Raw genomic sequence first — 53876 nt, 5'->3', positions numbered from 1 at the left:
TTCTTGATCAACGGCGGCAGGTCGGGTGGGTGGAGGTTCGTTTGGGGTTTTGGGGATAGTTCGGGCTTATCAGGATTAGGGTGCGCTGGTGGGGTTTCTGGGGGTTCTGAGGTCGTGGGGGCGGCGTCGAGTCGCTCTCGGAGTGGGCGTGGCGGTGCTGATGGGTGGCGCCGCGTACACCGGTTGGGCACTGACCCCAACACCGAATGCGACGCCGGTCGCCGGGTCCGCCGATGGCGCGGAGTTGCCGACCGCCGAGATTCCGCCCTCCGGCGACGCCGAGCAGGCGCTGCCCGCGGCACCGGCGCCGGACGGGCTGCCCGAGATCGACTACGACCCGGCCCCCGCCGGTTTTCCCGACGATCCGGACACCCTCGACACCACACCGCTGACCCACGGCGTGCACCCGACCCGCAAGCTCGCCGCGTACGACGCGCCCGGCGGGCGGCCGCTGGCGTTCCTGATGCCGACGATCAGCGAGGTGGAACTGACGGTGCCGATCGCTCACCGCGAGTCCGGCTGGACGGCGGTGCTGCTCCCCTCGGCCAACCGCAAGCTGGCCTGGCTGCCACCCGGCGGCTTCCGCACCGTCGCGCTGCGCGACCAGATCGTGGTGGAGCGGACCCCGTTCCGGCTGACCTGGTATCGCGACGGCGCCGCGCAACGATCCTGGCAGGTCAGCCTCGGTCAACGCGGCCAGGAAACCCCGCTCGGCCGGACCTTCGTGCTGGGCCGCACCCCACCGCCGGAGTCGGTCTACGGCGGGGTGGACATCTACGCTCTCGGCTCGATCCCCGACGACCTGGACTCGGTACCGCCCGGGCTGCGCGGCGCACACATCGGCGTCCACACCTGGTACCACGACGGTGAGCTGGGCCAGCAGACCACGAACGGCTGCATCCGACTGACCGCCAGCGGGCAGCGCCTGCTGCTGGAGAAGGTACGCCCCGGCACCCCGGTGGTGGTCGTCGACGAGCTGCCCATCCCGCCCGCCACCGCCTGAGGCCGTGGTCGGAGAACAGCCGGGCGATCATCAGCCGACTCACAACCGCAGGGCGGCGACCGCGTCGTCAAGCGTGGCCGCTCGGGCCAGCGGCTGGACGGACGTGCCCTCGGCCAGCCAGGCCAGGCCCGACGGCGCGAAGCCGGCCCCGGAGCAGTGCGGACACTGCGGGTCCAGCGTCGGACGGTGCGGCTGAGTCGCTTGAGAGCGTCCTTGCTGATCGCCGGGAGGAACGCGGTGAACACGCCCCGCGTGGCGGCGTTGACGGTAGGGCGGGACGACAGCAGGATGGCGCGGGTGGAATCGAAGGAGTTGAAGGAACGGACGCAGGCACTGCGTGCCGCCGGTAAGACGCCCAAGCAGATCGCCCGCGATCTCGGGGTCACCCGTGCGGTGGTCACCCGGCTGGTGCGGGGCGTCGATGTCGTACGGCCGGGGCGGGTACACCCGGCGGAGCTGCCGCTGCTGGGCTGCTGGGTCAGCCGGCAGTGGAGCAACGGCCTCCGCGTGGCCGACCGGCCGGCGGACTGGGTCGACGACGCCGAGTTGCCGCCGATGGCGATGGGTGCCGGCCTGGTCAGCGTGGCGGTCGCCCGGGCGGACGGCGACGCGGTGAGCACCTGCGGCTTCCTGGTCGACACCTACTGTCTCGGCGTGAAGAATGCCCTGCCACCGGTCACCTCCGATCCCGACGAGGTGCCGCATTTTGTGGCCGAGTTCTTCTCTGCCTACGACACGCCGCCGCTCCAGGCTCCCATCGACCTCGCCCGGCACCTGATCTTCGGCGCTGTCGACTACGCCCGCGACCTCGGCTTCGACCCGCATCGGGACTTCTACAGCGCCGCACCGCATCTTGGCACCTGGGAGCCGCCGAGCCGGATCACCTTCGGCCTGGATGGCAAGCCCTTCTTCCACCAAGGCCCGCACGACAACCCAGAACGGATCATGCGCACCCTCGACCGGACGGTCGGTCGCGACAACTACCACTTCACCGTCGTCTCGACGCTGCTCTGACGACAAATTGGGGAGCAACGTTGGTGGTCGAGCAGGTGGCCGTTTTCGTCCGCCGGACCGAGCGGTACGCGGCCGACGACGTGCACGCTGTGCTGCGGTTGTGTGATTCCGGACGGCTGCGGTGCAGCGAGAAGACGCGACGACCGGCGGCGGCCACAGTGGCCGAGGTGGCCAGGACGCTGTCCTCGGGTGACTTCTATCCGGACGAGCCGATCGCCGCGTTCGCCTGGCCGCTGCTGGTGCAGGCGGGCGGTCTCGCTGAGATCACCAGCGGCAAGCTGCAACTGAACGCGAAGGGTCGGGCCGCCCTCGGCAAGCCGGCCGCCGTAGTCGTGCAGATGTTGTGGCGGTCGTGGCTGACCAAGGGTCTGATCGACGAGTTCAGCCGGATCGAGAACATCAAGGGACAACGCGCCGCCAACGTGCTGACCGCGCCGAAGGCACGGCGGCAGAAGGTGTCCGAAGCGCTCGCCGCCCAGCCTGTCGGCGAATGGGTCGCCGTGGACGATCTCTTCGCGCAGATGAAGCAGACCGCCTGGTCACCGCGGGTCGCTCGCAGCGAGCGGGCACTGTGGAAGCTGTACCTGGAGGATCCGCAGTACGGCAGCCTCGGCTACGCCGGGTTCGGCGAATGGGAGCTGCTGGAGGGCCGGTACACCCTGGCGGTGCTCTTCGAGTACGCGGCGCCGCTGGGCCTGATCGACCTCGCCTACGACAAGCCGGGTGGCGCCCGCGACGACTACCACGAGAACTGGGGCGCCGACTATCTCGACGCACTCAGCCGGTACGACGGGCTGCGGGCGATCCGCCTCAACGACCTCGGCGCCTACGTGCTCGGCGTGCACAAGCAGTACACGCCACCGGAGCCGGAGGCACCCGAACGTACCGTGAAGGTGTTGCCCAACCTCGACGTGGTGGCGGTGGGCCGGCTTTCGCCGGCCGAGTTGCTGGTGCTGGAGAGCTACGCCCGCCGTACCGGTGACCACGTCTGGACCGTGAGCCGGGAGAGTCTGCTCGTCGCCGTCGACGCCGGGCGGCAGCCGGCCGACTTCGCCGGATTTCTGCGGGCGCGGGCCGCGCAACCTGACCTGCCCGGGCCGCTGCTGACGCTGTTGGATGAGATCGCCGAGCGGGCCGGGCGGCTCACCGACCTGGGGCCGGTGCGCCTCATCGCCTGTGCGGACCCGGCCCTGGCCATGCTGATCAGCCACGACCGGAAGCTACGGCCGCTGTGCCGGCTGATCGGTGACCGGCACCTGGCCGTACCCATGAACCGGGAGCAGGACTTCCGGCGAGCGCTTACCACCCTCGGCTATGCCGTCCCAGCTGACGCCTCACACCGACCCGGATGACCGCCAGACCGACACAGTTCTCGCACCTGACCGGTCATCCACGGCGCGGACGCGGCACGTGACAGTTGAGGCCGTCGCGCTCCCGACGAATGCCGTCGGCGTGCGCGCGGAAGGCCGGACCGTGGTGTGCGATCGCGGCGGAGACCACCTCTGCCGGAACCGTCCGGGTCGCCCGGTGGACCATCTGATCGAGGTCGTCGGCGATTTCCGCACGGCGCCCCCGTTCCAGCAGTGACCGGCACACCCCCCACCAGCGCAGCGCGTACTCCTGTGCGGTGATCGGGCTGCCGGAGTGCGCCGCCGTCAGCCGCCACAGGGCCCGAGCCAGCCGGAGGCGTCCACCGGGCACGCCGTCGGCGGCGAGCGCCTGCGCCGCCGTGACGGCGTCGTGCGCCGCCTTCAGCGCCCGCGCGGAGGAGGGTTCCGACCGCGGGCGGGACGGAGGATCGACCCGGGCGATGGAGTGACGGTCGGCCCTGGCATGGGCACGGGCTACGGGGGTATGACCGAGACATGAGGGCGAGTTTCCGGCTCGGCCGGATCGTGGGCGTACCGGTCGGGGTCAACTGGAGTGTCCTGGTCATCTTCGCGCTGATCTGGTGGGGGCTGTCGGCCAACCTGTTCCCCGAGTCGTACCCGGACCGGTCCGTGGTCGCGTACCTGCTGGCCGGGCTGACCGCCGCGGTGGTCTTCTTTCTCGGCCTGCTCGCCCACGAGGTGTCACACGCGGTGGTGGCCAAGCGCAACGGCCTCGGCGTGCAGGGGATCACTCTGTGGCTCTTCGGCGGTGTCGCCGAGCTGCGCGGCGAGGCCCGCTCCCCCGGTGCCGAGTTGCGCATCTCCGGGATCGGCCCGCTGGTCAGTCTGATCATCGGCGTCTTCTTCGGGGGCATCGCGACGCTGCTCGCGCTGGCCGGAGTTGAGGGGTTGCTGCTGGGTGTGATGGCCTGGCTCGGCGGCATCAACCTGCTGCTGGCCGTGTTCAACGTCTTGCCGGCGGCGCCGCTGGACGGCGGGCGGCTGCTGCGGGCGGCGGTGTGGAAGGCCACCGGCGACCGGACCCGCGCCACGGTGGTGGCGGCCCGGGCCGGGTGGATCCTCGGCCTGGCGTTGATCGGGTTCGGGCTGTGGCGGTTCCTCACCGGCACCGGCGTCGGTGGGCTGTGGCTGGCGTTGATCGGCTGGTTCCTGATCGGCGCGGCCACCATGGAGGAGCGGCAGGCCCGGGTGGGCGACGCGCTGCGCGGCATCCGGGTCGCCGACGTGATGACCCCGCAGCCGCAGACCGCCTCGGGTGAGCTGACGGTGGCCGACTTCGTGGACAACTACCTCTTCGCGTACCGGCACACGGCGCTGCCGCTGACCGAGGACGGCCGGCCGGTCGGGCTGGTGACCCTCGACCGGGTACGCGGCGTGCCGTCCGGCGAGCGGGGCAGCACCACCCTGGCGGCGGTGGCCTGCCGCGCCGACGACCTGGTGCTCGCCTCCCCCGACGAGCCGCTGACCGAACTGCTGCCCCGACTCAGCGACTGTGCCGACGGCCGGGCGCTGGTGGTCACCGACGGCCGTCTGGTCGGCATCGTCTCCCCCAGCGACATCAGCCGCGCCGTGCAGCGCAGCAGCATGCGCGACCAGCTCGCCACCGACCGCTAGGCTTCCGCGCGGCGAGGCGATGCCGTCGCCCGAGGGGAGTTCGTGAGTCGTCATGTCACAGGGACATGATTATGTCCAAGTGACATGACGCAGTCGGAGCTATCACCTGGCCACGCTGCGGAACCGGCGCTGAACCGGGGCCAGGATGCGGTCAGCGGGGAAACAGATGGTCGAGTTCCTCGGTGCGGAACGTCCCCTCGGGGTCGAGGCGGTTCACCAGCGCGGCGAAGTCGGTCCAGCGGGGGTAGGTCGCGGCGATCGTCCCGGTCGGCATCGTGAAGACCTTGCCCCAGTGGGGCCGGGGCGCTAACGGGGCCAGTGCCCGCTCGACCTCGGCGAGGACCGGCAGTACCGCCGCCGTGTCGGCGATCCAGGTGAAGTGCACCGCGAGGCTGTCGCGGTCGTACTGCGGGCTGAGCCACAGCTCGTCGGCGGCGATGGTGCGCAGCTCGCTGGTCTGCGCGACCGGGGCGATCAGGTGCGCCACCTGATCCAGGGCGGCGAGCGCGTCGGCGGTCACCGAGCGGGGCAGGTGATACTCGGACTGCAACTCGTCGCCGTTGCTCGGCGTGAAGCCGAGCCGGAAGTGCGGCAGCCGCTCGTGCCAGGGACCGGGCACGCCGAGCTGCTCGGTGCAGTTGAGCACCGGCATGCCGGGCACCGGATGCCAGGGCCGGTCGGCCGCCGTGGTGCCGAGCCAGCCCGCCGGGGGTGCGGGCCGGTCCGCGAGCTGCTTGCGCCAGACCTGGGTGCCGCGCGTCGAGCGCCAGTCGGTGAAGACACTGACGCTGTACGCCGAGGCGAGCGCCGCGGCCAGCGCCTCGCGGGGCAGGTCGAGGCGGACGTACTGGCGTATCTCGAAGGTGGGCACCACGTCGAGGGTGAGCCGGGTGACGATGCCCAGTGCGCCGAGGGAGACCACCATGCCGGCGAAGTCGGGGTCGCTGCGGTCCACGGTGAGCAGGTCACCGTCGGCGGTGACCAGTTCCAGGCCGGCGACGGCGCTGGCCAGGTTGCCGACGGTCTCGCCGGAGCCGTGGGTGCCGGTGGTGACCGCGCCGGCCACCGAGATGTGCGGCAGCGAGGCGAGGTTGGCCAGCGCGTACCCGCGCTCGTGCAGCCAGGTGGCCAGGTCGCCGTAGCGCAACGCGGCCGGCACGTGCACCACCTGACGCTGCTCGTCCAGTTGCGGGGTGGCCGGCAGTCCGGCCAGCGTGACCAGGTCGCCGGTGGTGTCGCCGAGCCGGTTGAAGGAGTGTCCGCTGCCCACCGCCCGAATCCGGTCGCTGCCGGCGACCAACTCCCGCAGCTCGTCGACTGACGACGGCCGATGGTACGCGCGGGCTGCGTACTCGACGTTGCCGGCCCAGTTGCGGTGCGTCGACACTTCCGACCCCCTCTGTCCGCCAGCGATTACCGCCGGCTCCGTCGGGGAACCCTACGCCGATGAGCAGCTACCGTGATCCCGCCCCTCGCGGCGACGTGTATCCCTCCGAGGAGGAGATCGACCCGGCCGGCAACGGTGTGGCGTCCGCCACCGGTCCCGCCGGCACCGTCGGCGGCTCCCCGGTCACCTGGTCCGACGCCGGGCCGTCGGCGAGCCAGCCGGATCCGCAGCCCGGCCCCACCCCGGAACCGGTGCCGGAACCGCCGCCCGCCCCCGGCCCGCCGCCCCGGGTCGACGCCAGCGCCCGGTCGATCGTCACCCGGCACATGGACGGTTCGGTCCAGGTGGTCACCGATTTCGACGGCGACGGCGTGGCGGACCAGGTGCAGTTCGACCTCGACGGCGACGGGCTGCCGGACGTCACCTACCTCGACCGCGACCGGGACGGCCAGCTGGACACGGTGCTGCGCGAGGAGCACCGGATCTGACACGCCGGCGGCCCGCCGCTCGGCTCGCCCGGTCAGGCCGGCCCGGCTCGCCCGGTCAGGCTGGCGGCATCTGGGCGAGATCGACTCCGCTTGCGGCATACCGGTGTCTCCGGGGCCGCTGATACCCCGGCTTGCCGCAATCGGAGCCGCCCGCACGCACAGAGCCGCCCCGCACGCACAGAGCCGCCCCGCACGCACAGAGCCGCCCCGCACGCACAGAGCCGCCCCGCACGCACAGAGCCGCCCGCGTCGGCCCGGTCAGAGCTGCCGCATCACCTCGGTGGCGACCAGGTCCAGGTGGTCCAGGTCGGTCAGGTCGAGCACCTGGAGGTAGAGGCGCTGGCTGCCGACCTCCGCGTACCGGCCGATGGTGTCGATGACCTCGGCGGGCGTGCCGGCGAGGCCGTTGACGCGCAACTCGTCCGGTTCCCGGCCGATCGCGGCGGCCCGCCGCGCCACCTCCGCGTCGTCCTTGCCGCAGCAGAGCACCAACGCATTCGACCAGGTCAGCTGGGCCGGGTCACGGCCGATGTCGGCGCAGGCGGCGCGGACCCGCGCGAACTGGGCCACCGTCTCGTCGATCGAGACGAACGGCAGGTTGAATTCGTCGGCGTAGCGGGCGGCGAGCTGCGGCGTACGCTTCGCGCCCTTGCCGCCGAGCAGGATCGGCGGGTGCGGGCGCTGGACCGGTTTGGGCAGCGCGGGCGAGTCGCTGACCTGGTAGTGCCGGCCGGTGAAGTCGAACGTCTCGCCCGGCGGGGTACGCCACAGACCGGTGATCACCGCGAGTTGCTCGTCCAGCCGGTCGAACCGCTCCCTCAGCGGCGGGAACGGGATCCCGTACGCCTGGTGCTCGGCGTCGTACCAGCCGGTGCCGATGCCCAGCTCGACCCGGCCGCCGCTCATCTGGTCGACCTGGGCGACGGTGATCGCGAGCGGGCCGGGCAGCCGGAACGTCGCAGCGCTCATCAGCGTGCCGAGCCGGATGGACCGGGTGTCCCGGGCGAGTCCGGCCAGGGTGGTCCAGGCGTCGGTGGGGCCGGGCTCGCCGCTGACCGACCCCATCTTGAGGTAGTGGTCCGAGCGGAAGAAGGCGTCGAAGCCGGTCTCCTCGGCGCGTCGGGCCACGGCGAGCAGGTCGTCGTAGCTCGCGCCCTGCTGGGGTTCGGTGAAGATCCGCAGTTCCATGGTTCGAGCATAGGAAGCCGCCGGCTGTGGCGCTCGGGGACGCCCACCGGTCGCCTCCGACACTGGGTCACCGGCACCTGGCGCCGGCACCGTGCGCCCCCTCCCGATCGATCCCGATCGGGAGGGGCCGCCCCCGTCCACGGTGCGCCGGGTGGCCGGCGTCCACCCGTCTCGGACGCCGGCCCGTCGACGGTCAGGGGGTCGCGCGTCGGATGGTCAGGTAGCTGAGACCGGCGAGCAGCAGGGCCAGCAGCGCCGGCCAGCCGACCAGCAGCGCCCAGCCCGGCTGGTCGGCGAACCAGCCGCCGATCACCGACCACCAGCCCCGCCAGGTGGCGAGCACGACGAGCCCACCGGCCCCGGCCAACGCGGCGGTGCTCAGCATCAGCAGGCCGTTGACTCCCCAGCGCTTGAAGACCAGCGCGATGGCGGCGCCGACGAAGCCGAGCAGCAGGAACGGGATCGCGAAGCCGAGGAACCGCAGCACCGGGTTGTCCACCAGCAGGAAGGGAATGCCGAAGAAGGTCAGGTTGACGCCCCACCCGTCGGTGGCCTCCTCGATCACGGCCAGCAGGTAGAGCCCTGCCGCGTAGCTGATCGCCTGCCCGAGGTAGTTGAGCACGTTGCCGAGGTAGAAGCTGCGACGGGAGACGCCCAGCCCGAGCGCGAACGGGAAGTCCTGGGTGATCGCGTTGATGCTGGCGACGAACATCACCACGTAGATGCTCATCAGCCCACCGGTGGTCGGCTGGAAGTCGTCGGCCTCGTTCATCGCACTGAACAGCGCCAGGTTGATGAGGAAGCTGAGCGCGAGGACCCCCCACGGCCAGCCGACCACGCCGCGCCAGGCGACGAGCTGGAGCCGGGCCACGGTCAGGGCGCGGTTCATCGGACGGCCTCCCTGTCTGTCACGGCGGCGCTACCGGCCGCGTGCCCGTTGGTCGAGGTGGTCAGACGGACGACGATGTCCTGGAGCGAGGACGCTTCGACACCGAGCCCCAGCGAGCGGGCGCGGTCGTACGCGGCCGGGCCGAAGTCGCCGCGTACGGTGGCCCGGACCGTGCCGCCGAGCGACACCCGGTGCAGTTCGGTGCCGGTACGGGCGAACTCGTCCACCGCCGCGACCGGGCCGGAGATGGTGACCACCTGGCCGCGCAGCGCCTCCGCCTCGACGTCGAGCAGCAGCCGGCCCCGGTCGATCAGCAGTACGTGCTCGATCAGGTCGCTGACCTCGTCGATGAGGTGGGTCGACAGCACGATGGTGCGGGGGTGTTCGGTGTAGTCGGCCAGCAGGTGGTCGTAGAAGAGCTGCCGGGACACGGCGTCCAGGCCCAGGTAGGGCTCGTCGAAGAAGGTCAGTGGGGCGCGCGAGGCGAGCCCGACGACGATGCCGAGCGCGGAGAGCATGCCGCGGGAGAGCTTGCGGACGTTGCGCCCGCGCGGCAGCTGGAACACGTCGACCAGCCGCTGGGCGAACTCCTCGTCCCAGCCCGGGTAGAGCAGGCCGGCGGCGCGCAGGACGTGCGTGACCCGCAGGTTCGACGGATAGGTCTGGCTCTCCTTGATGAAGGAGATCCGGGAGAGCACCTGCTCGTTCTCGTACGGGTGCTGCCCGAAGACGCTCACCTCGCCGCTGGTGGCGAAGTTCTGCGCGGTGAGGATCTGCATCAGGGTGGTCTTGCCGGCCCCGTTGCGCCCCAGCAGGCCGTGGATCCGATGCTCGGCGAGCGAGAAGGTGACCCCGTCCAGGGCGCTGACCCCCTGGTACCGCTTGGTCAGGTCGGTGACGGTGACGACCGCGCTCATCGATCCTCCTCCCAGGTATCGATCATGTTCTTGAGTTCGGGCGGTTCGATGCCGAGCTTGCGCGCCTCGGTCAGCAGAGGCCGGACGTACTGCCGGGCGAACTCGTCGCGGCGCCGGCCGCGGAGCTTCGCTCGGGCGCCGGGAGAGACGAACATGCCGATTCCTCGCTTCTTGTAGAGAGTTCCGTCGTCGACCAGCTTGTTGATCCCCTTGGCGGCGGTCGCGGGGTTGATCCGGTGGAAGGCGGCCAGCTCGTTCGTGGAGGGCACCTGGCCCTCCTCGGCGAGGGTCCCCTCCAGGATCGAGTTCTCCAGCAGCTCCGCGATCTGAAGGAAGATCGGCCGACTGTCCTCCATCACGTCGACCGTGCCCCGTCGCCACACTGGTTTGCTGGTTCATTACTCATGTAACTAACCATGCAACCAGTGTGGCACCGCTGTCAAGGAGGCGGACGGACAGCGGCCCGGTCCGGGAGTCACACCGGACCGGGCCGCCCTACGGGTTCAGCCGTTCCGCGGTTCAGCCGTACGGCGGCCGGGCGTACGCGGCCCGCAACGCGGCCAGCCCGGTCGCCTTCGGGCTGAGGGTGCCCCAGCCGGAGTTGAAGTAGTTCGTCCGGGCGATCAGGGGGCCACGTTCGGCGTTGAGCCGGGCGATGGCCGGCGGCACGGTGGCGATCCAGGCCGCCTGGTCGGGGATTTCGATGACCCGTACGCCCCACTCAGCGATGATCACCGGGCGGGACAGCGCGACCGGGCCGAGGTCGGCCACCGCCCAGTCCTTGGTGCGCCGGAACCGCTCCAGCGCGGTGTGGCTGGGACTTGTCGCGTAGACGTTCCACTGGAGGTAGTCCAGCCGCGTCATCAGCGCCTCCGGGTGGGTGCGCCGGTAGCAGTCCCGGTTGAAGCCGCCGACCCCGACCGAGAAGGTGCTGCCCTGCGGCAGCCCCTTGGCCCGGAACCAGTTGACGATGTACGTCACCGCCTGCACCGCCCGGGCGTCCGACTCGGCCCAGGTGTACGCCTTGCCGGCCTCGATGGTGCCGAACTCGTGATCGGTGTCCAGTTCGGAGGCGAGCTGGATGTTCACCCCGAAGCCCATCGTCCGGTACTGCGACAGCGCCCGGGCGAACAACCCGTCGCACTGCCCGGAGATGACCTGGCCGTAGCCGTACGCCCTCGGCCAGATCGTGCCCGGCCGCTGCTGAATGGTCATCGCGGGCGCCGGCACGGTGTACCGCACCCCGTCCACGGTGAAGCTCTGCGGCCCGGTGTCGGGCGCGCCGTAGTGCTTCAGCTCGAGCACCATGTTGAGCTGCACCCCGGCGCGCCCGAGGGTGATCAGCCAGGGCCGCTGGTACCCGGGAAAGATGTAGCCGTCGGCGAAGCTGCGGTACTGGGTCAGCGACCGGAAGTTGCCGCCGGTCATGTCGGCCGTCGGATCCGCACCACCGGAGAGGTAGTAGCCACCCAGCACCGGCGGCAGCACGGTGTAGGCGACGGTGGCGCTGGCGGTCCGGCTGGCGGAGTCACGCACCGTGACGGTCACCCTCGGCATCACGCCACCGCCCGGAACACGGCGACCGCGCCGTTGTCGGAGACCCGGGACCAGGTGCGCCCCGAGTCGTCGGCGACGGTCACGGTGAGCGGATCGATCACGGCGGTGACCGAGACGGGGGCACTGCGGTTGCCCTGCGCGTCGGCCACGGTGACCGTCACGGTGAGCCGCTGGTTGTCCGCGTCGCCGTAGTCGACGGTCAGCAGCATCTGCTCGCCGGGTGAGTAGGTGGTGGGGTTCATCGAGGCGTTGGCGATGGGAGCGGCCATGGCAGCCCCTTCCTGGCTTGGTCGCCGTGACCAGCGGTGCAACACCGTCGGTGCGGCTGGTCGGCGACGGCGGGCCGGAGCCGGATGGCGCGGCGACGCGCCCCGGGGGGAATCCGTACTGGCGGCCGGTGGGACGTTCCGGCCGGAGGATCGGATGTGGCCCGCCATCCGCAGCCTCGCTACCTGCTACAACAGTGCGTCGGGGCCAGCACCGGCGTCCTGTCCGTTTCCGGACATATCGACTCTCATGGAGGCGAGACATGAAGTATCTGATGTTGATCTACGGCAACGAGGAGATCTGGGGCAGTCTCCCGGAGCGCGACCTGACCGCCCTGATCGGTGAGGTGGACGCCTTCACCGAGGCGCTGCGGGCCTCCGGCGAACTGGTCGACGTGCAGGGGTTGGAGACACGCCCCCGGTCGGTGCGGATCGTCGCCGGCACTCCGGTGGTCAGCGACGGGCCGTACCTGGAAGCCAAGGAGTACGTCGGGTCGTACCTCGTGGTGGACGTCGAGGACGAGCAGCGGGCCGTGGAGATCGCCCGTGGCTATCCGGGTCTGCGGTTCGGCACCGCCAGCGGCGGCCTGGAGATCTGGCCGCTGATGACCGGAGCGGACCACTGAGCCTCGATGCGACAAGCGTCGACCTGCTGCGCCGGCTCGCGCCGCAGGTGCTGGCCACGCTCGTGCGCCGGCACGGCGACTTCGGCCCGGCCGAGGACGCTGTGCAGGAGGCGCTTGTCGACGCCGTCGAGCGGTGGCCGCTCGACGGAGTTCCCGAGCAACCGTCGGGCTGGCTGCACACCGTCGCCGCCCGCCGCTACGTCGACCGGGTACGCACCGAGGCCGCCCGCACCCGCCGCGAACGTACGGCGCTGGACCTCACCCCCCGCGACGCGCTGGTCGCCCCGCCGCCCGACACCGAGCCGCCCCGCGACGACCTGCTGGAGTTGTTCCTGCTCTGCTGCCATCCGGCGCTGTCCGCGCCCGCCCAGTTGGCCCTGACCCTGCGTGCCGTGGGCGGGCTCACCACCGCTGAACTCGCCGCCGCCTTCCTGGTGTCGGAGCGGACGATGGGGCAACGGATCTCCCGGGCGAAACTGCGCCTGCGGGAAGCGGGTGCCCGGTTCGCACCGCCACCGGAGGCGGAACGGGAAGCCCGGCTGGTCGTCGTACGCCAGGTGCTGTACCTGATGTTCAACGAGGGATACAGCGCCAGCAACGGCCCGCACCTACGCCGCGCCGACCTGACCGGGCAGGCGCTGCGGTTGACCCGCCGGCTGCACGAGCAGCTGCCCGACGACGCCGAGACGACCGGCCTGCTCGCGTTGATGCTGCTCACCGAGGCCCGAGCGGCGGCCAGGGTCGACCGGAACGGCGACCTGGTGCCGCTGGCGGAGCAGGACCGCCAGCGGTGGGACCGGGTGGCAATCACCGAGGGTTGCGCACTTGTCGAACGGAGTCTGGCCGCCAGGCCAGCGGGACCGTACCGGGTCCAGGCCGCCATCGCGGCGGTGCACGCCGAGGCGCCGAGCGCCGAGGCCACCGACTGGCCCCAGGTGCTCGCCCTGTACGAGGTGCTGGAGCAGATCGCGCCGAACCCGGTGGTCACCCTGAACCGGGCGGTGGCGGTGGGCATGGTCCACGGGCCCGCCGCCGGGCTGGCCCTGCTCGCCGAGCTGGAGTCGGGGCCGTTGGCCGGGCACCACCGGCTGCACGCCGTCCGCGCCCACCTGCTGGAACTCGCCGACGACCGGCCCGCCGCCGCCGTGCGGTGGCGAGCGGCGGCGCAGCACGCCGGCAGCGACCCCGAACGGCGGTACCTGCTGCGCCGCGCCGCCGAAGCGAGTGACCCGAATCGTCCTTGATGTGAGCCACGTCACCTCTAATGCCGGTAGAAGTGCGCCCTCCGGCTCCGATCCATAGGTGGAGCGGCACCCACTGTGGGTGCCGCGCACCCCGGGAGGAACAGCACATGACGAAGGTGACCGCCCAACTGTCGGTATCGCTGGACGGCTATTACGCCGGCCCACAGCACGACGGCGACGGCGACTGGCTGCGGTCGGCGGAGAGCCACGGGTTCTTCCGGGTGACCCGGTGGGCCACCGAGGCGATGGCGTGGCGCGAGCGGCAGGGTTTCGCCGGCGGCCGGCACGACGCCGACTCCGAGATCATCGCCGAGTCGTTCGCCGCGGCCGGCGCCTACGTGATGGGCCGCCGGATGGCCGACGGTGGCGAGGTGCCGTGGGGCGACGAACCACCGTTCCGCGCGCCGGTGTTCGTGGTGACCCACCGGCCCCGCCCGACCCTGCACCGCCAGGGTGGCACCAGCTTCACCTACGTCACCGACGGGCTGGCCAGCGCCGTGACTCAGGCGCGGGCCGCCGCCGGTGACAAGAACGTCGCGGTGGCCGGCGGCGGCAGCCTGGTCCGGCAGGTGCTGCGGGCGGGGCTGCTCGACGAGTTGGAGCTGCACGTGGTGCCGGTCGTCCTCGGTGCCGGGCTACGGATCTTCGACGAGCTGGGTCTCGACGATTTCGAGGCGATCGAGTTGACTCCCGAGCGGGTGGTCGCCAGCCCGCAGGTCACCCACATCCGGTACGCGGTGCGCGGTCGGGCTCCGCTGGTCCTCGACGATCGCGGCCGGGGCACCGGCACCCCGTAGGCCGCGCCGTCAGCCGGTGGCGCCGTCAGAGGGCGGCGAGGAAGGCGAGCACCTCGGACCACCCGTCCCGCCGGGCGGCGGCGTCGCCCGCCCGGGAGCCGCCATGGTCATGCACGCCGGTGCGCCCCCGGTGCACCGTCTTCGACGGCAGATACGGGAAGGTACCCACGCCGTGACCGGCGTCCGGGTAGAGCAGCACCCGGTGGGGTGGGCCACCGAGGGCCAGCACCAGCTCGGCGGCGAAGGTCGGCGCGTGCCAGAGCAGGTCGTCCTCCCCGGCGATGGCCAGCACCGGTCCGTCGATCCGGTCGACCGGTATGCGGCCGGTCGGCACGGGTCGGCCGCGGTAGGTCCAGGCGGGCGCTCCCGAGTCCGGGTACCCGGGATAGACACGGCTATTCGGGGCGTAGGCGACGACGGCGCGCACCAGGTCGGGGCGCTGTTGCGCCAGCAGCAGCGCGGCCTCGGTGCCGCGTGAGTAGCTCAGCACCGCCACCTCGCCATCGGAGTGCGGGGCGAGCAGTTCGGCGGCGGCGACGAAATACTCCAACGGGATGTTGTGCAGGCCGTCCGGCAGTTCAGGCGCTCCGAAGTAGCCCAGGCACAGCACCGGGTGCCCCCGGGAGGCCAGCAGCGGCGCGTCGTACAGCCCGCCGACGCCGCCCTCCGAGCCACCGAACCACAGCACCCCGCGCCGTCGTGGCACGTCCGGCGGCGGCAGGACGAGCAGCCCGCGAACCCCGTCGGCTGCCCGGGTCAGCTCGGTGAAGGAGACCTGGCCCGCCGTCCAGTCGCGCCGGACGGTGACGGTGGCGGGCGCACGCCCGCCACCCGCAGCCGACAACCGGACCGGGAAGTCACGCCGGACGTGCGGCCAGACCGGGTCGAAGTAGGAGGTGTCGCCGTCCAGTGGATCCATCGACCAGAACAGGCCCATCGGGTCGACGCCCGAGTAGGAGCCGTCGATCGGGGCGTCCTGGGACACGTCCACCACGCCGTTGGCGTCGGCCACGAACGTCGCCTCCGCGCGCCACCGGCGCCCCGCGTGATCCTCGGCCTCGGCGGCGATCACCACCCGTTCCCTCGCGGCCAGGCCGGTCACGCGTACCCGCAGCGGCTGGTCGGCGAGCGCCACGGCCGGCGTCACCTCCAGCCGCAGGCGCGCCGCGCCGCCCCTCCCCCGGTCGCCGGTGAGAAGGATCGCGACCAACAGCCCCACCAGGACGGTGGGCAAGATCCTGGAGGTTCTCGACCAACGTGGCATCGACCACACCGTATTGCCGGCCGTCCACTCCCACGACGTGTGCTATTCGGCGAGGATCGCCTGGAGGCGGGCCCGGCACTCGGCCACGAACGCCGGGTAGCTGTGCTGGTAGTAGGAGATACCGCTGGCGGCCACGGCGATCGCCCAGGCGCGGGCGCGTATCCAGGTCGAGTCGTCCACGTCGACGGCGTTCCGGTAGGCGTGGCGGGCCTCGGGCGGCAGATCCCACACCGGAGCGTGCTCGGCGTCGGGCAGGCCGACCGACAGGCCACCGAAGTCGATGACCGCGTGCAGTCTGCCGTGTCGGACCAGGAGGTTCGTGGGCCTCAGATCGCCGTGCAGCCACACCTGTGGTCCGGACGGTTCGGGCCGGGCGAGAGCCATCAGCCACAGCCGTTCCAGGGTGTCGACGTCGATCTCCGCGCCGACGATGGCACGGCAGTCGGAGAGGGCACGGCCGACCCACTCGGCACAGGGCCGCAGGTCTCCCCCGCGGTACCAGCTCAGCTCGCCCGTGCGGGTCGCCCCCATGAGGTCGAGGCCGTGCAGCTCCCGGACCACCGCCGCCAGGTCGGCGCCGAGGGCCGCCCAGTCCGCGACCGTCTCCGGCCCGACCTCGTCGCCGTCGATCCACCGGTAGACCGACCAGGGAAGGGGGAAGGCACGGGTGGGTACGCCGGTGTGCACCGGCTCCGGGATACGGCAGCCGAGCAGCGGCGCCAGCCGGGGCAGCCAGCGCTGTTCCTTGCGCAGCGACGGCGCCTTGTCGGCGGTGCGCGGCAGCCGCACGAGCAGGCCGGCGCCGAGCCGGTACATGGTGTTGTCGGTGCCCGCGCCCGCCCGGGACAACGGCAGGTGCGCCCACTGTGGGCACTGCTGGGTCACCAACGACCTGACGACATCCTCGTCGACCGGAATCTCACCCTGGTGCAGCGTCACGCCGAGATCCTCGCGCCGCGTGCACGCGTGAGCCACCCAATTCTCTCGCGTACGCGGCACCGGCGGCGGATCAGGACCCGGCCGGTTGCGCGGCGGGCAGGTCGCTGGCGGCGGCACGCAGCGCGGCGATGCTGGCGGCCACCGCGGGATGGCCACCCGCGCCCTGCCGATAGGCAATCCGGGTCCGCCGCCGGATGGTGAGCGGAACGAGGACCACCGCGGTGGGCGGCCGTTCGACCGCCAGTTGGGGTACCAGTCCGACGCCCTGACCGGCGGCGACCAGGGCGAGCACGGCGGTGAAGTCGTCCGCGTGGTGACGCACTGTCGGGCGGAAGCCGGCCAGCTCACACGCGTGCAGGGTCACCGAGTGACAGAGCGTGCCCGGGCTGCCGACGATCCAGTCCGCGTCGCGTACCGAGCGCATCGGATCACCGGTGAGGTGGCGGTCCGCCCCGACGGCCAGGAACACCGTCTCGTCGAGCAGTGGCACCGAGTCCAGGGCCGGATCCGGATCGACGGGCACGATGTCGTAGTCGTGCACGAGGGCCACGTCGAGGCGGCGGTCGCGCAGCGCGTCGGGCACCGCGACCGGGTCCAACTCGGTGACCATCAGGTCCAGCGCCGGATGGTCACGGCCGAGCGCGACCAGGGCGGGCAGCAGCAGGGTACGCACCGCACTGGGGTACGCGCCGATGCGTACCGTGCCGGAGAGCCCGCCCCGCGCGGCGGCGAGGGTCGCGTCGGCCGCCTCCAGCGCGGCGAGGACGACCTCGGCGTGCCGGACCAGCGCCTCCCCGGTCGGGGTCAGGGTGACCCGCCGGCCGGCCCGTTCCAGGAGCGCGACACCGGCCTCGCGTTGCAGCGCGGCGAGTTGCTGGGAGACGGCGGACGGCGTGTAGGTGTGCGCCTCCGCCACGGCGGCGATGGTGCCGAGGTGGGACAGGTCCCGCAGCAGGCGGAGCCGGCGAACGTCAAGCATCAGTTCAGCTTACGTATTCGGTGAGCAATCGGAATTGGTGCTTCATCTTCTGCTGTCGGAGGCTGGCAGCATGACACCTGCCGGGCTCTACGTACCCATGATCACGCCGTTCGACGGGAACGGCGCCGTCGCCCTCGACGCACTGCGCACTATCGCCCACGAGGTGCTGGCGGCCGGTGCGGTCGGTCTGGTCGCCCTCGGCACCACCGCCGAGCCGCACGCCCTCAGCGCCGTCGAGCAGCGGATGGTCGTCGACGCCGTCGCCGCGGCCTGCCGCGGGCACCGGGCCGGTCTCCTGGTCGGCGCGCACACCGCGCCGGAGCTGCGGGCCCTCGCCGAGCGACCCGAGGTCACGGCGGCGCTCTGCCTGGTCCCGCCGTTTCTCCGCCCCGGCGAGGAGGCGGTACTCGCGCACTACGCCCGGTTGGCCGAGGAGTCCCCCGTGCCGCTCATCGCGTACCACGTTCCGTACCGCACCGGGCAGCAGCTCGGCGTCGGCACGCTGCGCCGCCTCGCCGGGCTGCCCGGCCTGGTGGGCGTCAAGCACCGCCGACTACGCCGAGCTGGTCTCGGCCTGGCGGTCCGGCGACGTCGCCCGGGCCCGGCCGCTCGGCCACCGGCTCGCCGCCCTCTCGGCCGCGCTGTTCGCCGAGCCCAACCCCGCCGTGATCAAGGCGGTGCTGCACGCCCGGGGGCGGATTCCGACGCCGCTCGTCCGTCCTCCGCTGCTGCCCGCCACGTCGACCGCCACCGCCCGGGCGCTTACCTGCCTGGCCGGGGTGGCGGCGGTACCGGTGTGAGGGGCGTCCGACGAATCTCAGCGAAAAATCTCCCGGCGGCATGTCGAGAAGCCGGGTCGGGCTCCGTCCTCGTTGCGAACGCGGCCACAATGGCCCCGTACCTGACAAGGAGCATCCGATGGCCAAGTACCTGCTGCTCAAGCACTACCGTGGCGGCCCGACCCCGCTGCACGACGTGCCGATGGACCAGTGGACGCCCGAGGAGATCTCGGCCCACGTGCAGTACATGCGCGACTTCGCGGCTCGGCTCGAAGACACCGGCGAGTTCGTCGAGGGTCAGGCGCTCTCCCCGGAGGGAACGTTCGTCCGCTACGACGGCGAGGGACGACCGCCGGTCACCGACGGCCCGTTCGCCGAGACCAAGGATCTGATCGCCGGCTGGATGGTGATCGACGTCGAGACGTACGACAGGGCGCTGGAACTGGCCGGCGAGCTGTCCGCGGCACCGGGTGCCGGCGGTAAGCCGCTGCACGAGTGGCTCGAGGTGCGGCCGTTCCTGACCGAGCCGCCGACCATCTCGGAGTGACGCACGGTGGATGAGTCCGTCCTGCGGACCCTTACCCCCGCCGTGATCGGCATCCTCGTCCGTCGCGGAGTCGACTTCGCGACGGCCGAGGATGCCGTGCAGGACGCGCTGGTCGAGGCCGTCCGGGCATGGCCGACCGACCCGCCCCGCGACCCCAGGGGCTGGCTGGTCGCCGTGTCCTGGCGCAAGTTCCTCGACGCGGCTCGCGCGGACACCTCGCGGCGACGGCGCGAGGCCCTGGCGGAGGTGGCGCCCACGGCCGGGCCGGGCGAACCGGTGGACGACACGCTCGCGCTGTACTTCCTGTGCGCGCATCCGTCGTTGACCCCGGCCTCGGCCGTGGCGCTGACGCTGCGGGCGGTGGGCGGGCTGACCACACGCCAGATCGCCCGGGCATACCTGGTGCCGGAGACGACCATGGCGCAGCGGATCAGCCGGGCCAAGCGGACCGTCACCGGAGTCCGATTCAACCAGCCCGGAGACGTCGCCACCGTGCTGCGCGTGCTCTACCTGGTCTTCAACGAGGGCTACTCCGGCGATGTCGACCTCGCCGCCGAGGCGATCCGACTCACCCGCCAACTGGCGGCCAGGATCCGGCACGAGGAGGTGGCCGGCCTGCTCGCGCTCATGCTGCTCCATCACGCCCGTCGCACGGCACGGACCACCGCCGGCGGCCGCCTGGTGCCGCTGGCCGAACAGGACCGCAGTCTCTGGGACACCCGCCTGATCGCCGAGGGTGTGCAGGTGCTCCAGAACGCCCTGGCCCGCGAGCGTCTGGGCGAATTCCAGGCGCAGGCCGCCATCGCCGCGCTGCACGCCGACGCCCGCACGGCCGAGGAGACCGACTGGGTGCAGATCGTCGAGTGGTACGACGAACTGGTGCGCTTCACCGACAGCCCGGTGGCCCGCCTCAACCGGGCCGTCGCGGTCGGCGAGGCCGACGGACCACGGGCCGGCCTGGCCGCCCTGGCGGATCTCGACCCCGCCCTGCCCCGGTACGCCGCTGTCGCCGCCTACCTGCACGAGCGTGACGGCGACCTGGCGACCGCGGCGCGGCTCTACGCGAAGGCCGCCCGATCGGCACCCAGCCTTCCCGAAATCGACCATCTCACCCGGCAGGCCGCCCGACTCAACGCGCTGCTGCGCGATTGATCGGTTTCGGCCGCCGTGGCCGCATCACCTGCAAAGGAGACCAGTATGGCGATCCAGCGGTTGGACAACGTCCTCATCGTGGTCCACGACCTTGACAGGGTCATCTCGTTCTTCGTCGAACTCGGCATGGAGTTGGAGGGCAGGGCACCGATCGAGGGGCGCTGGGTGGAACGCGTCATCGGCATCGACGACGTCCGGCAGGACGTCGCGATGCTCCGGACCCCCGACGGCCACGGCCGCATCGAACTGGCGACGTTCCACACGCCGAAGGCGATCACCCCCGAGCCGCAGGAGGCGCCGGCCAACACCCTGGGCATCCGGCGCATCATGTTCGCCGTCGACGACATCGAGGACGTCGTCGCCCGCCTACGCGCCCACGGGGCCGACCTGGTCGGCGAGGTGGCGCAGTACGAGAACAGCTACCGGCTCTGCTATGTACGCGGCCCCGAGGGCATCGTCGTCGGCCTGGCTCAACAGCTCGACTGACGGCCGCCAATCGACTCAGGGCAGTGGGACCACGTAGGAGTCGACGCGGGCGATCAGTCCGTCGCGGAAGGTGAACAGGTCGTTGAAGGCGAACCGGAACGGTCCGTGCCCGACGCTTGTCCCCCACCCCTCGCCGGTGGTGACGACCACCGGGCCGTCCTCCTACACGCGCTGGAGGGTGGCGAGGATTCGCCGGTGGTCGCTCGTCCGGAAGCCGTCGAGGTAATCCGCGACGAGGTCGCGCTGGCTCCGCTGCGTCATGATGTGCTCCGTCCTCGGGTGGATGATGTGCTCCGGCCTGTGGTGGCGTCGGGTTGTTGCAGGTGTGCCGCCAACGCGTCGAGGGCTCGGCGCGGCAGCGGCGCGGCAGCGAGAAGACCGCGCTGACCCTCGCCGCCTCGTGATCCATCGCACCGATCGGGTCGTCGGGCGAACACTGCTGGCCGACCGGATGTCCACAGCGGCGCGGAGCGGCCGACCTCTGGTCGTCGCCACGACCGTGCCTGCGGTGCTCGGCGACGGGGTGCGAACGCGGCTGGCCGCACTCGCACGGGGCGCCGGGCCAGGTCGCGAATTGCCGGACGAGTCGCTGGTCTCCCGGGCCCTCGTTCGTCGTCTCTTGTCCGAATGGATGGCGATCCCGGTGGTCGACGTGCAGGTCGAGACCAGCCCCGGGGGACGCCCGCGCGTGGTCTCACCCAGCAGCCGCGGACCGTCCTTCAACGCGACGCACAGTGGTCGCGTCGTGGGGGTGGCACTCGCGGAGTCCGGCGCGATCGGCATCGACATCGAGGAAGTGCGGTCCTTCGATCGGCGGCTGCTGGAGAGGGTCTTCTCGCCGGAGGACGTGGAACGCGTCATGGCGATCGGCACCAGGACCGCCCGCAACAGTGAGTTTGCCCGGTTGTGGACGATCGCGGAGACGTGCGCCAAGGCGACCGGCGACGGGCTCCGACTCTTGCTGCGTCGGTGGCAGCACATCGGCGGCACCGACCGGGGGGTCTGGACCGGCGGACCGCTGACGTGGGCCTCCGCGCAGGTGTTGGACGGCCATGCCTGTGCCATGTTTCAGCGCGGAATCGGATCGCCAAGATGACCTTCCGTTTTCCGGGCTTCTGCGAGAAGGACTCACCGACTGTCGTGCGGGTCCGCCACGCGGGCGTCGGCGACGTATCCGTCGGTACGGGGGTGCTTCTGGCGGAGGCGAGGCAGGACGGGACCAAGGTCTGCAGCGCGGAGCTTCACGCGGAGAGGGTCGATCCGGGCGCGCCGGACCCGGAGACGGTCGTACCCTCCTACGACGATTGTGGTGCCCCGGCCCTGCGGGCCGAACGCCGGCTGGTGCACAAGTTGTCCGCCTCGAACGTGCTCGTGACCCCACTATGGACCCGGCCGGTCGGCACGCCGGTGATCGGCTTCGGAGCGGACATGCCGGTGCCGTCTGCTGACCTGAGGAGACGCATCGCGCCCACCACACTGCTCGTGGAGGGGGTGCGGCAGCTGATCATCATGGCCGGACATGCGATCAACAGGATTCCGCTGGACTGGCAGTACGTCATCACCTCGCTTCGGGTGCAGCTCTCCGAGTCCGTTGTCTGGGCGCAGCCTGTCTCGCTGCGATCCCACGGGCAGGGGTGCAATCCGCGTGTCCGTGGTTTCGAGGTCGAGGCGTGGTCCGGCGAGCGGTGCATCGGACGGATCGACGTTCGCGGCCGGGCGCTGGCACCAGCCGTCTATCGCCGACTCCGGAACCTCGACGCGGCATCGACCCTGTCGAGCTCGGCATGAGGTTTGTCGCCCGGCGGTTTCCGGTGCTCATGTTCGCCGCCGGTCAGGTGATCCTGGGTGTCGCGCTGGTGCGTGAGGTCGCCGCCTGGAGCGGGCCACGTTCGGCGGTCGCGTTGGTGCTGATCGCGATCTACGAGGGTTGGATGCTGCTGGAGGCGCGGATCACCGTCCGCACGGCCGTCGACCATACCTCAGCTGCAGACCGGGGCAGCGAGCAGATGTACGGTCTCGCGCGGCTCGTCACTGCGCTGGCGGCTCTCCACCTGCACTCGGTGTGGGACCGGTGGGATCCCCTCTTGCTGCTGGCGCCAGTGCTGCTGATGGCTGGCGTCTGGCTGCGACTGGCGGCGATCCGCTCGCTCGGCCGGTTCTATTCGCATCGCGTGCGGACCGTGGAGGGGCACCAGATCGTGCGAACCGGCCCGTATCGGCCGTTACGGCATCCTGCCTATACCGGGATGATTCTCTCCCACGTCGGTTTGGTTTTCTTCTATCTCAACCCGATCAGCGCTCTGTCGTTGCTGTTGCTGTTCATACCGGCGATCCTGCGTCGGATCAGGGTGGAGGAGGATCTTATGTTCACCATCCCCGGGTACGCGGAGTTCGCGGCCGGCCGCAAGCGGCTCGTCCCATTCCTGTGGTGACGGAGTCCGCTACCCGCATCGCGGTGCTGGGCGCTACGGGTTTCACCGGTGGCGCTTTCCTGCGACACATTGGTCGTCGATACCCGACCTGACGCGTGTCCGCTCTGGTTCGGCGGGAGCCGACCTGGGACGAAGATGTGGCCTATCAGGTAGCGTCGGCGATGGCCTCGCATCGCAAGGACGAGCGTCTGCGTCAGCTCACCGACTCGCTGCGGAAGCAGTGGCGGGTCGACGTGAATGAGTCGCGGGTCGCGGAACTTATTGAAGCGGAGGAGATGTCATGACTGTCGCTGCCGTTGTCGGCGCGGTGCTGGTGCTGTTCATCGCGGCGGTAGCGATCGTCTATCTGAGTCCTCGGCGCGCTACGTCGGGCGCACTGGGGCGGTCGTTGCGACTGCTCGCGCTCGGGGTGACGCTGGGGATCGTCGTTGCCGTGCTGCCCGACATACTGTCGGACAGCGGTGCCGCGGCTGGCTATCTGCTGGGCGTGCCGACGGTCGCGGCTTTGTTGCCCCTCGCTGCGGATCTGGCAGGTCGCGTGGTGGGTGTCACGACGGTGCTGGCGGCGATGGTGATGTTTGCCTGGGGGCTGCTGCTCGGCCTCGGCGATGGTGTCTATTTCGTGGTTCCGGCTCTGGTCCTCGGCGCGGCTGCTGTCGCGTCGATCACGCCACGGCGTGGGGTGTCCGTATCGGATCGCCGGGACCGGACTGCGGACGCGTGACGGGCTACCCGGCCGGCCCCGCGGCCGGCCGGGAACTCCCACCGGTGTCTAAGGGGTCGCGCAGATTGGTGGTGATCATCGGCGGCGGGTGGGGCGAGTGTCCCACCGGTAGGTGGTCCATGCTCGCCTGATCAGGCTACGGACGGTAATGATCGCGTCGGCGAGGTCGAAGAACGCGTCGATGACCTTCTCGGTTCGTTCGTAGCAGCGTTGCAGTCGGTTGAACGCGTTGTGCCAGCTGTTCGTCCGTTCGACATGCCATCGTTGGCCCGCCTGGATGGGCGCCTTGTCGCCCTTGTGGGCGATCTTGCCGGTCAGGCCGCGTTCGGCCAGCAGCGTGCGGGTGACCGCGGAGTCGTATCCGGCGTCAAGGTGCACCGTGATGGCCTCGGGGAGTGGGCCCAGGTCGTCAAGCCGGTCGAGGGTGGGGGCCAACAGCGGTGAGTCGTGTCGGTTCGCGCCGGCCAGGACCCGGCCAAGCGTTCAGGCACGCCCGTCCAGCCTCGCCATTCTGCGCGGGCTCTAAGTCGAAGGCGATGCGCAGCAGGGTGTTGAAGCGCTCGGCGTACGCCCGCGTGCCCGCCACCATCGCCCGCTCGTGCTCCGCGTACACCTTTGCGGGGGCCGCGGCGATTGTGGCGGTCCCTGGCACTTCGGCTGGCGGCGTTGTCGGCCATACAACACCGGCCTGGCCTCCTCCTCCGCCTTACCACCCTCGACCGGGACCCCCTCGTCGCCACCGCCCTGTTGCCGCCGCTCTTGTGCCGTAGGCGTCGACGAGATCCGGCACCGGGCTGCTACGTCCGGAACTCAGTCGAACCCCGCCCCGTGCAGTTGCTCGGGCGGGGCGAAGGGACGAACTCGCACGCCGCTGAGGCCAGGTCGACCACGGAGTCGATCGGCTCGACCGCCTTGGCGTTGGACGGACGGTAGAACCTGGGATCTCGTCATCAGCGAAGGCGGTCCAACTCGGCGCGGTACATCTCTTGCATGCGCTCGTTGTGCCGGACCAACAGCTCGATCTCCTCGACGGAGTAGCCCTCGACGAGCCGTTCCGCCTGTGCGGCGAACCGTTCGTACGGTCGTCCTAGCTCGGCGGTCCGCTCGGGCCGCAGGGTGACGATCACGCGCCGCCGGTCGGCCGGATCCCGCTCGGCCGTCACGTAACCAGCCTGCTGGAGTCGGCGGAGCATGCTGGTCACCGCCCCGGTGGTGAGATTGGTCCGCTCGGCGACCTGCCCCGCGCTGGCGGAACCGACGTCCGCCAGATAGTCCAGGCATTCCAGGTCGCTGACGGTGAGGCCGAGCCGCTCCGCGATGGCGTAGCGGAACACCATGGACAGCCGCGAGGTCTCCCGTCCGGCGCGCATCAGGTCGGCGATCGCGCAGGCACGGGCCGGCTTGGCAGACATGTCCGCCATCATGCCTCGGGCACGGTGACCGGGTGCAGCCGAGGTAACAGGCGGGTCAGCACCCAGTGGGGTGCGGCCGCGCGCCCGGTGAGGCGGCGCATCAGCCGGGCGGCGGTGTCGACGGCGCGGAAGGCGTAGGGCGCCATCTCGCTCTGGTAGCTGGCGATCGCCTTCTCCACCGGCGTGCCGCTCGCTCGGGCCTCGACCAGCCTGCGACCGAGCAGCGCGGCGTCGCGGAGCGCCGTGTTGCCGCCGTGGGCGCCGAACGGCGGCATGGCGTGCACGGCGTCACCCATCATCGTCGCCCGGGGGACCGCCCATCGGTGTGGGCGCTGGCCGGTGGTGAAGAAGTTGAGCACCGTGGCGTCGACCTCGGCGGTGTCGACCAGCCGTCGGATGAGCGGGTGGAAGTCAGTACTCAGCCGGGCCGCCAGTTTCCACTGCGCCAGCAGGTGTCCGCGTACGTCGATGGGCACCTCCTCCTGGGGGAGCAGCAGCGCCCACATGACGTAGTCGTCGCCGGTGGGCGCATAGCTGCCCGGGGCCAGGCGCGCGAACGCCTCCTGCGGGCGCTCGCCGAAGCGCATGGAGGTGAAGAAGAAGGCGCGGCCCGGCCGGTCGGCGATGGCCAGGACCCCACTGGCACGCAGTGCGTCCGGGATGAGGTTCTCACCGTGGCGCCACAGGGGCGACCGGCCGTAGATGCCCACCATTCCGGTGTTCGCCGGGTCCGCGTCCGGCATGAGCTGCGTGCGCAGTGCCGACCCGACGCCGTCCGCGCCCACGACGACGGTCGCTGCGGCGGACCCGCCGTCGGCGAACCGCAGTAGCAGCCGCGCCGGGTCGTCGCTGTCCACCGCGACCGCGGCCTTTCCGTAGTGGATGCGCCCGTCCAGGATCGAGGCGAGCCCTTCGGCCGCCTGGGCCGTGCGAAGCTCAGCGGGCAGTCGGCGTTGGTGCACGGTCAGCTCGGTGCCGCCGGCAGCGGGGTGGAGACTGACGGTGGTCCGCAGCCCGGTCAGCGGCTCGTCGAACACGAGCTCGTGCGGTGACGCTAACGTAGACGAAGCGGAGCCGACGGGTGGTCGGTCGGCGTGTGGCCGGACGGGACGGACGTCGACGCGACGGAGTGGGGCGGATGGTCGAGCGGGAGATCCTGACGGGCGGCGGCGTCAACGAGGTCGTTCGGATCGGCGACACGGTGCGTCGACCTGCCGGACCCTGGTCCGCTCGGGTCCACGAACTGCTGCGGCATCTCGCCGCCCAGGGCTTCACCGCGGCACCCCGGGTACGCGACACGAGCGAGCCCGGCTTCGAGATCCTCGATTTCCTGCCGGGCGAGGTGTCGAACTATCCGCCCACCCCCGCGGCGGCCTCGGTCGAGGCGTTGGAGAGTGCCGCCGCGCTGCTGCGGGCGTATCACGACGCGACCGCCGAGTACGCGCGGCAAGCACCCGGCGACGGCTGGCAGGTGCCGGCGACCGAACCGGTCGAGGTCATCTGTCACGGTGACTACGCGCCACACAACTGCGTGCTCGACGGCAACCGCGTCGTGGGCATCATCGACTTCGACCACGCCCAGCCCGGGCCCCGGATCTGGGATGTCGCCTACGCGGCCTACCGGTGGGTGCCAATGACCGCGCCGGGGAACACGGACGGCTTCGGAACCACCGAGGAACAGGCCGCTCGGCTCCGGACGTTCTGCGACCACTACGGGCTGGACGACAGCGCCCGATCCGACCTGGTCGATGTCACCGTAGCCCGGCTGCACGCACTCGTCGACTTCATGCACGCCCAGGCAGCCGCCGGCAACGCCGCCTTCGCCGGTCACCTCACGGACGGGCATCACATCCAGTATCTCAACGACGCGGAGTACGTACGCGCGAACCGCGTGGTCTTCGAACGCGCCCTCCACCACTGAGCCCGCCCTGTACGGTCGTGACATGCGGTCACGCCGCCGGCAGCTCGCCGGGCAGTCGTGGACCGTCAAGCCGGGGCGCCGACCGCTTGTCGTAGGCGTCCTGCGATGCAGACACGTCGCCGAGGTGCTCGATCGACCATTGCTGAAGTGCACGCAGCGGCCCCAGCAGTGTCTGGCCGGCCTCGGTGAGCGCGTACTCGACGCGGACCGGCACCTCCGGGTGGACCGTACGGCGTACAAGGCCGTCGCGTTCCAGCCCTCGCAGGGTCTGGGTCAACATCTTCTGCGAGACGCCCTCGATGCGCCGCCGAAGCTCGGAGAAGCGGGCGTCACCATCGCCAAGGACGCTGACGATCAGGACGGTCCACCGGTCGCCGATGCGGTCGAGGATGCGCCGGGTCGGACAGTCGGCGTGATATGGGTCGCCGAGGAAGGCCGCAGCCTGCGTGGTTACCAAAAAGTGCCTTCTTTCCGATAGAGATCTGGTCTCCTATCGTAACCAGAGATGCCCGATCACGGGGTCCCGCAAATTCAGCACGAAGGGCAACTTCATGTCTCGCATAACCGTCCTCGGCGGTACCGGCTACGCCGGATCGGCGATCGTCGCCGAAGCCGCCGCTCGCGGTCACGAGGTCACCGCGTTCAATCGGTCAGTTCCGGCCGAACCCACCCCGGGCGTCACGTACGTCTCGGGCGACATCACCGACGAGGCGGCGGTCACTTCGGTCATCTCCGGTGCCGACGTTGTGGTTGGGGCGCTTGCGCCGCGTGGTCCGCTAGCCGCCCCCTTCCGCGACGTGTACGCCATGATCGCGCGTATCGCCGACGCCGAGCGGATCCCGCTGTACGTCGTCGGGGGCTTCTCGTCGCTACGCCCGGCCGCCGGCTCGCCGCGCTTCGTGACCAACCTGAACGACGCCCCCGCCGAGTACCACAACGAGCTCGTCACCATGTCGGCGTTGGTCACCGACGACCTTCCGGCCACGCCGAAGACGCTCGACTGGGTGTTCGTGAGCCCGGCGAGCAGCTTCGGCGCGCACGTGCCAGGCGAGCGGCTGGGCACGTACCGGGTCGGTGACGACGTCGCTGTTCAGCCCGAGGACGGCGGAGCGATCTCCGGCCCGGACTATGCGCTCGGATTCGTCGATTTGATCGAGCAGCGCAAGCACCATCGGGCTCACCTCAACCTCGCGTACTGAGCCGCGTGTTCAGGGGCAGGGACTCGGTCGCGTGCCTGGCGGGCATGTGAGCTTAGCCATCAGGCCACGAGGTTTCCGTCCCCGGAGCCCTGGTCGGCGAGCGCTTGGGCGTAGCAGCGGTCGGCATGCTGCTGAGTGCCGTCGTCGACGACCGACAGCGCCGCATCCGTGCGGATGCGGCGCTGTTTCGTGCGATCGGCTAGCTGATCTTCTTGCGGTAGACCGCTGTCGCGCCGAGGTAGGCGACCACGAGCAGCCCAACGCACCAGCCGAGGGCGATCCAGAGGTCGTTGCCGACGGGTTCCTGGGCGAACAGCGCGCGAAGAGTGTTCACGATGGACGTGACGGGCTGGTTCTCGGCGAACCAGGCGACCGGGCCGGGCATCGAGTCGGTGGGGACGAACGCCGAGCTGATGAAGGGCAGGAAGATCAGCGGGTAGCTGAAGCCGCTCGCGCCGTCGATGGTCTTGGCGGTCAGGCCCGGCACCACGGCGATCCAGCTGAGGGCGAGGGTGAACAGGATCAGGATGCCGGCGGCGGCCAGCCAGTCGAGCAGGGATGCGCTGGTGCGGAACCCCATGATCAGGGCCACGCCGATGACGATCACGAGCGAGGTCAGGTTGGCGATGAGCGAGGTCAGGACATGCGCCCAGAGCACGGAGGGACGCGAGATCGGCATCGACTGGAAGCGCTCGAAGATGCCGCCCTGCATGTCCAGGAACAGGCGGTACGCGGTGTAGGCGATACCGGAGGCGATGGTGATGAGCAGGATGCCCGGCAGCATGTAGTTGATGTACGACTCACCGGTGCCGGCGTTGATGGCTCCACCCAGCACGTACACGAAGAGCAGCAGCAGCGCGATCGGGGTGATCGCCGTGGTGATGATGGTGTCCGGGCTGCGGAGGATGTGACGCAGGGAGCGGCCGGTGAGGGTTCCGGTGTCGCTGAGAGCGTGCGCGGTCATCGGGTTTCCTCTCCTGCGGGCGTGGCCGGCTGGTCGGCGGCGTCACTGGTCTCGCCAACGAGGGCGAGGAAGACGTCCTCGAGGCTCGGCTGCTTCTCGATGTACTCGACCTTGGCGGCCGGGAGAAGTTGCTTCAGCTCGGCGAGAGTGCCGTTCTGGATGATCGTGCCCTTGTGCAGGATCGCGATCCGGTCGGCGAGCTGCTCGGCCTCGTCGAGGTACTGAGTGGTCAGCAGGATGGTCGTGCCACCTTCGGCGAGTTGCTTGACCGTCTGCCAGACCTCGATGCGGGCCTGCGGGTCGAGGCCGGTGGTCGGCTCGTCGAGGAAGACGACCGGCGGGTTGCCGACCAGGCTCATCGCGATGTCGAGCCGCCGTCGCATGCCGCCGGAGTACGTGCCCGCCTTGCGGTTGCCGGCATCGGTGAGCGAGAAGCGGGCGAGCAGATCGTCGGCGATCGTGCCCGGGTCCTTCAGGTGGCGGAGCTTCGCGACCAGGATCAGATTCTCCCGGCCGGTGAGCACCTCGTCGACCGCGGCGAACTGGCCGGTCAGGCTGATCGACCTGCGTACGTCGGCCGGAGCCGAGGCGACGTCGAAGCCGTGGACGGTCGCGCTGCCGCTGTCCGCCTTCAGCAACGTCGACAGGATCCGCACCAGCGTGGTCTTTCCGGCACCGTTCGAGCCGAGCAGCGCGAAGATGCTCCCGGCCGCCACGTCGAAGTCGACGCCTCGCAGCACGTGCAGGTCCTGGTAGGACTTGGTGACGGCCCGCACTCTGATCGCGGGTTCACGCGTCGCGGTGGTCACGCTTTGTCCTCCTGCCCGTTGTTGTCGTCGGCGGCGTCGATCGCCTTACGGAGACGCTCGCGCTCCTTGTCGATCCACTGCCGGCTGGCGTACGCCTGCAGGAAGGTCTCGGCGAACTCCACCGGATCGTCACCGACGACGGCGCGGACCGGCGTTCCGTCGGCGACCGCACGCTCCCAGAGGTCGACGAAGTCGCCGAGCATGGTGATGAGCATGTCGCCGTCGGGGATCCCGCCCTGGTACATGAAGTACCGGTGCAGAGCCTTGGCCGAGCCGCGATAGGGCTCCGGCAGGGCCTCGATCCGGGCCATGTGGTGCTTGTACTGCTTCTTCTGCTCAAGCGATCCGACAAGCGTCTCGATCCACTTCGCGGCCATGCTCATACTCCCCGGTCGTCTTGGTTGCCGTTGTGACGGAGTTGCTCGATGCGATCCGCGAGGACGCTCCAGGTCCTCCAGAACTCGGCGAGTTGGTCCCGCCCCTTCGCGTTGAGCGAATACACCTTCCGCGGGGGCCCCTTCTCGGAGGGCACCTTCTCCACGTCCACGAACCCCCGTTGCTCCACGCGGACGAGCAGTGCGTAGATGGTGCCTTCCGCGATGTCCGAGAACCCGCGGTCGCGCAGCCACGCGGTGATCTCGTAGCCGTACGCGGACCTGCGGGCCAGGATCGCCAGGACGATGCCTTCGAGGGTGCCCTTCAGCATCTCGGTCATCTGGTTGCCCATGCCTTCATCCCCTCCCTACCAAGCGACGCTGACTACTGGTAGACAGTATCGCTAAGTACCAGTAGATAGCAACACTGAATACCGAGGAATTCAGCACGCGCCACGGCGGACGCAAGGGCCTGAGAGCCAGCTCCGGGAAGTCCCGTCGTCCGGCCGCGATGCCGACCGGCCCACGCCGGAGGCGGGTTCCCGTTCGGCGCGGGTCGAGTGCGGCGTGTCCGTGGGGTGCAGTTGCCGCTGATGGGAAACGGTTCCCGCAAGAGCGGGGAGACGAGCTCAGCGATGGGCGACGGCGTGCGCGGTGCGCGGGTGCGGTGCGCTCGGATCGGGGACGCTGACCTCCCTGGTCTGGGCCGACGTCACCGGCGCTCCTCGGCAGGTCGAGCTCACCACCGGGGCGTCGCCGAGTCGCTGCCCGGCAGAGATGATCGCTTCATGGTCCGGTCGCGAACGCCCCCTCCCACGCCGACGGCGCCCTGTCCTTCACGACGCGAGGGGCGCGTGGGAGCACCATGGGCGCCACGTTGACGCAGGTGTCGCTGTCGCTGCGACCGTCTACCGGTCCCGTTGGACGGAGACCCACATGCGGTTCTACGTAGTCGGCTGGGCCGTCAGCCTGCGGGCGATGACCGCCGCGATCCCCGCAGGGCCCGGCTGGCTGGCGGCCCTCCTCGCGGGGCGGGTCGGGTGGACCGGCCCGCGCTCGCCCGCCCAGCCGTGTTGCGTGTCCGATCGCGCCCGGCTCTGCGATGTGCGGGCCGGATCAGCGGCTCGCCCAACCACGGTGCGTTCGGCGCGGTGTTGGCGTTGCCGTTCGGCGTGCCGGCGCAGGATTCGTACGGCATGCCGGTCAAGGGCGATGGTGCGGCGGCTGGTGGCGGACTTTGGTGGGCCTTCGTGGACGTCGTAGCCGGCGGTGGTGCGTGGCAGCTGGCTTCGCCCTCACCAGCTACGCCGGGCGCCGCTTCCACCGGAGAACAGCACGGCCGCTTTCGCGGCCGTGCTGTTCTCCGGGGTCGTGACAGCCCTGACCGGGTTGTCGCCGCCCGTGCTGGCGGTGTCGTACGCAGTCGGAGCCGTGGCGCTGGTGACGGTTGCGGAGACCGCTCGCCGCCGCGGTGCCCGCATTGCTGCCGATGTCCGGGAGGGTGCGGATCGCCGCTGATCGCGGGGGCGCCACGGGCCCGATCAGTTGATCGTCGGATCGGGAGTGGCTGCGCCGATGCGTGGCGGTGTGCTGGTGCCATGGACGCGTTTGGCGTGGGCGGCGTACAGCCGTGGTCCGACGAGCGGCATCAGCAGCCTGGCCGGTAGCGGCGCTTCCGTCAGCACCGCCCTGACCACCTGCGGATCCCCTTCGTACATGACCATGCCGAAAATGAGCGGTAGGTGTTTCTTCGGTGTGTTGCGCATACCGTGTTCGCCAAGTTCCGCCCATTCGGCGGCGGTAATGTGCTGCTCGGCCAACGGCAGGATCTGCTTCTCTTCGAGGGCCATGTGCTCGACGAGTTGGTCGCGGAGGGTCTCGAAGGCGACAGCGAGTTCGTCGCCTCCCTGCCCGGTGGCGCGCCAGCGGGGCAGCAGCCGTTCGATCACCGCGTGGGCGTGCTCGATCGCGAGATGTTGTGCCTCCATCTCGGCGACGATGGTGTCGACATGACCGCTGGCACGCTGGCGCAGCCGCGGCCACAGCGAGACGTCCTCACCCTGGTGATGGGTGTGCAGGACGTGGCAGACGAGCTCGGCGTGCGCTCCTACGACCTCGGCGCGTTTTGTGTCGCCCGGCACGACGTCACGGACCAGGCGCGGCAGAAGGGCGAATTCGCGGCGCATCATGGTGTGGGCCATGAACATGTCGCGGACATCGGCCATGGCTTCGGACTGCTTGCGGTTCACGGTGTCCTTTCCAACCTGCAAATGAGCATGGACCACCCGATGATGCCCGGCTCCGCTTGTGATCTTCTTGGAGTCCACCACCCGGAGCTCCTGCGCGGCACCGGTGGGCTGGCGGCGGCCGACTCAGGTCAGGCTTTCAGGGCATTGTTCGCCTCCAGGAGCCAGTGCGACACGCTCCACTGCCGGGCGACGGTGGCGGCAAGGGCGAAGCATCGACGCGCCTCGGCCTCACGGCCCAGTAGACGGTGAAGTTCCCCGAGTGTCTGCGCGACCGGACGCACTGCGAGGGAGGTGGTGCAGATCCCGGCGACCTGGTGACGCAGCGGCGTCAGCGGGTCGATTACCGCCTGCGCGAGATCCTGGCGCTGTAGTGCGACGACGGCCATGCCTCGCACCGACAGCAGCGTCGATCGGAAGTAGTCCGGACGGCAGGGATACCGACCGATCGGAATCTTCTGTGCCTCGTCCAACCGGCCGCTGGCTGTCAGTGCCAGCGCGAGCAGATCATCCACGATCGGGCCGAGCTTTTCGCGCGCGCGTCGGGAGGCTGCCAGATGTTCGGTGAGACGTCCCTGGTTGATCAACAGGGTCGCGGTCGCGAAGTAGTGGAAGGCTTCGGCATGCACGGAGCCCTGGCGACGCATTCGGGCGGCGGCGTCGTCGTAGTAACGGTGCGCCGCAGCGAAGTCACCGGCGAGATGGGCGAGGAGCCCCAGCGAGCCCAGGTGGATGACCTGGGCCTCGTTGAGGTGATAGATGCGGGCCATCTCGCCCTGTCGCGAGACGCTGTCGCGGACCTGACGTGGGTCGTTCATCGTGGCGCCGGACTGGCCGATCACCTGCTCGGCGAACCACCGGAAGGCGACCATTTCGTGCTCGTCGGCGAGCCGGGTGAGGTCGTGGGCGAGGCCCTGGCGCTGCGGGGCCGCCGACTCGTACGGCAGGGTGCGGATTCGGGCGACCAGCCCGAGGGCGCGTAGTTCGGGATCCCCCAGGTGGCGCGAGATAGCCAGGGCCTGCCTGCCGGCCCGGGGACCACGTGAATCCGCCTCGCCGTCAAGCTCTGTGGTCAATGCCTCAAGGAGTCGGCATCGATCGGCGAGGTCCAGATCGTCACGGCGCAGCAGGCGGGCGAGCAGATCGACGACCGGGCGGTCGAGCATGCCGTATGGGTGGGTCAGCCAGGTGGTTGGCACCGTCCACGTGCGGAAGGCCGCGACAAGGAGATCGTCTCGACCAGCGGTCATGCCGATGTCGATCGCCCGCGCGCGGGTCTGCTGGGCCGCCGCTAACGCACCGGCCCGGGCCTGGGCGCGCAGCAGCCGTCCCAGCAGGTCGACTTTGACCGCCTCCCGGTCTCCGGGCAGGGCATCGGCGGCCTCGACGGCCTTGGTGAGCAGGCTGGCGGCCGTGTCGTAGGCGTACCGGCGTTCGGCCATCCGCGCGGCGCGGATGGCGTAGTCGACGGCGGCTGGCGCGGCCTCCGCCCGGGCGGCGCGGGCATAGTGATGCGCCAGGGACGAGTAGTCGTCGGGGTACAGCCGGCGGAAGGCGGCGGCTATCCTGCCGTGCATCCCGGTACGACGAAGGTGCGAGATGTCGGCGTAAAGAGTGTCCCGGACCACACCATGGGTGAACCGCACCCGGCCCGGCGCCGGCTCGGTGAGCAGCCCGGCGGCCATGCCGGCCTCCAGCGCTTCGATGACTTCGTACTCTTCGGCTCCGCTGGCTTCGGTGAGTGTCGCCAGGTCGGTCTCTCGGCCTACCACCGCGGCGAGCCGTAGTACCGGCACAGCCGTCCGAGGTAGTCGGGAGATCCGTCGTCGCAGGACGTCGCGTACACCATCGGGAACCTGAAGCGCATCAACCAGGGTGCCCTCTGTGTTGAGCAGTCGCGCCGACTCGCGTACGTAGAACGGGTTGCCGCCGGTGCGTTCCATCAATGCGTCGAGTGTCTCCGAGACGAGGCGTGTTCCGGTCACCGCGCCGACAAGCTGCGCGACCTCAGCCGGTGACAGCCCGTCGAGGTGCACCCGATCGGGCGAGCGACGCGCCAGGGCGGCCATGGTGTCGGCCAGTCGCTCCCGGTTGTCGGTGGGCCGCAGCGTCCCGATGATCAGCAGAGCGATGTCGGTCAACTCGAGAAGGCTGTGCAGCAGAAGCAGTGTCTCGTTGTCGGCACCGTGCAGGTCGTCCAGCATCACGGCAACCGGCTGACGGGCGGCGGCGGTGCGTAGCCAGGCGGCAACGGCCCGATGTAGGTGGAACCGGCCGGCGGCGACATCACCGCCGCTCGGCCTGTTGCGGGGTTGACCGAGTAGCGGGGCGAGTGCGGGAGTGAGATCTCCTGGTGGCGCTGCCTCGGCGAGTTGCCGTAGGGCGTCGACCCAGGCGCTTGACGGTGGTGGATCCTCGACCTCGGGACAGCGCCCGACGGCGACGACCCAGCCCTGGGCGGTCAACTCCGTGCGCAGTTGTTCGAGCAGACTCGTCTTGCCGGCGCCGCCCTCGCCCGTGACGAGTGCGATCTTCGTCTCGCCGGCGCGGGAAGCCGCAGCGCAACGCCTGAGCACGTCCAGTTCCGTCTGGCGACCGATGAAAAGCTCGTTCCGTGTCGTCTGGTCAGCCGGTGGGCACGACGTCGGCTCGACCGATCGCGGGTCACCTGCTCGGGCGACTGCCGGCGGAGTGGGTAGGTTGAGCCGTTGGGTGAGGATGGCGGTTTCCAACTCCGCGATTCCGGGACCTGGATCCAGGCCGCTCTCTTCGACAAGCGTTTTCCGTGCTCGACGAAGTGCGGCGAGGGCGTCAGCCTGCCTGCCGGAAGCCCAGAGTGCCAGGGCCAGCAGTCGCCAGCCTTCCTCACGCAGTGGCGCCTGGCGGGTCAGCACCTCCGCGCCCGCCACGGCTTCGGCTGCGGCACCAGCACGTAGAGTGACGTCAATTAACAGTTCTCGGGCGGCGATGCGCAGCTCCTCCAGCCGGGTCGCCTCCGGCTGCGCCCAGGTGTGCTCGGCGAACTCCGCGAAGGCCGGACCACGCCAGAGGCCAAGGCCGTCGGTCAGCAGCAGACGGGCGCGCTTGGGGTCGGCCGACCTGAGCTCCCGGGCCTCGTCGAGCGTCGCCTCGAACCGGTTGGCATCGACGGCATGCGCGGGCAACCGCAGCGCGTAGCCAGGCGCGAGGGTGAGGAGCACGCGGGAGCGAGCGCCTCGCGGGCGATCGGGTTCCAGCAGGCGACGCAGGTTCGAGATGTACGCATGCAGCGAGGCCACTGCGCTCGGGGGTGCGTCATCTCGCCACAAGCCATAGATCAGACCATCGACGGTGGCGATCTCGCCCCGGGCTGCCAGTAGGTATACGAGCACGGCCCGCTGACGAGGGCCACCGAGCGGTACGACAGAGCCGTTGATGTCGAGTTCTACAGGGCCGAGCACACGCAGCAGCATTACCGTCAATCGTATCCGCAGGCCGTCGTGACCAGGTCGGACCGGGTAACAGGCGATCAAGGAGCCCCGGTCGGTGGCGCGCTGTGCGGAAGAAGCCGATCTACGCTGCGCCCCCTGAAGCCGGGCTGTGCGCCTGGGGTGCCGTCACTGAACGCCTGCGCCTGCCTCCGCGTTTCGGTACCGGACTACATCGGCAGTTGTCGCACATGAACCGCAAACGTGCAGGCCAGGGACGAGATCCAGTCGTTGGGTGGGCCGGAGGTACCACCATGCGGACCACACCGCCACGATCCCCGGTGACCCGCTACCCCTGCCATCACCAAGAGCGATGGCAGATGGGGCCGCGTCGTGACGGACTATTGCGTGCCGCGCCTCGGAGGGTGCCGCTCAGACCGCTCGGCCACAACACTTCTTGTACTTGGCTGTCGATCCGCACCAGCATGGGGAGTTGCGCGGTGGCGGCCACGCGATCGTGTGCTCCTCTGGAATGGTCTCGCTGTAGCGGGCCTTGAGCGTCGGATCGAGGGGAGACTCGCCAACCAGGTCGGCGAACTCGCAGAGGTCGGCGACAGTTGCCGGCACCACCCGGATGGTTGGCACACCGTCGTCTGCCAACTCACGCCACCGGCGCTCCGCAGCCTGACAGTGCTCGTCGTCGGTCATGTCGTATTCCTGCGGCCACCGCCGTCGCGCCTCGGCCCGCTCCTGGCGCTGGAAGATCAGCAGCCGTACCTGCCGTGGCACCCGTCCAGACTTGACGGCGTCCCGCACACCATCCACGTCGACGATCTGCTGCGCCGGCGTGGCCGGAGCCAGCTCATCGGTAACGTCCGACACCAGCCCCAACCGCCGACGGACCTCACGACGGCCGCGAAGCATCACCGACGACATCTGCATCCAACCGTCCGGGCCGTTCAGCGCCTGCAACTCCTCGGCCGACAGGCGGGCCACCGCCCGGTCGTACCAGCGCAACGCACCATGCAGGTCGCCGCGCTCAGCGAGCAGTTCGGCGACCAGCGTGCAATGGCCGTCGCTCGTCGCCGGGTCGTGGGCCAGGCGATCCAGCACGATACGCGCCTCATCGACGTCGCCTTGCTCGAATCGCACCTCGGCGAGCTGCACCATCGCGAAGCAGCCGTCCTCGCCGCCGTCAATGATCAGCCTGCTCAGCAGATCAGCTGCTCGGTCGAGCCGCCCCGCCCGGCGCCATGCGTCGGCAGCCTCGAGCAGGATCTCACCTCGCTCGTCCGGATACTGCTCCACCTCGGCCTCAAGGGCCGCAGCCTCGTCAGCCACGCTCATCGACACGCTGCTCACCGTACTCAATGCCACTGCACCACCAGGACCGGAGGGTCAGGGGCGTCAGGAGCGGTAGACGTCCCTTCGATGATCACTGTCTACAACGGTCACGGTGCGGTTGTCGTCGTCGATGCGGTAGATGATCCGGTAGGTGCCTCGCCGGGCGCTGAACCGATCAGACAACGGCGGCAGCAGGCGCTTCCCGACCCGGTAGGGCTCTCGTACCAACGGCCCGGTCATGAACTCGTACGCGGCGACCGCGACGGCCTCCGGCAACCGTTCGCCGAGCGCTCGACGGACGGTCGGCGTGGTGCGTAGCGTGTACGGATCTTCCGGCAGCCGGGGCGTCACGCGGCCGAGGCGCGACGGGCACGAATGGTCTCCGCAAGCTGGTCGGCGGACACCTCTTCACCTCGGGCCAGTTCCGCGTCGGAGTCGGCCAGCCGTCGCAGGGTGCCCGCATCTCCGAGAACCGCGACAGTTTCCTCCAGACGCTCCAAGTCCTCCACCGAGACCAGCACGGCGGACGGCCGACCATGCACGGTCACGGTCACCCGCTCGTGGTGGTCGTGCACCCGCCCCACCAGCTCAGAAAGCCGGGTCTTCACTTCCCCCAACGGCAGCGTCGTCATGGTCACAAGTATGACCAAAATCTGTCGGAGCGTCCACCGTTCCTCTGGATGCCACGCCGACGGTTCGCATGATGACCACATCCCGCCACGAAGCAGCGGGTCAGGAAGGTGCGTGGGCCGGAGGTACCACATGCGAGCCACACCGCCACGATCGCAGGCGATCCGCTGACCCTGAGTTTGCCCGGCTCGCGGACCTCGGGGCGTGCGCGATGATTCCGAGACGACCCGGCGGAGCGCCGGCCAGGCGCCGTGGCCTGGAACTCGTCGACCTCTCTGGTCGACGAAGAGACAGCCCGGATGACGCCAGGAGCTAGAGCCGTAGAACATTTAGTTCTACACTCGTGTCCATGGAACGCATCGGTGTCCGGGAGTTGAACCAGAACACGAGCCAGGTGTTGGCCCGGGTGAGTGGCGGCGAGACCGTCGAGATCACCGACCGCGGACACCCGATCGCCCGACTTGTTCCGGTAGGCGGCGACAGGTCGATACTGGCCAAGTTGGTAGCGGCAGGGCGAGCCGTCGCCCCCACCGGCGGCGGCTCTGTGCCACTTCCACCGAGACTCGGTGACGAGAACGTGGACGTGGCCGCCTCGCTCGCTGCGATGCGTGACGAGGAGCGCTGGTGATCTATCTAGATTCAGCTGCCGTCGTCAAGCTGGTTCGGCAGGAGATGTGCAGTGCCGACCTTGTCTCCTGGCTCAACAAGCACGACGACGTGCCGCTGGTCTCCTCTGCTCTCGTCGAGGTGGAAGTGCCCAGAGCGCTGCGCCGATCAGCTCCGCAAGCGTTGATCGGAGTGCCGGCCGCCGTCGGACGGCTCTTCCGACTGGAGATCGACGGCACGATCCGCGCGACCGCAGCCGCGTTCGCCGAGCCGACGCTCCGCAGCCTCGACGCCATCCACCTGGCCACCGCCCAGGTGCTGACCAACGAGTCCGGCACGACACTGACCGCCTTCGTCACCTACGACCGGCGGCTGCTCGAACGCGCCAAGGAAGCAGGACTACCGGCAGCAAGTCCCGGCCAGAACTGATCCACAAACCCACCACCCTGGTGCAAGGTCCGGCAGCGCGACCACGACATCGGCTGTGGCCTGCGTTTCCGCGACCTCGTACCCCTCCGTTTGGGTATCCGCTTCGGTGGGCCGGAGGTACCACCATGCGAACCACACCGCCACGATCGCCGGTGACCCACTACCACTAAGTTTGCCCAGCTCACAGGCTTTGGACGGTGCTCGCTACCTCGGCTCGCCGAGGGCGCGGTTGGCCGGACGACTATTCTCGCCGTGCGTGATGTCGTCTGAGGCTCGCGGGGATCAGGCGATCTGCCGGAGGTCGCTGCCGTAGTCAAAGATGATCCGCATACGGGCGCCCAGTGCTCGTGCGTATCGACTGAGGGTCGCCACCTCATTGGCGTCCAGATCGCCGTTCTCGATCTGGCTTACCCGGCCGGGCGTGACCCCCATCAACTCGGCGACCTGCCGCTGGGTGAGACCGAGACGTTTGCGCTCCTCGGCGAGGTGGAAGGCGCTGACCCATGCCTCGGTACGGGCGCGTTCCGCGTGGAGCGCGTCGTCGTCCCCATCGTGCAGCTCGGCGCGGATGTCGTCCCAGTCATGGAAGTCGCTCATCAGCTCTCCCTCCGTTTCCTCTCGCGTATCCGTTGATCATGAGGTTGGCTGCAGTTGTAGATCTTCAAACTGCCGCTAACCTCATGATCAACGAGGTGAGCCCGCTTGAGGTGCTGACCGAGATGGGCTGGATCCCGCACGGCCTGGTCATCGATCAGCTCATGGTCCGATGGCGCCCGGGCTGAGCACCGAATCGCTTCGTCGCGCCACCGCCAAGCCTGAGGCGAACTGGCGGCAGGGCCGTAGCCGGCGGCTTCGCATGCAAGATCATCGTGGGCCGGGCGCGTCGCTGCGCGAACCACACATCACCGTTGCCGGTGATCCACGGCCGGAGAGTTTGACCAGTTCACTGGCTCACTGCGGTGCACGATGAACAGCACAACGGCCACAGCGGCGATTGCCCGCGGCTCAAGCCGCCTCGCCGCGCGGCTCGAAACCTACCCTGAGACTCACATCCAGCGCCGTCGCCAACCGTTCCAGCACCGCCAGGGTCGGAATCGTTCCACCTGCCTCGAACCGGGCAACCGCGGACTGCGTCATCCCCGACGCCTTGGCGAGTTGTGTCTGACTCCAACCCCGGCGCTCACGAAGCTCCCGAACGGAACGACCGAGCTCGAACGCCAGGCGCGCCGCGTCGTACGCCTCAGCAGCACCAGGCTCAGCCATCCGCCGCTCCCGCATGGCGGCCCAACCGACACCTTTGCTCATGACCTAGCCCTCCTCGTCCAGTACGTCGTGCGCCTCGTCGATGCAACGCGCCAACGCTCGGCGTGCCCTGTCGATCTCCCGCTCGTCTCGCATCCGCGTCTTGTGGAAGACCGTCAGCAAGATGATCCTTCTGTCGGTCGCGATCCAGTAGGTGATCCGACCGCCCGCCGCTCGAGGTGGAACCGCAACTCGCGCAGCTTCCGATCAAGCTGCTTCGTGTAGGGCTCCCCCAGCAGCGGCCCTTGTTCAGCCAGCAGGTCGACGTAGAACGCCGCGTGGGCAAACTCAGCGATCGGTAGGCTCTCCAGCCACTTCTCTACCTCCGGCTCTAGCTCGACAGCACCCCAGGCCATAGCAGCGATGCTATACCAAAGGTCGCCGGAAGACAGCACAACCTCCACCACGCCAGGCACCGCCCAGGGCAGCGGTTCGCGCAATGCCAAATCACAGCGACACAACAGCAGGTCACGGACTTGGTGGGCCGGAGGTACCACCATGCGAACCACACCGCCACGATCGCCGGCGACCCCTTGCCACTGGATCGGCGCGGTTCGCAGCGCTGCCAGCCCAGCCAAGGAGTGGCTGGCCGTCGTGGCCCCGGCGGAGGCAGCCCGGACCTGACCCGACCCGGGAAGGAGACCTATGAGCGGTAGGCGTCGCACCGGTGACGTATCGAGTGGATCTCCACGACTCGTTTCGCCTCGTTGATCCGGTAGACGATCCGGTAGGTGCCACGCCGGGCGGCGTGGAAGCCGTCGAAGGGTTCGTCGGACCATCTGACGAGGATCCCCTGCCAGACTTGTACAATTTATTGTACGTAACGTTTGGGAGGCAGCAGCATGCGCACCGTTCCCTACTCAGAAGTCCGGCAGAACCTGGCCAAGATGCTCGACCATGTCGTGGACGACGCCGAGGAAGTGGTGGTCACCCGCTCCGGCCGGGAGGCCGCGGTCATCATCTCGCTGCGCGAGTACGAGTCGTTGAAGGAGACGGCCTACCTCATGGCCAGCCCCGCCAACGCGCGCCGCCTGAATGAAGCCGTCGAAGAGCTGCGCAACGGGGGTGGGGAGATGCACGACCTGATCGACCCCGACGCCAGTTCAGGCGAGGCGTCGGCAGCGTGAAGGTCCAGTTCGCCGGCCGAGGCTGGGAAGACTACCTGACCTGGCAGCGAGATCGTCAGATGCTCAAACGAGTGAACGCCCTGATCGAGGACATCCGACGCAACGGCCACCAAGGCATCGGCAAACCGGAGCAGCTCCGGGGCAACTGGGCGGGATTCTGGTCGAGGCGCATCGACCAGGTACACCGCCTCGTTTACCGGATCATGGACGACACAGTGCAGATCGCGCAGTGCCGCTACCACTACGAATGAACTACCGGGCCACTCCAACCTCACGGCCACCCGACCGCCGCTCGGCCGATCGGTGCCGGCCCCGCACCCTCCGAATCTCGGGCAAGCTCGCGAATGCACGTGAGACGTACGGAACCGCTGTCGCTCTGCGCCTAGTGACTGCCCCGTCCGCTTGGGCTGGCCCGGTGCTTACGCCGGAAGCCAGCTCCTTGACCTCTACCATGTCGCCGGTCTTGACGGCCCCTGCGCCGCTGCGCACCAAACTGCACGTCGTCACCACCCGCCTGCACGAGGTCGAAGCGCTGCTACGCCAGGCCAAGGCAGAGAACGAAACTCTCCTCGGAGAGCTCGTCCAACTGCGGCGCAAGCAGAACCGCGCAGGCGCCACCTGAACCCGCCGGCAGCCGCATCCCAACCCAGAAAGAAATCCTGATGTTCGTCCACCGCCTGACCCAGCCCGTCGACGTGTTCGACGGGCTGACTCCGCTACCAGACTGGCTTCGCCACGCTTCTGATCACGAAGCTCGGTGGGCACTACAGGCGGTTCTCGCGCTCGCGGACGCCGCATCCGAGGTTGGCTGGCGCGGCGACATGCGCCACCTCCCCTCGGTCGGTGTCCTGCTCACCCCACCCGACACCACCCCCTACCTGGTGTCAAGCAGGACGACACCGGAACCACGTTCCTGATCACCGCCGCCGATGCCGCCGGAATCACCGCCAGCCTGAGCACCCGGGTCGCGCCCCGCGACATCGGCGCGTGGACGCATCCGACCACCGACGACATCGCCACCATCACAGAGCATGCCGTCCAACCGACCAACCGCATCAAGCAGGAACCCGCGTTCTGACCGTCGCAATGTCTGGTAGGCCGCAAGCGCTTCGCGACATGTCGAAACTGACGGAGAAACCCACGTCAGGGCCGGCTCAGCTTGCAGTGGAAGGAAGGGCCGCCGTAGTGGTTGCGCTCGGCGCAAGTTGGAAGTGCCAGATGATCTGACTCGGTGTTCCGTCCCAGGCGGCGCCGGCTGCCGCCGGGACGATCCCCAGCAGCGACCAGGGCCAGGCATCCCACGATCCTGTCGCGATCTCCCCGGGCATGTCCTCGCTGGCATCGCCGGACATCCGAGGCTCCTCGCAACGCCGTAGCTGCAGGCCCAATGGCAAGGCAACGCACAGATAGTCACTGGCCCGATGGCGGAACGCCGGCAGCAGCCCAGGAGCGCCTTCGGCAGAACGTACTCGCGGCACTGACCCCAATGCCACGAGCTCGTGGTGCACGTCCGTGATCACCAGATGGCCGCCAGGACGCAGGACCCGGGCGAACTCGGTGATCGCCCGGCCGACATCGGGAAGATGGGTCAGCGCCAACGCACACACGATGACGTCGACGTGGTCATCGGGTATGGGAAGCTTGTGTAAGTCTCCCTGCCGCAATTCGGCGTTCGGAACGCGCGTACGAGCGTGCGCCAGCATTTCCGGGGAGCTGTCGACGCCGATGACCCGGTGGCCCTGTCTGTCCAGGTACTCGGTGTATCTGCCGGTGCCGCACGCCGCGTCCAAGGCGACGCCCGGAGGCAGGGAGCCGAGGATCTCGTGCACGATGGGCTCTTCGATCTCGAACAGCCCGTTACCTGGTTGATCATAGGTCGCCGACCACACCTTGTAACCGTTTACGGTGTCGACGTGCGCCGCGGTGACTCCGACACCGTTCAGCGATGGGCTGTCCAGAAGGCGCCGGACCTCGCTGACACGCGCTTCGATGAAGTCCCGGTCGAAGTCGCCGGCGAAGGCACGCAGCAACGCCACGCCCTCCAGCCCCAGTGTGTAGGCGAGCGGGTGCTGATATGCCACCACGCGACCGTAGCGACGACACGCGGATCGGACTATCCAATTTCCTCACGGCCCCGCTCTACGACTGGCCCTTCACGACCCGGCCACCGCCCAGACGGGGAAGCATAGTGATAGAAATCAATGTATGCCGGAGGTGCCACCATGCGAACCACCCCGCGACGATCGTCGGTGACCCGCTTCCACTCAGGTTGGCCGGCCCAAGGGCGTCAGGCCGACGATCCTCGGGCGGCCGCCGTCACGACACCGCGAGCAGTCGGAACTCGCAGCGGACGCCGCTGGCCTTGGCGAGCCGGCCATCACCGGTCACGAGTGGGCAGGCCAACAGCTCCGCCGCCGCGACGTAAGCCGAGTCGTACGCGGTGACATTGCCCCGTAACTGCCACATCCGGCCAAGCAGCATCGCGACGCCAACCTCGTCGATGACCAACGAGGGCAGGGTGTCGATCGCCTCCTGAGCCCGAGCAAGGCCCAACTTCCCACCGAGGACCTTGCCTCTGATCACCGACATGACCTCGACCATAAGATGGCCCGGCGCGGCCCAGTGCGGATCTCCGGTCAGCTCCGCCCGCGCCGCGTCGCCGACCGGCCCGTCGTCGACCAGGGCATCGGCCAGAACCGACGCATCCACGACGATCATGCCGCGCTTCCCCATGGTCCGCGCTGCTCCCGCTGGTCATTCAACTCGGCCGCGCTCTCCCCCGGCAAGGAGCGAGCACCGTCCGACCGGCCGGCGAAGCCATCAAGGGCCGCGGTGTTGCGCAGCCGCCGAGCCTGCGTTTCCACCAGATCCAGCAGGTACGCCTGGAGTGACTGCCCGCGCGCCTTGGCCTGCGCCGCCAGGGCGTCTCGTACCTCTTCCGGCACGTCCCGAATCTGGAGAGCAACCATGCATTCATTATGCATGCAGCATCACCCGCTCGCCGGAAGACTCGAAGCTTCGATCAACCGATTCGCATGACGACTGCGGCATAGCCAAGAACCGCAGGTCAGGGAAGTCCGTGGGCCGGAGGTACCACCATGCGAACCAGTCGGTGATCATCGCCGGTGGCCCACTACCGCTGCGAACGGGCCGGCCAGCCCAATGAAGCGCGATTCCAGACGTGGCCCTAGAAGCGGTAGGCGTCGCGTCGGTGGCGGATCGAGTGGATCTCCACGACACGCTTGGCCTCGTTGATCCGGTAGATGATCCGGTAGGTGCCGCGGCGGGCGGAGTGGAAGCCGTCGAAGGGTTCGTCGAGTGGTTTGCCCGCCCGATAGGGGTTGACCGCTATCGCGTGCTGGATGGTCTCCGTCGCCGCGACCGCGACCTCCAGCGGCAGGTCCTCGTGCAGGTTGCGGCGGGCCTGCCGCGAGAACATCACCGTGTACGGGCTGGCCTCGCCCGTGTCGTCCCGCCGCCCGCCTTGCGACGGCATCAGGCCGCCCTACCGCGACGCCGTTCCAGCTCGGCGCGAACCTCGTCCATCGAGAACGTGTCGCCGTCCGCGAAATCCTCCCGCGACTGGCGCAGATCCGCGAGGGCCTCGTCGTCGGAGAGCAGGTCGAGCGTCTCCCGCATCGACTCGTACTCGGCGACCGAGATCAGCATCACGTCGGCGCGGCCGTTCCTGGTGATCGTGAAGTGGTCGTGTTCCCGAGCGACCCGGTCGGCAAGCTCGGCGATCCGGGCCTTGGCTTCCGTGATCGGAATGGTCTCCATAGCGACCATTCTAGCGACTGGTCAGAATTCTGGCCACGTTATTCGCCCCGCCCCCGAGGCGGCGAGCTGTCCGGGGCTGCGGCGTCGAGCCGCGATACCAGCACACGAGATATCGGCCGTGGCCTGCGGCTTCGCCGCACTGGCCCCTCCGTTTGGGTATCCGTCTGAGGTGGGCCGGAGGTACCACCATGCGAACCACACCGCCACGATCGCCGGTGACCCACTACCGCTGAGTTTGCCCAGCTCACGCGGATCGGGCGGTGCCCAATGAACCCGGCCCGACCGACCGAACCGCCGGTGCGGTTCGCCGACGCGGAACAGATCAACCCGTTCCAACTCCTTCTCGATCTTCATGACCATGCCGTGGCTCGGACGCCGGAATCCGGACGTGTTGCTGTCCTGGCGGAGTTGGCGTTGTCCGCTGCGGTGGTGTCCTGGTGGACTCGCTGGCAACCCTCAATGATCCACACCGCGCTGCGGGCGGGCGCGGACCTGACGGACATCGCGAAAGCGACCGGTCTCGACGCGAGCGACGTCCTCCGGCGGTGGCGGCGATGGGCTGATGTCCAGACGCGGCTGGACATCGGCGGACGTCCGTCCATGGACCCCATCGAGGTCCGGGCCGTCGAGCGGCGGCTCGGGCTGGGGGTGGTTCGGTGACGCCGACCCGGCTTGCCCGAGACGTGAGCACGGTGGCGGTTGCCGGGATTGCTGCCTGGTCGTCGTGGAGTCACATGGTCGCCGTGGCGTTGAGGTTCGGTGAGCGTCCCGAGGTCGCCTACGTGCTGCCGCTGTCGGTCGACGGGATGCTGGTTGTCGCGTCGGCGGCCATGGTCGAGGACAAGCGCGCCGGCCGGAGGGTGCGCTGGTCGGCCCGGACGGCGTTCGCGGTCGGGGTGGCGGCCAGCGTGGCGGCGAACATCGCCGCCGCTGAGCCGAGCCTCGGCGCGCGGATCGTGGCGGCATGGCCGGCGGTGGCGCTGCTGCTGGTCGTGGAGATGCTGACCAGAGCGCAGCCGGCCTCGGGCAACGACCACCGAGCTTCGAACACCGCCCAGCCGCCTGTCTCTGACGCTGCGTCTGCGTCGCCACTGGTGTCGCTTCCGTTGGAGGTTGTGACCGAGATGAAGGAGGCGCAGTTGGCTGGGGCCGTCGACGGTCCGGCGACGAGCCAGGTGTCGGCGCCGCTCCGGCGGTGAACCTCACGACGCAAGCGGGTGACGGGACGCGCGGAGCGGACAGCAGACGTTGTAGCCCGGCTGCGTGCCGAGTGTCCGCAGGCCAGCCCGGCGGAGTTGGCTCTGGCCGCCGGCGTGTCCGAACGTCATGTCCGACGCCTTTCGGGCGGAGGAGCCTGAGGACGCACAGCCAGCAGAGAATTCTTCTTGATGATGCCGATGACCTATGGCGGCCTCCCGAGTTCCGTTGCCCTATCTCGTCTGTCAACGCCGGCTGAACTTTGACCCCTCTGTTCCGGCCGAATTTTGACCCCCTCGTTGGTTGTTGATGTTCAGTCGTTGGTCTTGCTGGCTGCGGGAACGCGGCCGAGGTCACGGTCTTTGAGCCGGTAGCTGTCGCCCTTCATCGAGATGACTTCGGCGTGGTGGACGAGGCGGTCGATCATGGCTGCGGCAACGACGTCGTCGCGAAGACCTCCCCCCAGCGGCCGAAGGGCTTGTTGCTGGTGACGATCAGCGAGGCTCGTTAGTAGCGGTTGGACACCAGCTGGAAGAACAGGTTCGCCGCTTCGGCTTCGAACGGGATGTAGCCGACCTCGTCGACGATCAGCAGCGGGATCCGCCCGAGCTTCACGAGCTCGTCTTGCAGACGGCCAGCGTGATGGGCATCAGCGAGACGCGACACCCACCCGGCGGCGGTGGCGAACGCGACCCGGTGCCCGGCCTGACAGGCCCGGATCCCCAGGCCGATAGACAGGTGCGTCTTGCCGGTGCCGGGCGGGCCCAAGAAGACGACGTTCTCCTTCGACGCCACGAAGTCGAGGGTTCCCAGGTGAGCGATCGTCTCCCGCTTCAAAGAGCGCTGGTGCTCGAAGTCGAACTCCTCCAGGCTCTTGCGGGCCGGGAACCTCGCGGCCCGGATGCGTCCTTCCCCGCCGTGGGCTTCGCGGGCGGCGACCTCGCGTTGCAGGCAGGCGGCGAGGAACTCCTCATGCGTCCACGACTCGGCCCGGGCCCGCTCCGCCAGGCGTTCCACCGACGCGGCCAGGGACGGCGCCTTCAAAGCGCGGGTGAGGAACGCGATCTCCGAGGTGACGTTGCGGCTGGTCTTGGCGGCCATCACGCAGCCACCTCGTCCAGGCCGAACAGGCGGTCGTAGTCGCTCAACGGCCGGCGTTCGACCTGGGCGTCAACGGCGGTCCTCGGGGTGCGTTGGACGGCGACGTGCAGGTCCGCGGCCGCTTGCCGGTGAGCAGGGTCGGTGATGCTCTGATGGCTTGCCCAGCAGCGGTCATGCCGGGCCACCACCCGACCGTCGCAGAACACCGTCACCTGGTCGCAGTCGGCGCTCACCTCAACCCGCCGGCCAACCACCGACGGGTGCACCGAGTAGTCGTTGCCGTCCAAACGCACGTAGTGATCGCGGGGCAGCCGGGTGGCCTGCCGCCAGCCGACCACCGGCGCAACCGGCGGCAGTGACAGCATCGCGGCCCGGTCGCCGTCCCACCGGTCCAGCGGGCGGCAGCCCAGCACCCGGTGCTGGCGGCTGTTGCCCGCACCAGCCACTCGGTGAGCTGGACGTTGAAGTCGCCGGGTGAGCCGAAGCGGCGTCCGGGCAGGAACGACGTCTCCAGATAGCCGTTGGCCCGCTCCACCAAGCCCTTCGACTCGGGGTCCGCCGGCCGGCACTGGATCACCTTGACGCCGAGAGTGCCGCGGAAGGCGTTGATCGCCTCCGTCAACTGAGGCCGCCCGGCCCGCCACTGCCCAACCGCGGACTCGTTGTCCCACACCAACGCCTTGGGCACCCGCCCCCACCCGGAGATCAACATCCAGTGCCCCACCAGCAGGTCCGGCGACTGCCTAGTCGGGATCATCACCGCTGACAGCCACCGCGAATACCCGGACAACATCACCAGCACCGGCGGCCGGCCGACCTGCCCGAACCCCAACGACGCCACGTCCGCCGGCGGGAACCACAGATCACACTGCGCCAGCTCACCGGGCAGATACTCCGTCCGCTGAGCCGGGTCCGGGCGGCGTCAGCTCGACGCGTAGATTCGTCTTCTGTTTCTCCTGCCGCCGTCCCGACTCCTCCCGCAGCAGCGCGACGTGCAGGGCGGACAGCTCCGGTGCGGGGTCGACGCCCAGCGCGTCGGCCAGGGCTTCTCTCGTGCGCTCGTACACCAGCAGCGCCTCGGTGTCGCGGCCGGCCGCCACCAGGGCCCGCATCAGCGCGGCGACGAGCCGTTCCCGCAACGGGTGTGCGGCCACCAGGTCGCTCAGTTCCGTGACCAACTCTGCCCCGTGACCGAGCCTGATCTCCGCGTCGAACCGGTCCTCCAGGGCCGTCAGGCGCAGCCTCTCGAGCCGGGTGACCGCCGCGTGCAAGGCCGCACTGTTCGGCAGACCGAAGTCCTGCATGGCGGCGCCGCGCCACAGTCCGACCGCCTCGCGCAGCAGCCGTACCCGCCGTGAATCATCGTCGCCGAGCCGGCCCGCGGCGATGAGTCCTTCGAACCGTACGGCGTCGACGGCGTCGGGTTCCACCATCAACCGGTAACCGTCCCTTTGTCCCTCGACCCATCCCTCCGGCAGCGCCTTGCGCAGCCGGGAAACCAGGCGGTGCAGGGCGTTCGTCACGTCGGAGGGTGGGTGTTCACCCCAGATCCAGTCGATGAGCGTTGCCTTGGGGATCACACGACCAGCTTCGAGCGCGAGGGCGATCAACAGCCCGCGCAGCCGCGCGCCCGGCACGTCGGCGAGGGCGCCTTCGTCCGTACGGACCTCGAACGGCCCGAGCATCCTGATCTTCACTCGGCGGATCCTGCCATGGGTGACGGGCGGGCATCCACGGTGTTCGTCTCTCGACATCGCCCCCGTACGTCGACCTCCTGCCGACCGGATGTACGACCCTGACGGCCCGGGCCGAGCTTTGGAGATGTGGACAGGGTTCCGGCGAAGAGGTGCGGTCAGGGCGTCCGGGTTTCCCAGACCGGTCGCTCAGGCTCGTCGTTGTGCAAGGTGACGCTCGCGCGCCGGGTCGGGTGGACCGTGGCGAAGTAGAGCTGTTGGGAGGGTTGGGAGAGGATGTAGCATTCGCGCCAGCGTCGTTCGACGTCGGCCCGCGACGACACCCGGCGCTCTCGGATCACGGCACGTTCCACGGTCCTGTCGAGTGCTGTCGACACGAAGACGCGCAGGTCCCACCGATCGATCAATTCCGGGCGCAGGAGGAAGACGCCGTCGAAGATCAGCACGGCGTCGGCGGGGGCGGTCGTGACCGGCGGGGACAGCGCGACATCCTCGGTACGGTCGTAGACCGCCGATTGGAAGCGTCCATCTCCGCCCGGGCCGAGCGGATCGAGCAGGACCCGGTTCAGCGCGTCGTGGTCGTGGGTGTCGTGGTAGCAGCCCTCGGCCGAGTACTCGCCGCGCGGATAGCGCTGCGCCCGAGGGAAGAGAATCGTCGATCGTGGCCCGGATGACGCCGCGGCCCCGTCCGCGCAGGACCACCGCCAGCTCGTCGGCGAGGGTGGTCTTGCCGACGGCGGGCGGGCCGTCGATGGCGACCCGCGTCGGGTGTGCGACGGCCACGGACCCGACCGCCTCAGCCAGGCGGGCGAGCAGCTCGTCGCGGGTGTGCCTTGCACCATGTCCCGCCCCGTCCTGATCTCGCGAAGGCCGCCGCGTCGGGCCGGCCCTGTGCGGGCCAGCCTTGCACGCCTGCCGATGCTTGAGGTTCGGCGTCTCATCACGCGGAGGTGGAGGCGCACCGTCATGGCAGCCGTTCAGCCGCGACCGGGCGCCTCTCCACTTCTGCCGGGCGGGTTGCGCTCAGGCTGGGAAGCCGACACCGCAACCAGTTGGGTTCCGCCGTTGCGAGAACGGTACCGATGATGCAGATGACGACGGAGACGCTCCACGCCCCGATCGAATCGATGGGGTAGGCGGGGATGGCCCAGATATAGACAGCGCCCTTCGCGTCACGGGTAGCCAGTGACATCGCGATGAAGAGCCCCATTGGTGCCGCCCAGGCGACTTGGCGGCCGATGAGGGGCACCGCCGCAAGCCCGACTCCCGTCCAGAGAAACAGCCCTCGTAGCGCGAACAGGATGACGTGATGCTGGTGGTTGATGGCCAGGGCAAGGGCCAGCAGCACTCCGGCGATCACCAGCAGGGCCCCGATCTGTGCGACCTCGAGACGACGCAGGCTGCGTGCGGCCCGCATCTCCATGTCGTTCATGTCGCTGTGCAGTGCGGCAACAACGAGACACGCGAGCGGCAACGGCAACAGCAGGGCACCGAGCAGCGGCGCATTGGGCTGGCCCGACAGTTGTGGCACATCAACAGCCTGTTGCCCCCAGATTGCCCCCGGAGCCGCGGCGACGACCATCACGGACAGGATCATGGTGAGCCGACGAGGCTTCAGGAAGTTCTTGACCTGCACCAAGTCAGGCGTCACAGTATGGCCCTTCCAGGGTGCGGTAGAAAGCCGCGATGGTCGCCCTCTGCTGGCCGTCGGGCATGCTCCTGAGCTCTGTCGCTTCAGCCAATCTGGCGGCCGGCAAGCGCTGCGCGACGATCGGTCCGGCACTGCCGACCAGTATCCAATCCATGACCCGGATCCACGCTTCCGTCCACGCCCGCGGCCGTGGTGAGTCGTAGGACTTACAGGTTCCGAAGGGCGGAAGCATCTGCACGGTCATCATGTACGCGGTCGAGAAGTCGGTGATGCCGAGCGGGAACCCGTCGTCCTGGCCGGTGGGCGAACGGCGCAGTCCCTCCTCCACGAAGGTGATCGCGGTGACCGGCTTCGGCGCCATCGCCGTGGCTGCGGCGATCCGTTCGGCGAGGTCCAAGGTATGCGGGAGGTACTTGCGGTTCTCCGGCCAGACGCACACCCGTATGTCGGTTCCGGCGCACAGCGGCTCTGGTGGAGCTTCTCGGGGGCGGGAAACCGGCCCCGCAGCGGCGACACCAGCGAAGGCAAGGGTGCCGACGAGCACCGCGACGAGTGCGGTGCCCACGCGCCGGGCCGCCCGGGGCCGACGCTGCCGCTTCATGGGTGTGTCGGGCGACCAGAAGATGGCGGCGACCAGAGCGACGACCGACAGTACCGTGCGTGCGGCGAGTGCGCGTGGAGTGAGCTCCACCTGCGGCTTACCGGAGAGCACGACGAAGGAGAAGACCGGCTGAGAGGTGGTGGCGAAGACCGCGACGAGCATTCCCGCTCCGGCGACGGGTGCGGCGATCTTGGTGTGTAGGAGGCGACCAGCCAGATCACCGATGGCGGTCGCGGTGACGATCGTCGTCGCACCCAGCAGCAGATAGCTCGGCCAGATGACGATGTCGTCGGTGGCCAGGGAGGTGGTTACGATGGCGGCAAGGACCACCGCGCCGTAGGCGGCGATCACGTACGTCACAGTGGCGGCGATCCGCGTCAGCTCCACCATCTCGGGCCGGCGTGCACTCGTCGAGATGCGGTCCGTCATCCCCTGACGAGCGGCGCGGCCCGACGACCACGCGGCTGCGGCTGCTGCGGCGGCGGCGAGGAACATCACCGGTCGCTGGGCGTAGGCACTCGTCTGTGGCCAGACGCCGATCCACTCCCGGTCGAGACCGAACAACAGCGCTCCGCCCAGGACGACGAGCGGCGCGACCAACCAGCGCATCGGCGACCGGCGTAACTCGATCAGCAGGATTCCGATCACTGCTCGCTCCCATCGTTCACGCTGGCCAGCAGGGTTGTGTAGCCCCGTTCCAAGGGAGAGTCGCCGACCGCGTCAGCAGCCGCGATCGAGGCGAGCTTGTCGGGGGTGTCGAGGAAGGCAATGCGGCCCCGCACCATCACCGCGACCTCGGTGCACATCATCCCGACGTCCTCGACCAGATGCGTACTGACGATCACAGCGCAGGTGGCGGCCAACCTTCTGACCAGGAGGCGGAACTCCATGCGCTGCAGTGGATCCAGGCCGACGGTGGGCTCGTCGAGGATCACGAGCTTCGGTGTGCCGACGATGGCCGATGCGATCCCACAGCGCCGTAACATGCCGCCGGAGAGCGCCTTGAGGCGAGCGGTGGCGCGGTCGGAAAGGTCGACCATCGCCAGAGCGTCATCGACTGCGGCTGCGGTGTCCGCAGCCGGCAGCTCCCGGAGCCAGGCGGCGTATCGGATGAACTCCCGCACGGTGAAGGAGCCGTAGTAACCAAAATCCTGCGGCAGGAAGCCGATGTCCCGGCGAACCCGGCGCGCCTCCGCAACGGAACTCACCGCCGAGCCGAAGATGCATAATTCCCCCGACTGGGCGGGCACCACGGTGGCCAAGGTCCGCAGGAGAGTGGTCTTTCCCGCGCCGTTCGGACCGAGCAGACCCAGTACGCCTTTTCCAAACTGCAAGTCAAGACCTTCGATGACGCGTCGCGAACCGTAGCCTTGTCGGAGCCCGCGCGCTTCGATGGTGGCCGTACTAGTCTCGATCGTTGCCACGTGATCCATCTCCTCAATGCCGACGTCCTGAATTGAGGTGCGGCCGAGGACGGCCGCACCTCAATTCGTTCACACTACTTCCAGTCGACCCCCGCGCCGGTGGCCTTGTTCCAGCATTCGAAGGCCTTCTGCCCGCTGCCGGTCTTCCAACTGGACGTGTAGTCGCCCTGATAGTCGCATTCGACCCACAGGCGCCACGTGCCGTCCCCACCGCGACAGTCCGTCCACCCGGCGGTATTCCGATAGTCGCTGGTGCAGGTGGTCCCGTCAACCGTCTCGGTCACTGCGGCGCCGGCGGGGGCGCCAAAGGACAGGAATGCAGCTGCGGTGATGCTGGCCAGTGCCAATGCTCGCTTCAACGTGTCTCCTCGTCAGTATGATTGATCAAAGGTGTGGTCAGCGCCAACGGACATTGGCGCCCAGGACCTCGTTCCAGCACTCGTAGCTGTCGCTTCCGCCGCCAGTGTGCCAGTCGCCGGTGTGATCCACCTGCCAGTCGCATTCGACGTAGATCTTCCACGTCCCACTTCCTCCGCTGCAGTTGGTCCACGCAGCGGTTTCACGGTGGTCGGTTACGCACGTCGTGCCGTCCTGTTTCTGGGTGATCGCCGCCTGCGCCGGCGCCGCTGCCGCAATGCCTACGCCAGCGATCAACGCCGCTCCCGCGATGACAGATCCAAATCTCATGCTCGAACTCCGTTCCTTGGGGGCTGGTATTAGAAATCTTGTCACCAGCGCGCATTGCGGTTGCATATGGCGAGCACCCCGGCCGCATCAAGGCTCAGATTCATCCCCTTGGCCTCGATCCGTCAGAGGGTGTGGCTCCCTGCCTGACCGTTTTGGCTTGACCGTTTTGTCCGCTAGCCTCGATCCGTCAGAGGGTGTGGCTCCCTGCCTGACCGTTTTGGCTTGACCGTTTTGTCCGCTAGGTTTGGGTGTGGGATCGCCACGTGTCGCTGTGGGCGCGCGAGGTCT

General features: G+C 69.4%; 63 protein-coding genes and 6 pseudogenes. 26 read left to right on the top strand and 43 right to left on the bottom strand.

Translation table 11 applies throughout. The annotated features are described in order from the left end of the window. Window positions 1-148: 148 nt before the first annotated feature. The 3 genes from AC2CHE_RS08715 (at window position 149) to AC2CHE_RS08705 (ending at window position 3369) form a co-directional block, all read left to right on the top strand. Complete coding sequence (locus AC2CHE_RS08715; RefSeq protein ID WP_484504380.1) at window positions 149-1003, top strand: L,D-transpeptidase; 855 nt, start codon at window positions 149-151, stop codon at window positions 1001-1003. A 237-nt stretch (window positions 1004-1240) separates the two neighbouring features. Continuing rightward, the gene (locus AC2CHE_RS08710) at window positions 1241-2017 is read left to right on the top strand and encodes a hypothetical protein (RefSeq protein ID WP_484504379.1); all 777 of its coding nucleotides are present in this window, start codon (window positions 1241-1243) and stop codon (window positions 2015-2017) included. A gap of 23 nt (window positions 2018-2040) precedes the next feature. Beyond that, window positions 2041-3369, top strand: a complete 1329-nt coding sequence (locus AC2CHE_RS08705) for a helicase-associated domain-containing protein (protein WP_484504378.1) — start codon at window positions 2041-2043, stop codon at window positions 3367-3369. A 34-nt stretch (window positions 3370-3403) separates the two neighbouring features. Here the strand turns inward: AC2CHE_RS08705 and AC2CHE_RS08700 are convergent, their stop codons facing one another. Continuing rightward, complete coding sequence (locus AC2CHE_RS08700; RefSeq protein ID WP_484504377.1) at window positions 3404-3718, bottom strand: hypothetical protein; 315 nt, start codon at window positions 3716-3718, stop codon at window positions 3404-3406. A gap of 164 nt (window positions 3719-3882) precedes the next feature. Between AC2CHE_RS08700 and AC2CHE_RS08695 the strand changes: the two genes are divergently transcribed. Further along, a complete protein-coding gene (locus AC2CHE_RS08695; RefSeq protein WP_484504376.1) occupies window positions 3883-5022 on the top strand; it encodes a site-2 protease family protein in 1140 nt (379 codons plus the stop codon). Between the two features lie 151 nt (window positions 5023-5173). Here AC2CHE_RS08695 and AC2CHE_RS08690 read toward each other — a convergent pair whose 3' ends face one another. Further along, window positions 5174-6409: a D-arabinono-1,4-lactone oxidase gene (locus AC2CHE_RS08690; RefSeq protein ID WP_484504375.1), complete on the bottom strand. Its 1236-nt coding sequence runs from the start codon at window positions 6407-6409 to the stop codon at window positions 5174-5176. Between the two features lie 59 nt (window positions 6410-6468). On the opposite strand from AC2CHE_RS08690, the gene AC2CHE_RS08685 reads away from it, so the two are divergent. Continuing rightward, window positions 6469-6897, top strand: coding sequence for a hypothetical protein (locus tag AC2CHE_RS08685; RefSeq protein ID WP_484504374.1), 429 nt, complete (start codon window positions 6469-6471; stop codon window positions 6895-6897). Window positions 6898-7155: 258 nt separating this feature from the next. Here AC2CHE_RS08685 and AC2CHE_RS08680 read toward each other — a convergent pair whose 3' ends face one another. The 6 genes from AC2CHE_RS08680 to AC2CHE_RS08655 form a co-directional block, all read right to left on the bottom strand. Next, window positions 7156-8085, bottom strand: coding sequence for an LLM class F420-dependent oxidoreductase (locus AC2CHE_RS08680; RefSeq protein ID WP_484504373.1), 930 nt, complete (start codon window positions 8083-8085; stop codon window positions 7156-7158). 193 nt (window positions 8086-8278) lie between these two features. Continuing rightward, the gene (locus tag AC2CHE_RS08675) at window positions 8279-8974 is read right to left on the bottom strand and encodes an ABC transporter permease (protein ID WP_484504372.1); all 696 of its coding nucleotides are present in this window, start codon (window positions 8972-8974) and stop codon (window positions 8279-8281) included. Continuing rightward, window positions 8971-9891 (bottom strand): ABC transporter ATP-binding protein, encoded by a 921-nt coding sequence (locus AC2CHE_RS08670; RefSeq protein ID WP_484504371.1) that lies wholly within the window; start codon window positions 9889-9891, stop codon window positions 8971-8973. The genes AC2CHE_RS08675 and AC2CHE_RS08670 overlap by 4 nt, the downstream gene beginning before the upstream one ends. Continuing rightward, complete coding sequence (locus tag AC2CHE_RS08665; protein WP_484504370.1) at window positions 9888-10247, bottom strand: GntR family transcriptional regulator; 360 nt, start codon at window positions 10245-10247, stop codon at window positions 9888-9890. The genes AC2CHE_RS08670 and AC2CHE_RS08665 overlap by 4 nt, the downstream gene beginning before the upstream one ends. A 163-nt stretch (window positions 10248-10410) precedes the next feature. Continuing rightward, window positions 10411-11448 (bottom strand): hypothetical protein, encoded by a 1038-nt coding sequence (locus AC2CHE_RS08660; RefSeq protein ID WP_484504369.1) that lies wholly within the window; start codon window positions 11446-11448, stop codon window positions 10411-10413. Next, window positions 11448-11717, bottom strand: coding sequence for a hypothetical protein (locus AC2CHE_RS08655; protein WP_484504368.1), 270 nt, complete (start codon window positions 11715-11717; stop codon window positions 11448-11450). Before AC2CHE_RS08655 ends, AC2CHE_RS08660 begins: the two co-directional genes overlap by 1 nt. Before the next feature lie 260 nt (window positions 11718-11977). On the opposite strand from AC2CHE_RS08655, the gene AC2CHE_RS08650 reads away from it, so the two are divergent. From AC2CHE_RS08650 to AC2CHE_RS08640, 3 genes are all read left to right on the top strand, one after another. After that, complete coding sequence (locus tag AC2CHE_RS08650) at window positions 11978-12340, top strand: YciI family protein (RefSeq protein WP_484504367.1); 363 nt, start codon at window positions 11978-11980, stop codon at window positions 12338-12340. Further along, the gene (locus AC2CHE_RS08645; protein WP_484504415.1) at window positions 12337-13584 is read left to right on the top strand and encodes an RNA polymerase sigma factor; all 1248 of its coding nucleotides are present in this window, start codon (window positions 12337-12339) and stop codon (window positions 13582-13584) included. The genes AC2CHE_RS08650 and AC2CHE_RS08645 overlap by 4 nt, the downstream gene beginning before the upstream one ends. A gap of 107 nt (window positions 13585-13691) precedes the next feature. Beyond that, window positions 13692-14381, top strand: a complete 690-nt coding sequence (locus AC2CHE_RS08640) for a dihydrofolate reductase family protein (RefSeq protein ID WP_484504366.1) — start codon at window positions 13692-13694, stop codon at window positions 14379-14381. Between the two features lie 25 nt (window positions 14382-14406). On the opposite strand, the gene AC2CHE_RS08635 is transcribed toward AC2CHE_RS08640, so the two are convergent. The 3 genes from AC2CHE_RS08635 to AC2CHE_RS08625 all read right to left on the bottom strand — a co-directional run bounded on the left by AC2CHE_RS08635 (window position 14407) and on the right by AC2CHE_RS08625 (window position 17563). Next, entirely contained in the window at window positions 14407-15615 is a 1209-nt protein-coding gene (locus tag AC2CHE_RS08635) for an acyl-CoA thioesterase/BAAT N-terminal domain-containing protein (protein WP_484504365.1), read from the bottom strand. A 72-nt stretch (window positions 15616-15687) separates the two neighbouring features. Next, window positions 15688-16584 (bottom strand): aminoglycoside phosphotransferase family protein, encoded by an 897-nt coding sequence (locus tag AC2CHE_RS08630; protein WP_484504364.1) that lies wholly within the window; start codon window positions 16582-16584, stop codon window positions 15688-15690. A gap of 70 nt (window positions 16585-16654) precedes the next feature. Further along, window positions 16655-17563, bottom strand: coding sequence for a LysR family transcriptional regulator (locus tag AC2CHE_RS08625; RefSeq protein ID WP_484504363.1), 909 nt, complete (start codon window positions 17561-17563; stop codon window positions 16655-16657). A 70-nt stretch (window positions 17564-17633) separates the two neighbouring features. Between AC2CHE_RS08625 and AC2CHE_RS08620 the strand changes: the two are divergent. The 4 genes and pseudogenes from AC2CHE_RS08620 (at window position 17634) to AC2CHE_RS08605 (ending at window position 20527) form a co-directional block, all read left to right on the top strand. Further along, window positions 17634-18363 (top strand): annotated as a pseudogene (locus tag AC2CHE_RS08620) (dihydrodipicolinate synthase family protein). A gap of 118 nt (window positions 18364-18481) precedes the next feature. Continuing rightward, complete coding sequence (locus AC2CHE_RS08615) at window positions 18482-18889, top strand: YciI family protein (RefSeq protein WP_093401356.1); 408 nt, start codon at window positions 18482-18484, stop codon at window positions 18887-18889. A gap of 6 nt (window positions 18890-18895) precedes the next feature. Then, on the top strand, window positions 18896-20041 hold the full coding sequence (locus tag AC2CHE_RS08610; protein ID WP_484504362.1) for an RNA polymerase sigma factor: 1146 nt from the start codon (window positions 18896-18898) through the stop codon (window positions 20039-20041). A 45-nt stretch (window positions 20042-20086) separates the two neighbouring features. Further along, complete coding sequence (locus AC2CHE_RS08605; RefSeq protein ID WP_484504361.1) at window positions 20087-20527, top strand: VOC family protein; 441 nt, start codon at window positions 20087-20089, stop codon at window positions 20525-20527. Between the two features lie 15 nt (window positions 20528-20542). Here the strand turns inward: AC2CHE_RS08605 and AC2CHE_RS08600 are convergent, their stop codons facing one another. Then, window positions 20543-20677 carry a hypothetical protein gene (locus AC2CHE_RS08600; protein ID WP_484504360.1) on the bottom strand — a complete coding sequence of 45 codons (135 nt, stop codon included), beginning with the start codon at window positions 20675-20677 and terminating at the stop codon, window positions 20543-20545. Window positions 20678-20927: 250 nt separating this feature from the next. On the opposite strand from AC2CHE_RS08600, the gene AC2CHE_RS08595 reads away from it, so the two are divergent. The 5 genes from AC2CHE_RS08595 (at window position 20928) to AC2CHE_RS08575 (ending at window position 23683) form a co-directional block, all read left to right on the top strand. Then, on the top strand, window positions 20928-21623 hold the full coding sequence (locus AC2CHE_RS08595) for a 4'-phosphopantetheinyl transferase family protein (RefSeq protein ID WP_484504359.1): 696 nt from the start codon (window positions 20928-20930) through the stop codon (window positions 21621-21623). After that, on the top strand, window positions 21620-22315 hold the full coding sequence (locus AC2CHE_RS08590) for an AfsA-related hotdog domain-containing protein (protein WP_484504358.1): 696 nt from the start codon (window positions 21620-21622) through the stop codon (window positions 22313-22315). Before AC2CHE_RS08595 ends, AC2CHE_RS08590 begins: the two co-directional genes overlap by 4 nt. 29 nt (window positions 22316-22344) lie before the next feature. After that, window positions 22345-22959, top strand: a complete 615-nt coding sequence (locus tag AC2CHE_RS08585; protein ID WP_484504414.1) for a methyltransferase family protein — start codon at window positions 22345-22347, stop codon at window positions 22957-22959. A gap of 95 nt (window positions 22960-23054) precedes the next feature. Further along, entirely contained in the window at window positions 23055-23243 is a 189-nt protein-coding gene (locus AC2CHE_RS08580; protein ID WP_484504357.1) for a hypothetical protein, read from the top strand. After that, on the top strand, window positions 23240-23683 hold the full coding sequence (locus tag AC2CHE_RS08575; protein ID WP_484504356.1) for a hypothetical protein: 444 nt from the start codon (window positions 23240-23242) through the stop codon (window positions 23681-23683). Before AC2CHE_RS08580 ends, AC2CHE_RS08575 begins: the two co-directional genes overlap by 4 nt. Window positions 23684-23758: 75 nt before the next feature. Here the strand turns inward: AC2CHE_RS08575 and AC2CHE_RS08570 are convergent. The 3 genes and pseudogenes from AC2CHE_RS08570 to AC2CHE_RS08560 all read right to left on the bottom strand — a co-directional run. Beyond that, a pseudogene (locus AC2CHE_RS08570) lies at window positions 23759-24163 on the bottom strand (transposase); the annotation flags it as partial. Window positions 24164-24633: 470 nt separating this feature from the next. After that, window positions 24634-25095, bottom strand: a complete 462-nt coding sequence (locus AC2CHE_RS08565) for a MarR family winged helix-turn-helix transcriptional regulator (protein ID WP_484504355.1) — start codon at window positions 25093-25095, stop codon at window positions 24634-24636. Between the two features lie 8 nt (window positions 25096-25103). After that, the gene (locus AC2CHE_RS08560; RefSeq protein ID WP_484504354.1) at window positions 25104-26132 is read right to left on the bottom strand and encodes an FAD-dependent monooxygenase; all 1029 of its coding nucleotides are present in this window, start codon (window positions 26130-26132) and stop codon (window positions 25104-25106) included. Window positions 26133-26176: 44 nt separating this feature from the next. On the opposite strand from AC2CHE_RS08560, the gene AC2CHE_RS08555 reads away from it, so the two are divergent. Next, window positions 26177-27016 (top strand): aminoglycoside phosphotransferase family protein, encoded by an 840-nt coding sequence (locus AC2CHE_RS08555; protein WP_484504353.1) that lies wholly within the window; start codon window positions 26177-26179, stop codon window positions 27014-27016. 28 nt (window positions 27017-27044) lie between these two features. Here the strand turns inward: AC2CHE_RS08555 and AC2CHE_RS08550 are convergent, their stop codons facing one another. Then, window positions 27045-27473: a winged helix-turn-helix transcriptional regulator gene (locus AC2CHE_RS08550; protein ID WP_484504352.1), complete on the bottom strand. Its 429-nt coding sequence runs from the start codon at window positions 27471-27473 to the stop codon at window positions 27045-27047. Between AC2CHE_RS08550 and AC2CHE_RS08545 the strand changes: the two genes are divergently transcribed. Further along, complete coding sequence (locus AC2CHE_RS08545) at window positions 27463-28215, top strand: NAD(P)-dependent oxidoreductase (protein ID WP_484504351.1); 753 nt, start codon at window positions 27463-27465, stop codon at window positions 28213-28215. The two genes, AC2CHE_RS08550 and AC2CHE_RS08545, sit on opposite strands and share 11 nt — an antisense overlap. A gap of 199 nt (window positions 28216-28414) precedes the next feature. Here AC2CHE_RS08545 and AC2CHE_RS08540 read toward each other — a convergent pair whose 3' ends face one another. The 9 genes from AC2CHE_RS08540 to AC2CHE_RS08500 form a co-directional block, all read right to left on the bottom strand. Continuing rightward, the gene (locus AC2CHE_RS08540; protein ID WP_484504350.1) at window positions 28415-29179 is read right to left on the bottom strand and encodes an ABC transporter permease; all 765 of its coding nucleotides are present in this window, start codon (window positions 29177-29179) and stop codon (window positions 28415-28417) included. Further along, the gene (locus AC2CHE_RS08535) at window positions 29176-29988 is read right to left on the bottom strand and encodes an ABC transporter ATP-binding protein (protein ID WP_484504349.1); all 813 of its coding nucleotides are present in this window, start codon (window positions 29986-29988) and stop codon (window positions 29176-29178) included. The genes AC2CHE_RS08540 and AC2CHE_RS08535 overlap by 4 nt, the downstream gene beginning before the upstream one ends. Continuing rightward, on the bottom strand, window positions 29985-30365 hold the full coding sequence (locus tag AC2CHE_RS08530) for a DUF1048 domain-containing protein (RefSeq protein WP_484504348.1): 381 nt from the start codon (window positions 30363-30365) through the stop codon (window positions 29985-29987). Before AC2CHE_RS08530 ends, AC2CHE_RS08535 begins: the two co-directional genes overlap by 4 nt. 2 nt (window positions 30366-30367) lie before the next feature. Further along, window positions 30368-30715 (bottom strand): PadR family transcriptional regulator, encoded by a 348-nt coding sequence (locus AC2CHE_RS08525; RefSeq protein WP_484504347.1) that lies wholly within the window; start codon window positions 30713-30715, stop codon window positions 30368-30370. A 1188-nt stretch (window positions 30716-31903) separates the two neighbouring features. Continuing rightward, the gene (locus tag AC2CHE_RS08520; RefSeq protein ID WP_484504346.1) at window positions 31904-32692 is read right to left on the bottom strand and encodes a hemerythrin domain-containing protein; all 789 of its coding nucleotides are present in this window, start codon (window positions 32690-32692) and stop codon (window positions 31904-31906) included. Window positions 32693-32739: 47 nt separating this feature from the next. Then, window positions 32740-36060: an ATP-binding protein gene (locus AC2CHE_RS08515; RefSeq protein WP_484504345.1), complete on the bottom strand. Its 3321-nt coding sequence runs from the start codon at window positions 36058-36060 to the stop codon at window positions 32740-32742. A gap of 387 nt (window positions 36061-36447) precedes the next feature. After that, entirely contained in the window at window positions 36448-37362 is a 915-nt protein-coding gene (locus tag AC2CHE_RS08510) for an SEC-C metal-binding domain-containing protein (protein WP_484504344.1), read from the bottom strand. Between the two features lie 60 nt (window positions 37363-37422). Continuing rightward, entirely contained in the window at window positions 37423-37710 is a 288-nt protein-coding gene (locus AC2CHE_RS08505) for a type II toxin-antitoxin system RelE family toxin (protein ID WP_484504343.1), read from the bottom strand. After that, window positions 37707-37991 (bottom strand): type II toxin-antitoxin system Phd/YefM family antitoxin, encoded by a 285-nt coding sequence (locus AC2CHE_RS08500; protein ID WP_091614758.1) that lies wholly within the window; start codon window positions 37989-37991, stop codon window positions 37707-37709. Before AC2CHE_RS08500 ends, AC2CHE_RS08505 begins: the two co-directional genes overlap by 4 nt. A gap of 347 nt (window positions 37992-38338) precedes the next feature. Between AC2CHE_RS08500 and AC2CHE_RS08495 the strand changes: the two genes are divergently transcribed. Both AC2CHE_RS08495 and AC2CHE_RS08490 read left to right on the top strand, forming a co-directional pair. Next, window positions 38339-38617 carry a type II toxin-antitoxin system Phd/YefM family antitoxin gene (locus tag AC2CHE_RS08495; protein WP_484504342.1) on the top strand — a complete coding sequence of 93 codons (279 nt, stop codon included), beginning with the start codon at window positions 38339-38341 and terminating at the stop codon, window positions 38615-38617. Then, entirely contained in the window at window positions 38614-39024 is a 411-nt protein-coding gene (locus AC2CHE_RS08490; protein ID WP_484504341.1) for a type II toxin-antitoxin system VapC family toxin, read from the top strand. The genes AC2CHE_RS08495 and AC2CHE_RS08490 overlap by 4 nt, the downstream gene beginning before the upstream one ends. Before the next feature lie 282 nt (window positions 39025-39306). Here AC2CHE_RS08490 and AC2CHE_RS08485 read toward each other — a convergent pair whose 3' ends face one another. The 4 genes and pseudogenes from AC2CHE_RS08485 to AC2CHE_RS08470 form a co-directional block, all read right to left on the bottom strand. Continuing rightward, window positions 39307-39621 (bottom strand): helix-turn-helix domain-containing protein, encoded by a 315-nt coding sequence (locus AC2CHE_RS08485; protein WP_484504340.1) that lies wholly within the window; start codon window positions 39619-39621, stop codon window positions 39307-39309. A 408-nt stretch (window positions 39622-40029) separates the two neighbouring features. Beyond that, window positions 40030-40287: a helix-turn-helix domain-containing protein gene (locus AC2CHE_RS08480; RefSeq protein ID WP_484504339.1), complete on the bottom strand. Its 258-nt coding sequence runs from the start codon at window positions 40285-40287 to the stop codon at window positions 40030-40032. 155 nt (window positions 40288-40442) lie between these two features. Next, on the bottom strand, window positions 40443-40733 hold the full coding sequence (locus tag AC2CHE_RS08475; RefSeq protein WP_484504338.1) for a type II toxin-antitoxin system RelE/ParE family toxin: 291 nt from the start codon (window positions 40731-40733) through the stop codon (window positions 40443-40445). Between the two features lie 236 nt (window positions 40734-40969). Next, window positions 40970-41098 (bottom strand): annotated as a pseudogene (locus AC2CHE_RS08470) (type II toxin-antitoxin system RelE family toxin); the annotation flags it as partial. A 70-nt stretch (window positions 41099-41168) separates the two neighbouring features. Here AC2CHE_RS08470 and AC2CHE_RS08465 point away from each other — a divergent pair. The 3 genes from AC2CHE_RS08465 to AC2CHE_RS08455 all read left to right on the top strand — a co-directional run bounded on the left by AC2CHE_RS08465 (window position 41169) and on the right by AC2CHE_RS08455 (window position 42075). Beyond that, window positions 41169-41453 (top strand): type II toxin-antitoxin system Phd/YefM family antitoxin, encoded by a 285-nt coding sequence (locus AC2CHE_RS08465; RefSeq protein ID WP_018787151.1) that lies wholly within the window; start codon window positions 41169-41171, stop codon window positions 41451-41453. Continuing rightward, window positions 41450-41704, top strand: a complete 255-nt coding sequence (locus AC2CHE_RS08460) for a Txe/YoeB family addiction module toxin (protein WP_484504337.1) — start codon at window positions 41450-41452, stop codon at window positions 41702-41704. The genes AC2CHE_RS08465 and AC2CHE_RS08460 overlap by 4 nt, the downstream gene beginning before the upstream one ends. A gap of 212 nt (window positions 41705-41916) precedes the next feature. Further along, window positions 41917-42075, top strand: a complete 159-nt coding sequence (locus tag AC2CHE_RS08455) for a hypothetical protein (protein ID WP_484504336.1) — start codon at window positions 41917-41919, stop codon at window positions 42073-42075. Between the two features lie 532 nt (window positions 42076-42607). Here the strand turns inward: AC2CHE_RS08455 and AC2CHE_RS08450 are convergent. From AC2CHE_RS08450 to AC2CHE_RS08430, 5 genes are all read right to left on the bottom strand, one after another. Next, on the bottom strand, window positions 42608-43534 hold the full coding sequence (locus AC2CHE_RS08450) for a class I SAM-dependent methyltransferase (RefSeq protein ID WP_484504335.1): 927 nt from the start codon (window positions 43532-43534) through the stop codon (window positions 42608-42610). A 235-nt stretch (window positions 43535-43769) separates the two neighbouring features. Next, window positions 43770-44186 (bottom strand): type II toxin-antitoxin system VapC family toxin, encoded by a 417-nt coding sequence (locus AC2CHE_RS08445; RefSeq protein WP_484504334.1) that lies wholly within the window; start codon window positions 44184-44186, stop codon window positions 43770-43772. Then, the gene (locus AC2CHE_RS08440; RefSeq protein WP_484504333.1) at window positions 44168-44422 is read right to left on the bottom strand and encodes a FitA-like ribbon-helix-helix domain-containing protein; all 255 of its coding nucleotides are present in this window, start codon (window positions 44420-44422) and stop codon (window positions 44168-44170) included. The genes AC2CHE_RS08445 and AC2CHE_RS08440 overlap by 19 nt, the downstream gene beginning before the upstream one ends. Before the next feature lie 218 nt (window positions 44423-44640). Then, window positions 44641-44949 carry a type II toxin-antitoxin system RelE family toxin gene (locus AC2CHE_RS08435; RefSeq protein ID WP_281564173.1) on the bottom strand — a complete coding sequence of 103 codons (309 nt, stop codon included), beginning with the start codon at window positions 44947-44949 and terminating at the stop codon, window positions 44641-44643. Beyond that, window positions 44949-45233 (bottom strand): type II toxin-antitoxin system Phd/YefM family antitoxin, encoded by a 285-nt coding sequence (locus AC2CHE_RS08430; protein ID WP_117228533.1) that lies wholly within the window; start codon window positions 45231-45233, stop codon window positions 44949-44951. Before AC2CHE_RS08430 ends, AC2CHE_RS08435 begins: the two co-directional genes overlap by 1 nt. A 267-nt stretch (window positions 45234-45500) precedes the next feature. On the opposite strand from AC2CHE_RS08430, the gene AC2CHE_RS08425 reads away from it, so the two are divergent. Together AC2CHE_RS08425 and AC2CHE_RS08420 are read left to right on the top strand one after the other, a co-directional pair. After that, window positions 45501-45893: a hypothetical protein gene (locus AC2CHE_RS08425; protein ID WP_484504332.1), complete on the top strand. Its 393-nt coding sequence runs from the start codon at window positions 45501-45503 to the stop codon at window positions 45891-45893. Continuing rightward, the gene (locus tag AC2CHE_RS08420) at window positions 45890-46432 is read left to right on the top strand and encodes a DUF2637 domain-containing protein (RefSeq protein WP_484504331.1); all 543 of its coding nucleotides are present in this window, start codon (window positions 45890-45892) and stop codon (window positions 46430-46432) included. The genes AC2CHE_RS08425 and AC2CHE_RS08420 overlap by 4 nt, the downstream gene beginning before the upstream one ends. Window positions 46433-46743: 311 nt before the next feature. Here AC2CHE_RS08420 and istB read toward each other — a convergent pair. The 9 genes and pseudogenes from istB to AC2CHE_RS08375 form a co-directional block, all read right to left on the bottom strand. Beyond that, a pseudogene (istB, locus tag AC2CHE_RS08415) lies at window positions 46744-47531 on the bottom strand (IS21-like element helper ATPase IstB). Next, window positions 47531-48447: pseudogene (locus AC2CHE_RS08410) on the bottom strand (IS21/IS408/IS1162 family transposase); the annotation flags it as partial. The pseudogenes istB and AC2CHE_RS08410, both read right to left, overlap by 1 nt. Further along, the gene (locus tag AC2CHE_RS08405; RefSeq protein WP_484504413.1) at window positions 48410-49216 is read right to left on the bottom strand and encodes an AfsR/SARP family transcriptional regulator; all 807 of its coding nucleotides are present in this window, start codon (window positions 49214-49216) and stop codon (window positions 48410-48412) included. The gene AC2CHE_RS08405 and the pseudogene AC2CHE_RS08410, both read right to left, overlap by 38 nt. 167 nt (window positions 49217-49383) lie before the next feature. Further along, a pseudogene (locus AC2CHE_RS08400) lies at window positions 49384-50041 on the bottom strand (nucleoside/nucleotide kinase family protein). Window positions 50042-50189: 148 nt separating this feature from the next. After that, a complete protein-coding gene (locus AC2CHE_RS08395; protein WP_484504330.1) occupies window positions 50190-50861 on the bottom strand; it encodes a hypothetical protein in 672 nt (223 codons plus the stop codon). A 4-nt stretch (window positions 50862-50865) separates the two neighbouring features. Further along, window positions 50866-52125 (bottom strand): hypothetical protein, encoded by a 1260-nt coding sequence (locus AC2CHE_RS08390; RefSeq protein ID WP_484504329.1) that lies wholly within the window; start codon window positions 52123-52125, stop codon window positions 50866-50868. Further along, on the bottom strand, window positions 52122-52910 hold the full coding sequence (locus AC2CHE_RS08385) for an ATP-binding cassette domain-containing protein (protein WP_484504328.1): 789 nt from the start codon (window positions 52908-52910) through the stop codon (window positions 52122-52124). Before AC2CHE_RS08385 ends, AC2CHE_RS08390 begins: the two co-directional genes overlap by 4 nt. Window positions 52911-52975: 65 nt before the next feature. Further along, window positions 52976-53260: a hypothetical protein gene (locus AC2CHE_RS08380; protein ID WP_484504327.1), complete on the bottom strand. Its 285-nt coding sequence runs from the start codon at window positions 53258-53260 to the stop codon at window positions 52976-52978. Between the two features lie 37 nt (window positions 53261-53297). Next, on the bottom strand, window positions 53298-53555 hold the full coding sequence (locus tag AC2CHE_RS08375) for a hypothetical protein (protein ID WP_484504326.1): 258 nt from the start codon (window positions 53553-53555) through the stop codon (window positions 53298-53300). Window positions 53556-53876: the final 321 nt, after the last annotated feature.

It is taken from the genome of Micromonospora sp. ATLC16 (genome assembly GCF_057196645.1).
Note: the sequence above shows the minus strand (reverse complement) of the source record. Positions and strands in the feature narration are given on the sequence as shown.

Bases quoted from the DNA above. Each gene is read 5' to 3' on its own strand.
- AC2CHE_RS08695 (WP_484504376.1), top strand. From the start codon at position 3,883: ATGAGGGCGAGTTTCCGGCTCGGCCGGATCGTGGGCGTACCGGTCGGG.
- AC2CHE_RS08685 (WP_484504374.1), top strand. From the start codon at position 6,469: ATGAGCAGCTACCGTGATCCCGCCCCTCGCGGCGACGTGTATCCCTCC.
- AC2CHE_RS08680 (WP_484504373.1), bottom strand. From the start codon at position 8,085: ATGGAACTGCGGATCTTCACCGAACCCCAGCAGGGCGCGAGCTACGAC.
- AC2CHE_RS08675 (WP_484504372.1), bottom strand. From the start codon at position 8,974: ATGAACCGCGCCCTGACCGTGGCCCGGCTCCAGCTCGTCGCCTGGCGC.
- AC2CHE_RS08670 (WP_484504371.1), bottom strand. From the start codon at position 9,891: ATGAGCGCGGTCGTCACCGTCACCGACCTGACCAAGCGGTACCAGGGG.
- AC2CHE_RS08665 (WP_484504370.1), bottom strand. From the start codon at position 10,247: ATGGAGGACAGTCGGCCGATCTTCCTTCAGATCGCGGAGCTGCTGGAG.
- AC2CHE_RS08660 (WP_484504369.1), bottom strand. From the start codon at position 11,448: ATGCCGAGGGTGACCGTCACGGTGCGTGACTCCGCCAGCCGGACCGCC.
- AC2CHE_RS08655 (WP_484504368.1), bottom strand. From the start codon at position 11,717: ATGGCCGCTCCCATCGCCAACGCCTCGATGAACCCCACCACCTACTCA.
- AC2CHE_RS08650 (WP_484504367.1), top strand. From the start codon at position 11,978: ATGAAGTATCTGATGTTGATCTACGGCAACGAGGAGATCTGGGGCAGT.
- AC2CHE_RS08640 (WP_484504366.1), top strand. From the start codon at position 13,692: ATGACGAAGGTGACCGCCCAACTGTCGGTATCGCTGGACGGCTATTAC.
- AC2CHE_RS08625 (WP_484504363.1), bottom strand. From the start codon at position 17,563: ATGCTTGACGTTCGCCGGCTCCGCCTGCTGCGGGACCTGTCCCACCTC.
- AC2CHE_RS08615 (WP_093401356.1), top strand. From the start codon at position 18,482: ATGGCCAAGTACCTGCTGCTCAAGCACTACCGTGGCGGCCCGACCCCG.
- AC2CHE_RS08605 (WP_484504361.1), top strand. From the start codon at position 20,087: ATGGCGATCCAGCGGTTGGACAACGTCCTCATCGTGGTCCACGACCTT.
- AC2CHE_RS08590 (WP_484504358.1), top strand. From the start codon at position 21,620: ATGACCTTCCGTTTTCCGGGCTTCTGCGAGAAGGACTCACCGACTGTC.
- AC2CHE_RS08585 (WP_484504414.1), top strand. From the start codon at position 22,345: ATGTTCGCCGCCGGTCAGGTGATCCTGGGTGTCGCGCTGGTGCGTGAG.
- AC2CHE_RS08575 (WP_484504356.1), top strand. From the start codon at position 23,240: ATGACTGTCGCTGCCGTTGTCGGCGCGGTGCTGGTGCTGTTCATCGCG.
- AC2CHE_RS08565 (WP_484504355.1), bottom strand. From the start codon at position 25,095: ATGTCTGCCAAGCCGGCCCGTGCCTGCGCGATCGCCGACCTGATGCGC.
- AC2CHE_RS08540 (WP_484504350.1), bottom strand. From the start codon at position 29,179: ATGACCGCGCACGCTCTCAGCGACACCGGAACCCTCACCGGCCGCTCC.
- AC2CHE_RS08530 (WP_484504348.1), bottom strand. From the start codon at position 30,365: ATGGCCGCGAAGTGGATCGAGACGCTTGTCGGATCGCTTGAGCAGAAG.
- AC2CHE_RS08525 (WP_484504347.1), bottom strand. From the start codon at position 30,715: ATGGGCAACCAGATGACCGAGATGCTGAAGGGCACCCTCGAAGGCATC.
- AC2CHE_RS08515 (WP_484504345.1), bottom strand. From the start codon at position 36,060: ATGCTGCTGCGTGTGCTCGGCCCTGTAGAACTCGACATCAACGGCTCT.
- AC2CHE_RS08510 (WP_484504344.1), bottom strand. From the start codon at position 37,362: ATGAGCGTGGCTGACGAGGCTGCGGCCCTTGAGGCCGAGGTGGAGCAG.
- AC2CHE_RS08500 (WP_091614758.1), bottom strand. From the start codon at position 37,991: ATGACGACGCTGCCGTTGGGGGAAGTGAAGACCCGGCTTTCTGAGCTG.
- AC2CHE_RS08495 (WP_484504342.1), top strand. From the start codon at position 38,339: ATGGAACGCATCGGTGTCCGGGAGTTGAACCAGAACACGAGCCAGGTG.
- AC2CHE_RS08485 (WP_484504340.1), bottom strand. From the start codon at position 39,621: ATGAGCGACTTCCATGACTGGGACGACATCCGCGCCGAGCTGCACGAT.
- AC2CHE_RS08480 (WP_484504339.1), bottom strand. From the start codon at position 40,287: ATGGCTGAGCCTGGTGCTGCTGAGGCGTACGACGCGGCGCGCCTGGCG.
- AC2CHE_RS08465 (WP_018787151.1), top strand. From the start codon at position 41,169: ATGCGCACCGTTCCCTACTCAGAAGTCCGGCAGAACCTGGCCAAGATG.
- AC2CHE_RS08445 (WP_484504334.1), bottom strand. From the start codon at position 44,186: ATGGGGAAGCGCGGCATGATCGTCGTGGATGCGTCGGTTCTGGCCGAT.
- AC2CHE_RS08440 (WP_484504333.1), bottom strand. From the start codon at position 44,422: ATGGTTGCTCTCCAGATTCGGGACGTGCCGGAAGAGGTACGAGACGCC.
- AC2CHE_RS08435 (WP_281564173.1), bottom strand. From the start codon at position 44,949: ATGCCGTCGCAAGGCGGGCGGCGGGACGACACGGGCGAGGCCAGCCCG.
- AC2CHE_RS08430 (WP_117228533.1), bottom strand. From the start codon at position 45,233: ATGGAGACCATTCCGATCACGGAAGCCAAGGCCCGGATCGCCGAGCTT.
- AC2CHE_RS08425 (WP_484504332.1), top strand. From the start codon at position 45,501: ATGAACCCGGCCCGACCGACCGAACCGCCGGTGCGGTTCGCCGACGCG.
- AC2CHE_RS08405 (WP_484504413.1), bottom strand. From the start codon at position 49,216: ATGCTCGGGCCGTTCGAGGTCCGTACGGACGAAGGCGCCCTCGCCGAC.
- AC2CHE_RS08385 (WP_484504328.1), bottom strand. From the start codon at position 52,910: ATGGATCACGTGGCAACGATCGAGACTAGTACGGCCACCATCGAAGCG.